Source organism: Pelagibacterium sediminicola (assembly GCF_003390885.1).
Lineage (GTDB): Bacteria > Pseudomonadota > Alphaproteobacteria > Rhizobiales > Devosiaceae > Pelagibacterium > Pelagibacterium sediminicola.
In genome coordinates this window covers 1-57,401 of the sequence record NZ_QMEL01000007.1, presented here as the reverse complement: position 1 = coordinate 57,401, position 57,401 = coordinate 1, and the positions used below count along the sequence as shown (strand labels likewise).

Genomic DNA, 57,401 nt, shown 5'->3' with positions numbered 1-57,401 from the left:
GGCGCTCACCCCATCGGGCATCATCGAAGCCGAAACCCTTCTGGGCCGGCGCGAAGCGGAGCCGGGCATATGATCGCACAGTTCTTCAGCGATCCGGGTGCGATGATCGTCCTAACCGGCGCACTGGTCGGCATCGCCGCCTCGCTGGTCGGCGCCTTCCTCGTCTTGCGCGGCACCTCGCTGCTGTCCGACGCGATTTCCCATTCTATCGTTTTCGGCATCATCATCGTCTGGGTGCTCACGCATCAAACCGCCGGGCCTGTCCAGATCGTCGGCGCGGCGCTCACCGGCGTCCTCACGGTCTTCCTCACCGAAACCCTGACGGCCACCGGCCGCGTCAAGTCCGACGCCGCTATCGGACTGGTCTTCCCGGCGCTTTTTTCCATCGGCGTGCTGCTCATCAACATCTACGCCCGCGACGTCCATATCGACCAGCATACCGTGCTGTTGGGCGAGATCGGCTTTGTCTGGCTCGATACCGTCGAACTCTTCGGCATCCACATGCCAGAAGCCGTCCTCTGGATGGGCGTCATGACGCTCGCCAACCTCGCCTACATCACGCTGTTCTATAAGGAACTCAAGCTCGCAACCTTCGATCCCGCGCTTGCCAAGGCGCTCGGCTTCATGCCGATGGCGGTCTTTTATGGCCTTCTGGCGCTGACCAGCGGCACGGCTGTTGCCGCCTTCGATGCGGTGGGGGCAATCCTCTTTATCGCCTTCGTCATCGTCCCGCCCTCCGCCGCCTATCTGTTGACCGACCGGCTTTCACTCATGCTCGTTTACGGCGCGGTCATAGCCATCGCCTCGAGCTTTTTAGGCTATGCGCTTGCCCTATGGCTCAACGTCTCGATTGGCGGCATGATGGCGGTGATGACCGGCGTTTTCCTGCTGCTCGCCTTCCTCTTCGGTCCGCGCTACGGCCTTATCGCCCAGTCGATCCAGCGCCGCACCCGCACCGCATCCAATGCCTGCCGCGCCCTGGCCGTCCACCTCTACAACCACGAGGACAGCCCCGCGCGCTCGGAAGAAAACATCGCAAGCGCCCTGCGCGAACACCTCCACTGGCCCGAACCCCGCGCCCGCGCCATTCTCCTCCGCGCGCTCGATCAGGGCCTCGTCATACGCTCCGGCGACCTGCTCGAACTCACCGAAAAGGGCCGCGCAACGGCGAGGGAAATCCTCGAACCCTGGTCGGATCCGCGATCGCGAACCTGAGCCTCATCGCGGCTTGCCCGGCGACCGAGGCGGATCAAGCCTTTGAACTTGTCCCCGCCCCAACCACCTCGATTATCCTGAGAGGTTGAGTTGCACCGGATTTCGCCCGTTCGCGCGCAATCGGCAAAATTATAACTGAACGAATTGAACGCGACCCGTACAATTCGTTCAGTTATGAGCCGTCCCTGAGCGATTCATCCCCATAGGCGACGAACGGGCCGTTGGCGAAATCGATATCGTGGGGCTGGTTACGCTTGCCGTAGCGCATGGGTTGCCCGTCCCCGCACAGGACGATGCCGCCCGCCGCGCGCAGCACGGCGTCGCCCGCCGCCGTGTCCCATTCCATCGTCCGCCCGTTGCGCGGATAAAGGTCCGCTTGGCCCTCGGCAAGAAGGCAGAACTTGAGCGAGGAACCCAGCGCCATGAACCGGGCCACCCTCCGGGTGCCATACCGCGCCTCGCGCTCGCCATCGGCGTGCGACCGGCTGCCGACCACGACGATGCCGTCCTCCCCGGGGCGGCGGATTTCGGCGCGCGATGGCGCAAGGCACCGCCCCTCCTCGACCACGGCGACCTGCGCGCCCGCGCCCGCCCGGCCCCACCATATCCGCTTGAGGGCCGGCGCATAGACGACGCCCGCCACCGGCGCCCCGTCCTCGATCAGCGCGATATTGACGGTGAACTCGCCATTCCGGGAAATGAACTCCCTCGACCCGTCCAGCGGATCGACAAGGAAAAAGCGCGTGCCGCAATCGGGCGCCTCGCCATTGGCCACCGCTTCTTCGGCGATCACCGGAATGTCGGGGAAATGCGCCGCAAGCGCGGCAAGGATCAACGCCTCGGCGGCGATGTCGGCTTCGGTCAGCGGCGTCTGGTCGGCCTTGGTCACGACCGAAAAATCTCGGCCATAGATCTCCATGATCCGGGCCCCCGCCGCGAGCGCGGTATCGACCAGAACCGTCACAAGGTCCGCCCCGAAAGCGGCGGGTTGGGAAAATGCCATCTGGAGAGTTCCGGTCTCGATGCGAGTGCGGCGTTTTGCTATCACGCCGCATCCCGCCCCGTCCACACCCTGCAGGGGTTCAACGGAAGCGCAGGCTGTCCCGCGTCAGTTCAGCCACGGTCCGCGCGCCCATGAGCTTCATGTCGCGCTCGATCTCGGTACGCAGATTGCCCAGTGCGCGCTCCACCCCCGGCTGGCCGGCCGCCGCCAGCGGAAACAGGTAATACCGCCCCACGCCCACCGCCTTGGCCCCCATCGCCAAAGCCTTGATCACATGCGTGCCGCGCTGGATGCCGCCATCGATGATGACGTCGAGCCTGTCTCCCACCGCATCGACGATCTCGCCAAGCTGGTCGAACCCCGAGCGCGACCCGTCGAGCTGCCGCCCGCCATGGTTGGACAGGACGATCCCCTTGCACCCGATATCGGCGGCTTTCCTGGCATCCTCCACCGACATGATGCCCTTGAGACAGAACGGCCCGCCCCATTCGGCGACCATCTTTTCCACGTCCGCCCAGTCGAGCGTCGGGTCGAGCATTTCTGTGAAATATTTCGAGATCGACATCGTGCCCCCGCCCATATCGACATGGTCGTCGAGCTGGGGCAGCTTGAATTGCTCATGGGTGAAATAGTTGATCGCCCAGCCCGGGCGCATGGCGAACTGGGCGATCCCCGCCAGATTGAGCCTGAAGGGAATTGAAAAGCCTGTGCGCTTGTCGCGCTCGCGATTACCCCCGGTGATCGAATCCACCGTCAGCATCATCACGTTGACACCCGCCTGCTTGGCCCGTTCCATCATCACGCGGTTGAGCTCGCGATCCTTGTGAAAATAGAACTGATAGACCTGCGGCCCGCTCGAAATCGAACGCGCTTCCTCAAGACTGATCGTGCCCAGCGAGGACACCCCGAACATCGTCCCGTATTTGGCCGCTGCCCCTGCCACCGCCCGCTCGCCCTCGTGGTGGAACAGGCGCTGGAGCGCGGTGGGCGAGCAGTAAAAGGGCATGTCGAGTTTCTGCCCCATGACGGTCACCGACATATCGACCTCGCTCACCCCGCGCAGCACGCTGGGCACGAGATCGACCTCGTCGAACGCCTCGGTGTTGCGCCGGTAGGTCACCTCGTCATCGGCCGCCCCGTCGATATAGTTGAAGATCGGCCCCGGCAGGCGCTGCTTGGCCATCCGCCGAAAATCGTGGAAATTGTGGCAATCCTTGAGGCGCATGGGTCATCGGGTCCTGAACATGGAAACGCGCCGAACTATGCAAAGAGAATCAGCCCGTTGCAATCACGCGTGGGTCCATTTCCATTATATCGTTTCTTTCTCCGTCTTTGCCCGGCCTGTCCGGGCAATCCAGCGCGGCAAACACCGGCTCACGATGGAAGCGTCCTAATCGAGCGCCCTATCGAGATGGGTATAGCCGCCATCCACGAACAGCCATTGCCCGGTCGTGTGGCTGGCGCGATCGGAAAGCAGGAACAGTGTGGTGTCCGCGATCTCCTGACCGGTCGTCATACGCTGGCCCAGCGGTATCCGCCGCGTGATTTCGGCGAGCTTTTCGTCCCGGTCGGGGAAGGTCGAGAGCCATTTCTCGTAAAGCGGCGTCATCACTTCGGCGGGAATCACCGCGTTGACCCGGATACCGTCCTTGCGCAGAGAAGCGGCCCATTCGCGCGTCAACGACAATTGCGCGCCCTTGGCCGCCGTATAGGCGGACGTATTGCCCTGCCCGGTGATCGCGGTCTTGGAGGAAATGTTGACGATGGCCCCGCCACTTTTCCTCAGATGCGGCAGGCACAGATGCGCCATGGTGAAATAGTGGACGAGGTTCTGGTCGAGCGATGCCCTGAACGCCTCCGGTCCTGCATCGAGCCCGATCCCGTCATTGAACCCGGCATTGTTGACCAGCCCATCGATCCGCCCGAAGCGGGCGATGGTCTGCGACACGGCATTTTCGCATTGGGCGTCATCGGTCAGTTCGGTTCGGATAAAGAGATGATCGCTTCCGGTGGCTCTGAGTTCGGTCTCGAACTCGGGCTTGAGGTCCGAGCGTCCGAGGATCACCGGTATCGCCCCCTCCCCGGCCAGCACCAGCGAAATCGCCCCGCCGATCCCCGCGCCGCCCCCGGTGACGATCACCACCTTGCCTTTAAGCCCCAGCTCCATCCCGATCCCCGTCCCGGCTTGTACCAAAATCCATCAAAATCCCGGCGTAACGCCGGATCGCTCGCCCCTAAGCGCAAAGCTGCCATATGGCTCTGCGCGTGTGGTCTCACCCCTCCCCAGCCCTCCCCATCAAGGGGAGGGTGTATTCTTTTCCCGGCTGCTCCCATACGCACAAGTCCAGCACCTCCCCCCTTGTGGGGGAGGTTGGGAGGGGGGATCGGCGTAAGCCGAAAGACAATACAATTGCCATACCCCTCAGGAGAGGATGTTACAGCCCAAACCGGCCGCCCCTTAACCCCGGAACCGATATTCTTCCCGCGAAGCGGGTTTGATCTCGATGGAGAACCCCGGACGTTCGGGCGGCATATAGGCGGCATTCTCGACGACGCACGGGTCGACGAAATGCTCGTGCAGATGATCGACATATTCGACCACCCGCCCCTCATGGGTCCCCGCGATCGCCACGTAGTCAATCATGGAAAGGTGCTGCACATATTCGCACAACCCCACCCCGCCCGCATGCGGGCAGACCGGCAGGTCGTATTTCGCGGCCATCAGCATCACGGCAAGAATTTCGTTGACCCCGCCCAGGCGGCAGGCGTCGATCTGCACCACATCGATCGCCCCGCGCATGATGAACTGCTTGAACATGATCCGGTTCTGGCACATCTCGCCGGTCGCGATCTTTACGTCCCCGATCCCCTCGCCGATCCTCCTGTGCCCTTCCACATCGTCGGGGCTGGTCGGCTCCTCGATGAACCATGGCTTGGCAAAGGCGAGCTTGTTGACCCACTCGATGGCCTCATCGACTTCCCAGACCTGATTGGCGTCGATCATCAGGTGCCGGTCGGGGCCCATCACCTCGCGGGCGATGCGCAGGCGGCGGATGTCGTCGTCGAGATCGTGCCCCACCTTCATCTTGATATAGTCGAACCCCTGGTCGATCGCCTCCTGGCAGAGCCGCCGCAGCTTGTCGTCGGGGTAGCCGAGCCACCCCGCCGAAGTGGTATAGCAGGGATAGCCATTGGCCTTGAGGTCTTCGATGCGCGCGGCCTTCCCGTCCTCCCTGGCGCGCAGCATCGAAAGCGCTTCCTCGGGCGTGATGCAATCGGTGATATAGCGGAAGTCGATGCAGCGGACGATTTCCTCGGGGCTCATCTCGGCCACCAGTTGCCAGAGCGGCTTGCCGGCGCGCTTGGCGTAAAGGTCCCAGACGGCATTGACCACCGCCCCGGTCGCCAGATGGATGGCGCCCTTGTCCGGGCCGATCCAGCGCAACTGGCTGTCGGACGTCACGTGGCGCCAGAACCGGCCCATATCCGCTTCCACCCAATCCATGTCGAGCCCCACCACCAGATGGCGCATCGCCTCGATGGCCGCGCAGCAGATCTCGTTGCCGCGCCCGATGGTGAAGGTGAGCCCGTGGCCCTCGTGCCCGTCATCGGTCTTTAAAATCACATAGGCCGCCGAATAGTCGGGGTCGGGATTCATCGCATCCGACCCGTCCAGATGCTGGGACGTGGGAAAGCGCAGGTCGAGAACCTGCATGTCTGTGATCTTGGTCATCTCAATAGCTATCCGGCATGTTGGGCGGCGTAAGGTCCGGGGGCGGCGCTGATGCCGTCCCCGGACACGCTCGGGAGGAAAAGATTATTCGTAGAGAACAGCGGCGATCTCGGGATCGTCCATGTTGCTGGCGTCGTAGTAATAAAAGCCCGTGTCGATTTCGGCGGGCACCTCTTCGCCATTGATGGCGGCGACGGCCGCGGCCACGGTCTCATACCCGATGCCGACCGGGTTCTGCGTAATGGCGCCCGCCATCGTGCCCGAACGGATCGCATCGAGTTGGGCCGCGCCCGAATCGTAGCCGATGACCACCACATCGTCCCGGCCAAGCTCGGTCACTCCGTTCACCACGCCGATGGCCGAACCCTCATTGGCACCAAAAATGCCCTTGAGATCGGGATTGGCCAGAAGGATCGACTTGGTGATCTCGGTCGACTGCAGGTGATCGCCCCCGCCATACTGGATCGAGACGATCTCGATGTCGGGATACTCCGCCTCGATCTGGTTGACGAAGCCGTCGCGGCGCTCGATGCCGGTGCGCGAGGTCTGGTCGTGGACCACCAGCGCCACCTTGCCCTCGCCCCCGATCAGTTCGGCCATCTTGTCGGCTGCCAGCGCAGCGGCGGCAAGGTTGTTGGTCGCGGCGGTACCGAGCGGAATGTCGCTGTCGACGCCCGAGTCGAACGCGATGACCGGAATACCGGCGGCCTGGGCCTGCTGGAGCAGGGGCGTTGCCGCCTGGCTGTCGAGCGCGGCAAAGCCGATGGCGTCCGGCTGGCGGGCAAGGGCGGCAGCTAGCATGTCAATCTGGCGGTCGACCTGGCTTTCGTTGTCCGGACCTTCAAAGGTCACGTTAACGCCGAGTTCCTCGGCGGCCTGCTGGGCGCCCATATTGACGGCCTGCCAGAACTGGTGCTGGAAGCCCTTGGAGATCAACGCGATATCGAGCGTGTCATCCTGGGCCGAAGCCATCGGCGCGAACCCGAGCATCACGACCGCGCTGGCGGTGGCGAGTAGTGTACGTCTGTTGAACATCATGTCCTCCTGGGGTGTTCGGTTGATTTGCGGAACGGTTGGTCCCGTTCTCCTTGCACTTGGCGCCGCGAAAAAGGCGGCGCGGGTTGACCTCGCCTATGTCGCCGCTGCCGCACGCTGACGGCGCAGCATGTCGGCATAGACCGCGAGAATGATGATCGAGCCGGTCACAACGGTCTGCCACTCCTGTGCGACCGAAAGAATGCGCAGCCCGTTGAGCAGCACCGCCATGATCAGCGCGCCGATGATGGTGCCAAGGATCGTGCCCTGCCCGCCGCGCAGCGACGTGCCTCCGATGACGACGGCGGCAATCGCGTCGAGTTCGTAGCCGAGCCCGAGCGCGGGTTGGGCGGAATTGAGCCGCGAGGCGATCAGAATGCCGGCGACGCCCATGATCGCGCCGCCGAGCGAATAGACGGCGATCTTCCAGCGGTCGGCGTTGACGCCCGAAAGCCGCAGCGCCTCCTCGTTGGAGCCGAGCGCGAAGGCGTAACGCCCCAGCACCGTGCGTCCGAGGATAAAGGAAGCGATCCCTGCGACGAGAAACAGGATGACCACGCCATTGGGGATCGGAAAGATGGGAAAGAAGGTCCCCACGATCGATCCCGTAGCGATTTGCGTAAAGCCCGGCGTGTCGTTGAAATAGATGGGGCGCGTGCCCGAGATGACCAGCGAGAGCCCCTTCAATATCAGCATCATGCCCAGCGTTGCGATGAAGGGCGGCACCTTGAGCTTGGCGACGAACACCCCCGACAGGAAGCCCGAAAGCGTCCCCGCCGCAATCGCCGCGACAATCCCCACCGGCATCGGCATACCCAGATAGGTAAGGACCACGCCCGCGATCACCGCGCAGAACGTCATGCCCGTGCCGACCGAAAGATCGATCCCCCCCGTAATGATGATCAGCGTTGCCGAAACGGCCAGAACGCCGTTGATCGATGCCGCCTGCAGGATCGTGATCATGTTGGCGGTCTGCATGAAATTGGGGGAAGCGACCGAAAACCCGACCAGCAGCACCAAAAGCCCGGCAAAGGCGAGCAGCTTTTGCGCCCCCTGCGAGCGAAACAGGCTGCCGAGGCTGCGCTCCGATGATGACGTGGTGGCGCTCATGGCTTGGCTCCGTTTGTGTTTTTTCCATTGCCGCCGCGTTGCGTCGCAAGCCGCATGATCTCTTCCTGGCTGGCGCCTCCGGGCAGGAAGCCCGTCAGCCGCCCCTCGCACATCACCGCGATGCGGTGCGAAAGCCTTAAAATTTCCGGCAGCTCCGAGGAGATGACAATGATGGCACGCCCCTGCGCGGCAAGCTGGTTGAGAAGCTTGTAGATTTCGGCCTTGGCGCCCACATCGATGCCGCGCGTGGGTTCATCGAAGATCAGCACGTCGCAATCGCGCAGCAGCCATTTGGCGACGACCACCTTCTGCTGATTGCCGCCCGACAGGAGCCGCGCTTCCTGCCGCTCGGAGGGCGTCTTGATCGAAAGCTGACCGATATATTTGCGCGCCGTCGAGCGGATTTCGCCATCATCGAGCACCCCGCCGGGGCCGATGAAGCGCGAAAGGCTCGCCATCACGATATTGTTGGCAACGTCCATGCCGGTCGCGAGCCCAAACTGCTTGCGGTCTTCCGAGAGGTATCCGATCCCGGCCCGAACCGCATCCCTTGGCTGTTTGATCTCGACCTTCTCGCCATGAACGAAAATCTCGCCAGACTGGCGGGGGTCGGCCCCGAAAATCGCCCGCGCCACTTCCGTGCGCCCCGCACCCATCAGCCCGGCAAATCCGAGGATTTCGCCCTTTTTGACCGAAAAGCTCACATCGCGCACCTCGCGTCCGCGATTGAGGTTCCTCACCTCGAGCAGCGTTTCGGCCTGGGAAAGATCGGGAATGGACGCGGCCTCGTCGGTCAGTTCCCGCCCCACCATCATCGAGATGATCTTTTCGACCGGCGTATCGGCGGCAGGCACGGTGCCCACATAGCCCCCGTCGCGCATCACCGTCACCCTGTCGGCGATACGCTTCAGCTCGTCCATCTTGTGGGAGATGTAGACGATGCCGACGCCCTCGGCCTTGAGCTCGCGGATGATGGTGAAGAGCTCATTGATCTCGACAGCATTCAGCGCGGCGGTGGGCTCGTCCATGATCAGCACGCGACTTTCATGGCTCAACGCCTTGGCGATCTCGACCATCTGCTGCTTGGCGATGGTGAGATTGGCCACGGGCGTGCGCGGATCGATCCTGAGATGGATATGCTCGAACAGCCTTGCGGCCTCGGCGTTGAGCCTTTTCTCGTTGATCAGCAGCCCGCCCGCCATGCGCGGCTCGCGCCCGATGAAGATGTTCTGGGCCGCATTGAGGTCACTCATCAGACTCAGTTCCTGATGGATGATGGAAATGCCCAGCGCCTGCGCCTCGCGCGGCGAGGCGATCTCCACGGTCCGGCCATCGACTTCCACCGTTCCGGCGTCCCTTGAATAGACTCCCGACAGCACCTTCATGAGTGTCGATTTTCCGGCCCCGTTCTCGCCCATCAGCGCGTGGACCTCGCCGGGCAGCACCTCGAAATCGACCGATTTGAGCGCGTGGACCCCCGGGAAGGACTTGTCGATCCCGCGCATGGAGACGATCGGCTGTACCGAATGGGCCATTGCCGCACTCATCGCGCGCCCTCCAATCCGTAGAACCCAAACGCGGTGCCCCCGAGAATCGCTCCGCGCTCGGCAGCGGAAAGCGGCGCGACGAGGATATCGGTCGTCGCGCGCCAGAAGCCATAGTCGGCGGCAAGGTTGACCACCGGCCAGTCCGATCCCCAGGCAATGCGCGAGGGGCCGAACCACTCCAGAAGCGAAGCAAAAACCGGCGAGAGCATCCGCGCCGCATCCTCTGGCGTTTGCCGGTCGTCCGCGTCCATTTCCGTCAGCAGGCCCGAAAGCTTGCAGCTTACATTGCCGAGCCCGCCCAGCGCAGTCATCGCCTTGACCCACGCATCCGAAGGCGCGCCCTGGGTGAGGTCCGGCTTGGCGGCGTGATCGATAATGATGGGAAGGTCGGGATTGGCCTTTGCGAACGCAGCCACCGCGCCGATCTGGGCAGGCTTGGCCAGCGCATCGAACCGCAAACCCAATTCGACAAGTCTTGCGATTGCCTCGGGCCGGGCGGCCCGGTTGATCCAGTCGGGGTCGGCGATATCCTGCAGCATGGGGCGGACGCCCTTGAAGAGCGGATCGTCCGCGAGCCCTTCGAGTTCGGCTTCAGCATCGCGCGCCGAAAGGTCCACCCACCCCACGACACCCAAAGCCTTTGGATCGGCAGCCGCGCTGGCGAGCAAAAATTCCGTCTCGGCGACAGTTGGCGCCGCCTGAACGAGCACACGTCCTTCAATGCCCGCATGCGCGCTCGCCGCGTCATGCTCGGCCGCGCCGAAATCGCGATGGATCGGAGCAAGGTCCTCGGTCAGCCAGCCGTAATCGCCGCGCGCCAGTTGCCAGTAATGGCAATGGGCATCGATGCGGGCGGCCATCACGCGGGCGCTCCCCCGGACGCGCGCCGGCCATCGGCAAACAGCTTCGCTGCCTTGTCGCAAAGGCACATGCGGTGCAATCCTCTCCCTGCAATGTCCGGTCTGGTCCTCTCCCACCGGGCATTGTATTTCTATATAAACAGTCTATTCATAAATGAACCGACTACGCAACAGGAAACCGAAATGACCGACGCGGAAGCTACGGAAAGCCCCGATTTGCTGGAAAATTCAGGCCGCGAGGACCGCTACAGGGCGCCAGCGCTCGACAAGGGGCTGGATATTCTGGAGTTGCTGTCGACCCAGTCGGGCGGCATGACGCGCGGTGAGATCGTCAAGGCGATGGGCCGTTCACCCTCGGAAATCTATCGTATGCTCGAACGGCTGGTCGTGCGCGATTACGTGGCCCGCTCCCCCGAGGGCGACCGCTATTCGCTCTCCATGAAGCTCTTCGTCCTCGCGCACCGGCACCCCCCGGTCCGCCGCCTCGTCAGCCGCGCCACGCCCTTGATGGACGCCTTTGCCAGCCAGGCGCGGCAGTCGCTGCATCTGGTGGTGCAGGATCGCGGCAAGGGCCTCGTCGCAGCACAGGCTCATTGCCCGGCCAACTGGGAATTCGGCGTCAGGGTCGGCGCCCGGATCGACCTGCTGCACACAGGGTCAGGCCATACCCTTCTCGCTTTCCAGGACGAAATCGCACGCGAAGACCTCGAACGGCGCTGGCAGGAAACCGACGGGGCCGCTCAACTCGAAGCCCTTGGCCCAACGCTCGAAACCATCCGCAAAACCGGCTACCGCATCGGCGCGAGCCAGCAGATCAGAGGCGTGGATGACATCTCGGTGCCGATCCTCAACCCCGACGGCTATGCCCTTGCGGTCCTCACCTGCCCCTATCTCGAACGGCTCGACCAGCCCGGCCACGCCAGCATCGACGAAACGATGGGCCTGCTGCAAAGCCTTGCGCAGACGCTTTCGCTGGAGTGAACACCTCAATCGGTGTGGAAGACCTCGTCCATCTCCGCCCACCACTCGCCGGGCTTTCGCGTTTCGAGCGGTGACTGCATCGGCTCGCAGATCGCCCACCATTCCTGCGTGCGCGGATCGGCGGCCATCGCCGCCATATCCGCCGCATGGTCCGCGCCCACATATTCGTAATAGGCGAACAGCAGATTTTCGGGTTCCTTGAGAAAGATCGAATAATTGGTGATGTTGCTCGCCCTGATCTGCTTCAGCACATCGGGCCACACCGCAGCATGGATGCGCCGATACGCCTCCACTTCGCTCGGCTTGAGCGCGAGCACATGTCCGTATCGCTTCATGTCGCTATCCTCCCTCGGCATCAAAGCGTAGAAAGGGGATTGATCCCCGCGATCACGCAATGCTTATATAAAAACATAGCGTTTATATATAAACATGCCAACCGCCTGGCATCGAAAGGGACATGAGGAAACATGGCTGACATCAGCGGGCGCATTTGCCTTATCACGGCGGCGGCGCAGGGCATAGGCCGCGCCTCGGCGCTTGCTTTTGCCAAGGCGGGCGCCAAGGTCATCGCGACCGACATCAACACGGACCAGCTCGCATCCCTTGAGGGTGAAAACGGCATCGAGACCCGCGTTCTCGACGTTCTTTCGCCCCAGGCTGTCAGCGAAGCGGTATCTGACATCGGGCGTGTCGATATCCTGTTCAATTGTGCCGGCGTCGTCCACAACGGCACAATTCTGGAAACCAGCGATGCCGACCTCGAATTCGCCTTCAGCCTCAATGCCATGGCTCAGATCCGCACCATAAAGGCGGTGCTGCCCGGCATGCTCGAACGCGGCGACGGGTCGATCATCAACATGGCGTCGGTCGCCTCATCGGTCACGGGCGTTCCCAACCGTTTCGCCTATTCCGCCTCCAAGGCCGCCGTCGTCGGGCTGACCAAATCGATCGCCGCCGACTTTGTGGCCAAGGGCATCCGCTGCAACGCCATCTGCCCCGGAACGGTCGACAGCCCGTCTTTGCAGCAGCGCCTGCGCGACACCGGCGACTATGAAGCCGCCCGCGCCGCCTTCATCGCCCGCCAGCCCATCGGCCGCATCGGCACGCCCGAGGAAGTCGCAGACCTCGCGGTCTATATCGCGGGCGCAACCTATACGACGGGCCAGATTCACGTCATTGATGGCGGCTGGACCACCTAAAGACCACTTCAACCAACGGGATTTTAATAATGAAACTCATGCGCGTTGGCGCCAGGGGCGCAGAAAAGCCCGCCATTCTCGATGCGGACGGCACCATCCGTGACCTGTCCGGCATTGTTTCCGACATCGCCGGAGACACGCTTTCCAGCGATGGCCTCGCGCGCATCCGCGCCGCCGACCTGTCGGCGCTCCCGGCCCTTGACGCCGACCAGCGCATCGGCGCCTGCGTCGGGCAGGTGGGCAAGTTCATCTGCATCGGCCTCAACTATGCCGACCATGCCGCCGAGACCGGCGCTAGCATCCCCAAGGAACCGATTCTGTTCATGAAGGCGACCAGCGCCATTTCGGGGCCGAACGACGACGTCATCATTCCAAAGAACTCGAAAAAAACCGACTGGGAAGTCGAGCTTGGCGTCGTCATCGGCAAGGAAGCCCGCTATGTCGACGAGGCGGACGCGCTCGATCACGTCGCGGGCTATTGCCTCGTCAACGACCTCTCCGAGCGCGAATTCCAAACCGAGCGCTCCGGCCAGTGGGTCAAGGGCAAGTCAGCCGACACCTTCGGCCCCATCGGCCCCTGGCTCGTCACCCGCGACGAGATCGCCGACCCGCAGAATCTGGGCATGTGGCTCGAAGTCGATGGCCATCGCTACCAGAACGGCTCGACCCGCACGATGATCTTCGGCGTTGCCCATGTGGTGAGCTATATCTCCCAGTTCATGAGCCTGCAGCCCGGCGACATCATCTCGACCGGCACCCCTCCGGGCGTCGGCATGGGCATCAAGCCCGAGCCCATCTTTCTCAAGGCCGGCCAGACAATGCGGCTGGGCATCGAGGGGCTGGGCGAGCAGACCCAGCGCACCGTCACCTACCAATAGGTATTGGAGGGCGTGCGTCAGCGCACGCTCTCCGTCCAATGGACGCCACCGCAGTTTTCGCACCGCGTCTCTTCTCCGATCCGGATTTTCCCGCACCGCATGCAGGAAAGCGGCCTCTCCGGCGAAACGACGGGCGAACGAGGGGGCGGCTCCTTGATGGTGTGCGGGGGCACGATCGGCAGGCCGGGGCGGCTTTCGTCCCGGAAGCGGAACGCAGTGACCTTGCCGTCCTTTTCCATATAGGCCCGCCGCACCTCCCCCAACTGCTCGATGCCGTCTTCACGCAGGCGCTGGAACAGCTCGTCGGCCGATATCGGGCCCTGCCGCAAGAACGACGCATCGACCACCCCATCCCGGATCAACTCGCACGGCTCGCCATCGATCAGCCGTTCGGCTCGCGGACTGCGCAGCATGATCGCGTCGAGCCCCTTGTTGATCAGGACGACCAGCGTCACCACCGCAAGGGCGTGCAGCAAGGGCACATCGGGATAGAACATCGCATCGCCCACCGCCGACCCCAGCGCGATGACCAGCAGGAACTCGACGGTCGAAAGCTGCCCCACCGTCCGGCTTCCCAGCCAGCGCAACAGGACCAGCGTATAGACATAGATGATGACCGTGCGCACCACGATCTCGAGATAAAAGAGCGGCGGACCATTCCCGATCAGCATGCGCTGCAGATCGAACGCCACGACGGACTGATCCATGATGCCCTCCCAGTCGACAACACCAGAACGCTTGTGCTCGTCCCCCGTTCCCCCACTCCACGGGAGCGTTTACTTTGGACATTTGGGAGATGGCGAACGTCTCGGCTCTTTCGCCCTCTCCCCCTTGAGGGGAGGGAGTCGATGGAGCCGAAACATCGGTGCCCAAACCATCGCGTGGCAGGCTGGCCGGTCAGCCGGTCCTTGCCAGACGCCAGGCGCGCCGCAGATCGTTTATGAACGCATCAGTCTCCTGCTGCCGCCGCCCTGCCTCGGGAATGCGCAGGAGATAGGAGGGGTGGATCGTTGCGATCACCGGCGTGCCGTCATCGGTATAGGCGGTCTTGCCACGCAGGGAGGTAATGGTCATCGCCTTGCCATACACGCCGCGGATCGCGGTGGTTCCCATGGCAACCAGCACAGCGGGCCTGACCAGCGCGCGCTCCTGATCGAGCCACCACTTGCAGGCATCGACTTCGCCCGCGTTGGGCCGCTGGTGCAGCCGCCGCTTGCCGCGCCGCGCGAACTTGAAATGCTTGACCGCATTAGTGACGAACAGGTCCTTGCGGGGGATTCCCGCCTGTTCCAGCGCGGCATCGAAGATCCTGCCCGCCGGGCCGACGAAGGGGCGGCCCGCAAGGTCCTCCCTGTCGCCCGGCTGTTCGCCGACGACCATCAGTCTGGCCGTGGCAGGCCCTTCCCCCGGCACCACCTGCGTTGCGTTTCTGTAAAGCGGGCAGCGCGTGCAGCCCGCCTCGGCGCGCGCGAGGGCCTCGGGAGATGCGGGGATGGTTTCCGCCGTCATGTCCTTCAGCCCTTGTCCGAAGCGGTCTCGCGCCCGAACAGTACGCGCAGCTCGTTCTTGGCCTGTTCGAGCACTTTTTTCCGCTTGTCCGGCAGATTGCTGCCCGCCCGGTTGATATAGAAGGTCAGCATCGACATGGCCGACCGGAACGGCTCCGCCTTACGCCGGTCCGATCGCTCGGCGGACCGCTTGAGCGAGGCCGCGATTTCCCTCGGGTCGTCGAGCGTAAACACGTCTTGTTCGAGATCGAGCGCATCGCTGCCTTCGGTCACGCCGGCGGACCACTTCTCCTTGCGCTTCGTCATCACCGCCACTCCTCGTTTCCATCGATGAGAAACAAGCCAGCAGCATGGTTCGTTCCAGCGGAAGGGGAAGCTCAGGCGAGCAGTCCGGGCAGTTCGGGACCGACGGGCACAATGCCGGTGGGGTTGAGCGCCTTGACCGAATAATAGCCTTTCTTGATGTGATCGATATTGACCGTCTCACGGATGCCAGGAATGGCCAGAATGCGCGCCGTATAGGCGGAAAGGGCCGGATAGTCGGCAAGGCGCCTCAGGTTGCACTTGAACAGCCCGTGATAGGCGGCATCGAACCGGACCAGCGTTACAAACAGGCGAATGTCGGCCTCGGTGAAGCGCTTGCCGGACAGGAAATCGCGGCCATCGCCCAGCTTTTCCTCCAATTCGTCGAGCATCGCAAAGACGCCCGCAAAGGCTTCCTCATAGGCTTCCTGCGTGGTCGCGAAGCCGGCGCGGTAAACTCCATTGTTGAGCGCGGGATAGATACGGGCGTTGAGCGCGTCGATCTCCTCGCGCAGATCGGCCGGATAAAGATCGACTGTTTCGTCGGCAAGCGCGCCGAACCCCGAATTCATCATGCGCAGGATGTCGGCGGACTCATTGTTGACGATGGTGCCGCGTTTCTTGTCCCAAAGCACAGGCACCGTGGCGCGGCCCGAGATCTCGGGATCGGCGCGGGTGTAAAGTTCGTGCATATAGGTCGCGCCGTTTACCTCGTCCCGGTTCGCCCCCGGATAGTCGCCGAACCGCCAGCCCTGATCGGTCAATGCGGGCTCGACCACCGAAAGCGAGATTACCTTTTCGAGTTTCTTGAGCTTGCGCCCGATCAGCGTGCGCGAGGCCCACGGACAGATCAGCGCCACGTAAAGATGGTAGCGGCCCGCCTCGGCCTCAAAGCCCCCTTCCCCGGTCGGGCCCGCGCTGCCGTCCGGGGTGACCCAGTTGCGAAAGCTCGATGTCTGGCGCACAAAGCCGCCCTTTTCGTCCTTGGCCTGCACCGGCTGCCAGTCGGCCACCCATTTTCCGTTGACCAGCATGAGGGTCTCCTTGGTGTGTGTTGTGGCGCCAAAGATCGCTGCCCGGCGGAGACTTCACAAGAGAAAGCGGGGAAGATGATTGCATCCGTTACGGAAGAAATCGTGCGGCAGGCGCCGGAATTTGCCCGCAAAGCCGGGGCAGTCTAGAAAGACTGCCATGCGATTTTCTGCCAGCAAGGAAAGGTCCATCATGACGCTCAAAGTCTATCTGTCCGGCGAAATTCACACCGACTGGCGCGACAGGATCATCGAAGGCGCACGCGATCTGGACGTGAGCTTTGAAAGCCCTGTAACCGATCACGAGGCGAGCGACGATTGCGGGGTTGCGATCCTGGGCCCGGAGACCGACAAGTTCTGGCACGACCACAAGGGCGCCAAGGTCAACGCCATCCGCACCCGGCGCGGCATCGAGGAGGCCGATGTGGTCGTGGTCCGCTTCGGCGAACAGTACCGGCAATGGAACGCGGCCTTCGATGCCGGGGTGGCCTCGGCGCTCGGAAAATCGCTGATTGTCCTGCACGGCGCCGAACACCAGCACGCTCTCAAGGAGATCGACGCCGCCGCCCTTGCCGTTGCCGAGCGTCCCGAACAGGTCGTCCAGATCCTGCGCTATGTGCTGACCGGCAAACTGCCCTGACGACTGTTGCCCTGGCCGGGTTATTTGCTATCTCTCCGGGCCATTCATCAAGCAAGGGACAGTTAGAGTGACAGAGCAGATACGGATCGGCATCGTCGGACACGGCAATCTGGGACGCGGCGTCGAGGCCGCGATTGCCAGGAACCCCGACATGCGGCTCGTCGGCATCTATACGCGCCGCCCGCCCGAACAGCTCTCCCCCCGCGACCCGGCAACGCCGGTGCACGGCATGGACGCATTGACCGCCCACGCCGATCGCATCGACGTGCTCATCCTGTGCGGCGGCTCGAAAGAGGATTTGCCGCGTCAGGGCCCCGAACTGACCGGGCTGTTCAACACGGTCGACAGCTTCGACACCCACGCGCGCATCCCCGATTATTTCGCCGCGATGGACGCCCCGGCGCGGGCGGGCAACCGGACGGCGCTGGTCTCGGCGGGCTGGGACCCCGGCATGTTTTCGATCAACCGCATCCTGGGCGAAGCGCTTTTGCCCGATGGCGCAACCTACACCTTCTGGGGCGACGGGCTGAGCCAGGGGCATTCGGACGCCATAAGGAAGGTGCCGGGCGTTGCAGGCGCGGTGCAATATACCCGCCCCGCCCCCGAAGCCATCGCGCGCGTCCGCAGCGGCGCGCGCCCCACGCTGACCCCGCGCGAGGCGCACCGGCGCGAATGTTTCGTCGTGCTCGAGGCTGGCGCCGACCCCGAAGAGGTGCGTAACGCCATCGTCACCATGCCTCATTATTTCGACGCCTACGACACGACGGTGAATTTCATCACCGCCGAAGAACTGGCACGCGATCACGGGGCGATGGTGCATGGGGGCTTCGTGATCCGCAGCGGCAACACTTCTGCCGACAACGCTCAGGTGATCGAATACGCCCTCAAGCTCGGCAGCAACCCCGAGTTCACCGCAAGCGTCCTCGTGGCCTATGCACGGGCGACCCATCGCCTCAACGCCATGGGCCAGTATGGAGCCCATACCGTCTTCGACGTGGCCCCGGGTCTGCTCTCGCCCAAAAGCGCCGCCCAGCTTCGCGCCGAGCAGTTGTAGCGGCAGCATGAGCTTTCAAACGGAGGCCGCCATTGGCGGCCTCCGCTATTCTACAGTGACCGATTTTGCCAGATTGCGCGGCCTGTCGATATCGTGGCCCTTGAGCAGTGCCGTGTGATAGGCGAGCAACTGCAAGGGCAGAGCCGCAACGATCGGCGCAATGAATGGATCGGTGCCCGGCAGGGCAACCACGGTCACGTTCCGGCCCGCGACATGGGCCGCCCCGGCCGTATCAGTGATGAGGATCACCGGGCCGCCGCGGGCCGAGACCTCTTCCATGTTGGAAAGGGTCTTTTCAAACAGCTCGTCGCTGGGCGCAATGACCACCACCGGCGTATCCCCGTCCACCAGCGCGATAGGCCCGTGCTTGAGTTCGCCCGCCGCGTAGCCCTCGGCGTGGATATAGGAAATCTCCTTGAGTTTCAGCGCCCCCTCGAAAGCAAGCGGCGCATAGACCCCGCGTCCCAGAAACAGCACGTCGCGCGCCTTGGCCAGCTTCTGAGCGATGGCAACGATCTCCGGTTCGACCCGGAGCGTTTCGATCAGCGCGGTGGGCAGCATGGTAAGCGCCGCGATCCGTCGGCGCAAAGCCGGCGGGTCGAGCGTCTGGCGCGCCTCAGCGGCGACCAATGCCAGCGCGGCGAGGACCGCCAGTTGTGATGTGAACGCCTTGGTCGAGGCGACCCCGATCTCCGGCCCGCAGAGCAGCGGGAAAAAGGCATGCGCCTCCCGCGCGATCGTCGAATGGGTGGCGTTGACGATGGCGGCGATGTTCTGGCCCTCGCCGGCGCAATGGCGCAGCGCGGCAAGGGTATCGGCGGTTTCCCCCGATTGCGAGATGAACAGCGACAGCCCGCCATCGGCCAGCGGTGGACGGCGATAGCGGAATTCGGAAGCGATATCGATCTCGAAAGGCAGCCGCGCCAGATCCTCGAACCAGTATTTGGCCACCGCGCCCGCCAGATAGGCCGTGCCGCACGCCGCCGCCGTGATACGCGGCAGGGTGGCAAAATCGAACGGCAACGGAGGCATCGGACGCAGCGTCATGGCGGCGGGATCGACAAACTGATTGACCGTATGGGCAACCATTTGGGGCTGCTCGTGGATTTCCTTGGCCATGAAGTGCGGATAGGGGAATTTTTCGGCGATCTCGTCGCTCTGGTCGAGCACGCGGACCGGGCGTTCGACGCGCCGCCCGGTGTCATCGTAAATCGTTGCGCCCTCCGGCTCGACCACGGCCCAGTCTCCTTCCTCAAGATATGAAATGCGGGAGGTGAAGGGCGTGAGCGCGACCGCATCGGACCCCAGATACATCTCGTCCTCGCCATAGCCCAGCGCCAGCGGCGATCCACGCCGCGCCGCGATCAGCCGGCGGCCATTGCCGCGAAAGAGGAACAGTAGCGCATAGGCGCCCCGCAATTGCGCCAGCGCACGCGGCACCGCCTCCTCGGCGGTAACCCCGTTGTCCATCTCGCGGGTGACGAGCAGGGCTACCACTTCCGTGTCGGTCTGAGTCTGGGGGCTGTAGCCGTCCTGCGCGAGACCGGTGAGCAGGTCGCGATAATTCTCGATGATACCGTTGTGAACCACGGCGAGGTGATGGGTGGCGTGGGGGTGGGCGTTAGCCTCGGTGGGTGCGCCATGCGTCGCCCAGCGGGTGTGCCCGATCCCGATAGTGCCCGAAAGCGGGGTTTCAGAAAGCCTTGCGGCAAGGTTCTCGAGCTTGCCCTGCGCGCGGCAACGCAGGATGTCGCCGCCCGCAAGCGTTGCGATCCCGGCGCTGTCATAGCCCCGGTATTCAAGGCGCGCGAGGGCGCCGACCAGCCTTTCCGCCACAGGCGCCGCGCCGGCAATTCCCACGATCCCGCACATTGTCGTCTCCGTTCGTCAGGTTGTTTCCTCCACTGCTAGGCGCGCCGGGGATGCTTTGACATTGACGGCCATCAATGCGTACGCGGCGCGATGGGCCATGGTGGGATGAAGCTGGATGAAAGGTCGACCCGAATGGATCAGGCGTCCCAGAATGGTGGTATCGGGCTCACCGGCCGGAGCGTGATGCCGTGGACAGGCCTCGTCCTGCTCTCGATCGTTTCCAACCTCTTGCTGCTGACCGGCCCTTTGTTCATGCTCCAGATCTATGACCGGGTTCTGGCGAGCAAATCCGTGCCCACGCTCGTCGCGCTCACCGGGCTGATGGTAGTGCTTTACGGGTTCTATGCGTTTCTCGAACTCTTGCGTACGCGCATGGCCATAAGGTTTTCCACTCTCGTTGCGGTGCGCTACGCAACACCCCTCTTTGCCTCGGTGATCGGGAGCCGGGCGCGGCCCGGGCAATCGCGCGACGGCGACCCGGTGCGCGACCTCGATACGGTCCGCACCTTCCTTTCGGGCCAGGGGCCGCTGGCGCTTCTCGACCTGCCATGGATGCCGCTTTATCTGGCGGTCGTTTTCATGTTCCATCCCCTGCTCGGCTGGCTTGCCGTTGCCGGAGCCGTGGCCGTGACGGTGCTGATGATCGCCAACGAAGCGCTGTCTCGCCGTCCCTCGGTGGCGGTCGATACGGCCATGGCGGCGCGGCAGAACCAGCTTTCCGACGCGCGCGGCAACGCCGAATCCATCATGTCGATGGGCATGCGCCCCACGCTCATCGCCCGCTGGAGCGAGGCCGCCGACGCGCTTTTGACCGCGCAAGCCCGCGCCGCCGACCGCGCGACGTTCTTTTCGGCAACGACGAAATCCTTCCGCCTGCTCCTGCAATCGGGCGTGCTGGCGCTGGGCGCGTATCTGGCGATAGAGGGCGACATCACCGCCGGGCTGATGATCGCCGCCTCGATCGTCACGGCGCGGGCGCTGGCGCCGGTCGAACAGGCGGTGGCCAATTGGCGCGGCTTCGTCGCGGCACGGCAGGCCATGCGCCGGATCAGGAAGATCGAGCGCGACGAAAAGACGGCCCCACGCACCGCGCTTCCCCTCCCCACCGCAAGCCTCAGGGTCAGCGATCTCGCCGTCGCCCCCGATCGTGAAGGTCCACCGCTGCTCGCCGGCGTATCGTTCAGCCTTGCGGCAGGCGATGCGTTGGGCGTGCTGGGCATATCGGGGTGCGGGAAATCCTCGCTGGTCCGCACGCTGATCGGGCTCTGGCCACCCCTTGCCGGGACCGTGCGACTCGACGGGTCCGAGCTTTGCCATTTCGACCCCGACCGGCTCGGACGCGCCATCGGCTACCTGCCGCAACTGGTCGAGCTGTTCGACGGCACGGTTGCCGAGAACATCGCGCGCTTTGCCCCCGACGCCTCGCTCGAAGCGATCCTCGCCGCCGCCAGTGCTGCTGGCATCCACGATCTCGTCGCCGGGCTGCCGCATGGCTACGATACGCGGATCGGCGAGCGCGGGGCCATGCTTTCGGCGGGGCAGCGCCAGCGCATCGGGCTTGCCCGCGCGCTTTACGGCGATCCTTTCCTGCTGGTACTGGACGAACCCAACTCCAATCTCGACAGCGCCGGGGACACTGCCTTCAACACGGCAGTTGAAACGGCCAAGGCGCGCGGGGCCATCGTGATCGTGGTCGCGCACCGGCCCGCCGCCATCGCCTCGGTGGACAAGCTCCTTTATCTGCTGGACGGACGCATGGCCATGTTCGGCGCCCGCGACGAGGTGCTGGCCGCCATCACCGCGCAGCCCGCCTCGCTCGCGGCCGCGCGAAAGGCGCGCGGGCGATGAGCGCGCTATCGCTTCAGCAACGCCAGACCCGGAGCCTGGGGCGCCATGCGCTTCTGGGTACGGTTTCGATCCTCATGCTGTTCGGCGGAGCGGCCTATTGGGCGGCGAGCACCACCATTGCCGGCGCGATCGTCGCGGGCGGCAGCGTGGTTGTCGACGGCGGCGCGCGCCTTGTCCAGCATCAGGAAGGCGGCATCGTGCGGACCATCCTCGTGCGCAACGAGGATGCTGTGGCCGCGGGCGATCTGCTGATCGCGCTCGACGGCACCGCCACCGCCGCCAATCTCGCCGTGATCGATGCCCAGCTTGGCGATGCCCTGACATTGCAGGCACGCCTGCTGGCCGAAAGCCAGGGAAGCGGTGCGGCGCTCTGGTCCGAAGCCCTTGAGGGCTTATCCGACCGGGCGCGTAATCTGGCGCTTTTTTCCGCGCAAGAACAGTTGCGCCTCGCCCGCGCCGCCACCCTTGAAAACCAGTCCGCCCAGCTTGCCGAACAGATCGCCCAGTTCGAAATCCAGATTGAGGGCCTTGAGGCACAGGCCCGCGCCATCGAAACCGAGACCGGCATCGTTTCCGAACAGGTGACAACCATCTCGGCACTTTTTGCACAAGGCCTCGTGGAACGCTCGCGCCTTGCCGATATCGAGCGTCAGCTTGCCCGGCTCGACGGCGACCGGGCGCGGACCCTTACCGAGATAGCCCGCTCCCGCGCTGCCATTTCCGAGCGCACCCTGCAGATGACCCAGTTGCGCGAGACGTTCCTGTCCGATGTGCTGGCCCAGTTGCAGGAAGCGGGACAGGCGATTGCCGAGTTGCAGCAGCAAAAGATCGCCGCCGAGGATCGCCTGCGGCGGCTGGAAATCCGTGCGCCGATTGCCGGTATCGTCCATGAATCGCAGGTGCAGACGGTGGGCGGGGTGATCGGACCGGGCGAGACGCTGATGCAGATCGTTCCCCAGAACGAAACCCTCCTCGTCGACATCCGCGTCAGCCCGCTCGACCGGGACAGGCTGGCCACCGGCCAGCCGGTCGACCTGCGCCTTTCCGGCCTCGATCCGCGCCGCGCGCCCGAACTTTCCGGCGTTGTCGCGAGCATCTCGCCCGATCTGCTGCGCGATCCCGTAAACGGCTTGCAGTTCTACCTTGTGCGCGTGACGGTGCCCGAGGCGGAACAGGCCAAACTTTCCCAAGCCTATCACCTCGTACCCGGAATGCCCGTCGAGGCGTTTTTCCGCACCGAGGAGCGCACGGTCCTCGCCTATCTCGTCGCCCCCGCCGTCACCCAGCTTTCCCGGGTGTTCCGCGAGGAATGAAAAAGGCGCCCCAGAGGGCGCCTTTCCTTTCTTAATCCTTTGCTCAGAGAATGAAGTCGATCGCCGTCAACGTCACCAGCCCGGTCAACTCGATCTGGAAGTCGGCCGCCCCGTCACCGTTGATATCCCCGGCAACGATGGTCCTGTCATTGGCCTCGTCCGCCATATCCTCGAAGAACCACTGGAGCTCCCCGCGCACTCCCGAGAACGCCGTCCCCGGTGTTGCAAGGAAGGTAAAGGCCTGGTTGCCCGCAACGTTGCTGACCGCATCGATCGCCGAAAGATCGATGATATCTTCTCCGTGGCTGAAATCGGTAATGACGTCGCGGGGAGAGGTTCCCCCGCGTGTATGGCCGGGGGCGGTGAAGATGAAGGTGTCGCTACCCGTCCCCCCCGTAAGGATGTCCCGGCCCGCCCCGCCATCGAGCCGGTCGTCGCCCGTGCCTCCGATCAGGATATCGGCACCGCCCGCGCCTGAGAGCGTATCGTTGCCCGCCCCTCCTTCGAGCCGGTTGGCTCCCGACTTTCCGCTGATGGTATCGTTGCCGCTCCCTCCGATGACGTTCTCGATGGTCGCAAGGGTGTCGGTGCCGGTCTGGGCACTGCTGGCCGTCCCTGCAGCGAGGTTGACCGTGACATCGGCGGTGATGCGGGAGAGATCGTAGGTGTCGCTCCCTCCGCCGCCGGTATAGCTGTCATTGCCGTCCCCGGCGGTGGCGACGAAAATGTCCCGGCCGGCATCGCCGTAGATCTGGTCGGCGCCCTCGTCACCAAAAAGAATATCGATGCCGCCCCCGCCCCTTATGATGTCGTTGCCCGCCCCGCCATGATACTGGTTGCCCGTGGATTTCCCCGCGAGCGTATCGGCGGCGCCGGTTCCCATGATGTCGGCCATTCCGACGAGATCGAGGCTCGCCGTCGCCTCCGCTATGCCGTCCGCAGTCTCGATCCTGTAGGAAAAGACGACGTCCGTATCGTCGTTAAGCGCGGGGACGTAGAGCCAGGTGCCATCCGCAAGCGTGGTGAGGGTTCCGGCGGAAGCCGCCAGATCGAGGATGGTAAACGCTCCCACCCCCACCATCGGCCCGGCGAGCTGGGCCGGGGTGAGGATGCGCGTCATGTCCTCGTCCGATGCTTCGAGAACGATACCCGGCGCGATATCGGTGACCGGTGCGGTCGCCGCCGAAGCAAGGGTTTCGAGCGTGCCCGCCCCATCGAAATAGCTGACGACGACACGCACCGCTGCCCCCGCATCGGCGTCGGCGAGCGTATAGGTCGCCCCGGTCGCACCGGCGATATCGGTGAATCCCGCACCTTCGCCGCGCTGCCACTGATAGCTGAGCGCAACGATGCCCTCGGGGTCCGCGAGCGTCGTGATGTTGGCCGAAAGGGTCTGGTCTTCTTGCGCCTCGCCCTCGATGACGACCGCGCCCGAGGGTCCCTCATTGACGTCCGCTATATCGAGCACGACCTCGCGCGAGACGCTCAGTGCGCCATCCGTCGCGGTGAGGGTGAGCGTGATTTGCGGCTCAGCCTCGAAATCGATCGTCTGGCCCGCCTTGAGATAAAGCGCATTGTCGGCGGGATCGACCTCGAAACGATCGTCCGAGACCGTAAGGACGTTGTTGCGTAACGAAGGATCGAGATCGGGATCGATCACCAGCAGTTCGGCAATCAAGGTCCGCAGCACAGTATTTTCGGCAAGAACCGCAAGGTTTGAGACGACGATATCGGTGGGCGCGGCGTTGGGGATTGCCTTTTGCCGCACTTCGATGGCGTGCGTGCCAATACCGGAGAGTTCGAGCACCATGGTGCCGTTCTCGATACCGGCCACATTGGCTCCGGTAACCTCATAGAACATGCCCTCGGTCACCTTGAGATCGATGACGATACGGCCCTCCCCCGAGACGGTGAAGTCGAGATCGGTCCCATCGCCCCAAAGCGTGAGCAGTTGTGCCCGCGCACCGATCGATGTGATGTGCGTCACATCGTCGGCGCTTGCGCCCAGCGTGATCTCGAAAGTGCCGCCATCGGCGTCGAGGAACACGCTGTCCCCGTCATAGGCGTACCAGTTGGCAACGTTCTTGATGGTCTGCCCCTCGAGCGTGCCCAGATTGACCGCGAAAGTGCCCAGCGTCCCCGCTTGCGGCAACGCGCTGACCGTTACGGCATCGCCCGAGACCGTAAAATCGAACTCGGTCTTCTCGAACGCAACGATGCGCGCGGCAAGATCGGCAAGGGTCACGAACTCCGCCCCGGCGGAATAGGCCGCCGCGATGAAGCCGGAGAACATTTCAAGGCTATAGGTGGACTGAACACCCTCGTTGAGCGACCATTGGGTCGGGCCGTAATCGTGCCAGGGCCAGACGACGATCGGCAGATCGGAATTGACCGTCAGTTCGTTCCATTCGGCGAGCCATTTGTCGAGCGCCCCTTGTGCGGAAAGCCCGAGCCAGTCGATGAGCGTGAAATCGAACGACATGTTGGGCGCAAGATAGACGTGGTCCGTCTCCCCATCCGAGAGATAGCCGAATGCACCCGGATATCCCGCGCCGGCCATCGAGGCGCCGCCCGTCATGTAGTCGTATAGCCCGATGATCTGGCGCGCCGTTTCGAGCGTTTCGGGCATGCCGGGCACGGCGGCGCCGGTAACGACGATTCCCAGCCCATCCTCTATGGCGTGGCGGGAGGTGCCGAACTGGAAGGTGAAGGACGCCTCGAGGATGGCGCGCGACACGAGATCGAGCGCCGAGGGATCCGGTGCGGCGAGCGCCGCCTGCAACGTTGCGTTGATCTCCGAAACGCTCATCGCGGCCAGCGCGTCGATGACCGTCTGGTCGGCATCCTCACGCGTGCAATAGGGGCAGAAACACGCCGAGGGATTGTCCAGAAGCGCTGCGTATTGCGCCACGCGCTGGTCGAGCAACTCCTGGATGACCGTATCGGGCAAAAGAAGATTGGTGTCCGAGGGGTGCGAATAGGAATGCGAGCCGATCTCGTTGCCCATCGCCAGAAGCGCATTGTAATAGGGCGAGGAGATGACCCAGTCGGTCTGCTGGTCGGGGCCGTAAAGCCCGATATTGATGTAATAGGAGCCGACGAAATTGTAGTCGGCCTTCCACTGTTCGAGGATGGGCAGCAACGCATCGTAAATACCGCCATCGACGTCATAGACTTCCTGAGACTGGTCCATGTCGTTACGCGAGGCAACGATGGCTTCGCTGCGGCTCATGTGGAGCGACACCGTGGGCCCTTCTGCTGGGCTGACCACCCAGTCGAGCGCCTTGCCGAGCAGATTGCTGTCGGCAAGCAGGCCCTCGGTCGCAAAATGCACGTTCTGTCCCCCCGTCACCGTGCCCAGCACCGCATTATGGCTCGTGCCGTTGACGACCTGCTCGGCGATCAGCGTTCCGGCCACCGTCCCGACCGCGCTGAAATAGGATGTCGCGGTGCCGGTATAGGTGTTGATGGTGTTCTGGCCGTAGCCCGAAATGATCGGATGGCCGTCCGCCCCGATGATCTCTGCCGTGACCCCGGATTCCCCGCCGGTGCGCGTCACGCCCAGAAGGGTCTGCATGCGCTCATAGGGGTTGCCGGGCAGCGGATCGCCCGCCCCGTTATTGGTCATGAAATCCCCGGCGGCGATCAGCGGTATGTTGTAGTCGAAGACCACATGCCCCAGAACGCTGGCGATCTCGGCATAGTTGTCGGGCACGGTGCGGAAGGAGGGGAAAACGATGGCATCGTAGCCGGCGAGCTTTTCGAGATTGGTAAGATCCGCCTCCCCGATCACGTCGAACGGAATGCCCGCCGCCATGGCCTGGCTCTGTGCCGCCATGATGAGCTGGGAATAGGCCATTTCGCTGAAATAGGCGTCGGCGCTGCTCTGGGAAAAGACGATGGCGATCTTGTATCCGTCCGCGTCCGGCTGGGGGAGCGATGCCGGATCGGCAAGGGCGTAGCCGGCAAAGGTATAATCGGACGGCAGGAACACCCCGTCATTGACGTCGGCCATCAGCAATATCTTGTCGACCGCCCCCCCGAGCAGCGATTGCGGGACGGCCAGTTCCAGCGTCGTGCCGTCCGGACCGAAGGCGAAGTCGAGTTCGCCGACAAGCACCTCGCCCGCCGCTCCCGAATAGAGCCTGGGTATGCCGTCCGCGCCGATATTGACGTTGAATTCGGCGCCGCCCGCCCAACCCCAGATCTGGTGCCCGGTCGCGATATCGCCATCGGTGTTGATCCAGAAGGTCGTGTTGGGGCCGATGGGCACCGCGCTCTTGAGCGCAACGAGGAACTCACCGTCGGCGAACCGGCCATAAAGCTCATAGCCTTCAACGGTCGTCGCCGGGGTTTCGAGCCTTTCGCCCTGACTCCAGTCATCGAGCAGCCCGTCGAACCTTGCGGGAGGGAGGTCGCCGGGTTGCTCGATGACATAGCCGCCCGCACTGTAGCTGCTGGGCAGGAAGACGGAATTGTTGATATCGGCCAGAACGGTGAGGGACGAAACGTCCCCGCCAAGCAGCGCCTGGGGGATACGGATTTCGAGCGTCGTACCGTCCGGTCCCAGCGCATAGCTCAGATCGCCGACAAGCGTCTGCCCATCCGCCCCGCTATAAAGGCGCGGCACGCCATCGGCGCCGAAATTGACGTTGAATTCCGCACCGCCCGACCACCCCCAGATCTGATGCCCGGTCGCGGTATCGGCGTCGGTGTTGAGCCAGAACGTGGTGTGTGCACCGATCGCCACCGCGCTCTTGAGCGCAAAGACGAAATCACCGCCATCGGTCTTGCCGTAAAGCTCGTAACCATCGACTGCCGTTGCGGGAGTTTCCAGACGCTGGTCCTGCGTCCACTCGTCGAGCAGCCCGTCGAATTCGGAAGGCGGATTGGTGACGGGTTCGGCGATCACATAGCCGCCCGCGCTGAAGCTGCTGGGCAGGAAGACGGAATTGTTGATATCGGCAAGAACGGTGAGGGAGGAAACGTCCCCGCCAAGCAGCTCCTGGGGGATGCGGATTTCGAGCGTCGTGCCGTCCGGCCCCAGCCCATAGCTCAGATCGCCGACAAGGGTTTGGCCGTCCGCCCCGCTATAAAGATGCGGCACGCCATTGGCATCGAAATTGATGTTGAATTCGGCGCCGCCCGCCCAGCCCCAGATCTGATGGCCGGTCGCGGTGTCGCTATCGGTGTTGAGCCAGAAGGTCGTTTCGGGCCCGATGGGCACCGCGCTTCTGAGCGCAAAGACGAAATCGCCCGCATCGGTCTTGCCGTAAAGCTCGTAGCCATCGACCGCCGTTGCGGGGGTTTCCAGACGCTGGTCCTGCGTCCACTCGTCGAGCAGCCCGTCAAACTCGGAGGCTGGAGGCAGTTGTGGCTCCGCGATCACATAGCCTCCGTCGCTGAAGCTGCTGGGCAGGAAGATGGCGTTGTTGATATCGGCAAGGACAGTGAGCGATGAGACATCTTCCCCGACCAGCGTCCTGGGAATTTCGATTTCCAGCGTGGTGCCGTCAGGCCCGAGTGCGTAATTCAACGTACCGATCAAAGTCTGCCCGTCCGCCCCGCTATAAAGATGCGGCACGCCGTCCGCCCCGAAGGTGACGTTGAACTCGGCACCCCCCGCCCAGCCCCAGATCTGGTGGCCGGTCGCCGTATCGCTGTCGGTATTGAGCCACAGGGTCGTATCGGGGCCAATGGGCACCGCGCTTCTGAGCGCGAAAAAGAAGTCGCCAGCCTCCACCCTGCCATAGAGTTCATAACCGGAAACGGCGGTCAGCGCGGTCTCCAGCCTGTCCGCCGGGGTCCAGTCGGCGAGCGTTCCGTCAAGGGTGATGGTCATGATGCTACTCCATTGCAGCAAGGGTTGAAGTCGTTCCGGTTGTTTCGTTCACATCCGTCGCGCGCCATACCGTGGCCGCCCCCCTGGGGACGCCGGGTTCGCGCAGGCGCAGCAGGCGTTCGTCGTCGGCGGGACCGGTAAGCCCGGCGGCCTGCGCCTGGGCGATCACCTCGCGTTCCGCTTCACGGTCTCCGGCCATGCGCAGTAGTACGATCAGGCGGCGATAGGTCTGGGCCGTGGGCTCCATGAGAAAGACCCGCCGCAGGATACGCGCCTCGTTGGCCGCATCGCCGGTATCCCGGTAGAGCGCCGCAAGCAGCCCCAGGGTCCAGCCATCGTCGGGCCGCGTGGAGGCTTCGCTTTCGAGCAGGGAAATGGCAGGGCCCGGCTGGTGGGTGATCCTGTACATGCCTGCGAGCGTAAAGACCTCGTAAGGGGTCAGCCCGGCGCGGGCCCGGCGGTTCTCGACAAGGGCGATAGCCTCGTCATAGCGCTGATGCGCCGCCAGCACCGCCACCTTTTCTTCGGTATTGGGCAGCATGGCGATAGCGGCCACCATCGAGAGCGCCGTCAGCAGCGCCACGATCGCCAGCGACCGGATCATATGGGCGGAGATGTCTGAAATGGCGGTCATCGGCTGATCCTGGACTAACGGGAATAGGGAAGATCGAGCGCCCGTCCGCCGACAAAAAGCGGCGTGCCGAGCGTTGCGGCATCGGTTCGCGCCGCCTCGATGACAGCGGCATCGGAAAGATATTCAGCAAGGAACACAGGCTTGCCGGAATCGAGCAGCAGGGAGATGAGATTGAGGCTGGCCCGGGTCTCGCTGCGCGTGTTGCGCTGCCCGTCCTTGTGAATCCCGAACAGGAGGTCTTCCTTGGCGAACCCGTCTATGGTCCGCCGGTAGTCGGCATTTTCGAGCAACTCCTCCCCATTCTGCACGACGACGAGGAAGCCGGGATTGAGCGCCCGCCCGCGCTCGGCCAGAGCCTCGACAAATTGCGCCATGGCCAGCATCCGGCGTGAGGGGTCGTATTCGGGATCGGGCTCCTCGAACGCATCGATCCGGTCGAGATAGACCCCGTCGAATCCGGCCGCGACGATCTTTTCGAGATAGGACCCGGCGCTGCGATAGATAATTTCCTGCCAGCGCGTATCCCAGAAGCGCACCCAATAATTGCCCTTCCATTCGGGATTTTCCGGCCCGAGCCATTCGGGTGGGCTGCGCGACCAGTCCGGGTCCCAGTAATAGCGATAGTCCTCCGCCTCCCCGATGCTGAGATAAGCAAGAACGATCCGCCGCCGCCCGTCCGGCTTGACCTTGATGGCGGCCAGTTCGGAAGCGAGCAACGCGCCCTTTTCCCTGCCGTTGCGCGAATAGTCGATGACCGCCATGTCATAGCCCGAGCGCGCAAGGACGGCGGGGGATATCCCCTGGAGCTGATAGACCCAGGAGCGCACCCCGCTCAGCGGGTTCATGCCCGGCGGCTCCTCGCCCGGCCGCGCGCCCACGGCGGCAAACAGCCCCCCGAATACCAGCGTCAGGGCCGTCAGCAGCGTTGCGGAAAGGGTCTGGTCCAGCGTCATTGGTTCCGCCTTCAAGACTCGGGCACGGCGCATGGGTGCCGTTGCCAGTGAGGCGCTTTTCTAAGGCGCACGCCGGGTGCGGCGCATTGACAGCCGTCAATGAATCGAAGGGCCGGGGGTTGCATGAATCCCAATACAGCGCGGGGCCCGGTCCTCTCGCCTTTCGCCCGTAACCCAAGGCCCAGACCATGCACGCGATCCTTCCAAATCCAGACAGCTATCCGGCCTCCCGCAAGGACCCGATCAGGTCCCGGATTCTCTTCGTCCAGATTTTCGTGCTCTCGCTCGAGATCGTCCTGACGGTGCTGGTGCTGGTCGGGCGCGCCCAGATCGGCGATGCGCTTGGCGGGCACCTGGCGCTCTGCGCGCTCTTGCTGGCCCTGGTCGTCATTGTCGAGCACATTGGATACAAAAGCGGCGAATTACAGAAATTCACGTTTCTCACGGCGGTGGCCGGACCGATAGGATCGGCGGCCGCCCTGATCAGCGAGCAGCTTTCAAGCGGCAGGCATAGCGCAACGCTCGAGCAATGGTACAATACCATCGCCCCGCCACCTGCCCCGGCCATCACGCTGGCCGATCGCATTCTCGACGATCAGCTCGTACGCCCCACCTCGCGTCTCCCCCAGCGTTTCGACCGTCTTCTGACCCATGGCACGATGCGCGAGAAACAGGCTTTCTTTGCCCACATCGCCGCCGATACCACCCAGCCGGCCATGTCCGACCTGCTCGATACGGCACTGCGCAGCCGCGACCAGCGCGTACGCGTCCAGGCGGCAGCCGTCGCCTCGTTCATCCGCGACAAGGCGCGCCGCGCCGCTGGCAGCGCCATGCCGCCCGTCACCGCCCTGGAGGCGGCCGAGAGACCCACCCACCACGCCGCGCCGGGGGAGTGAGAGACGATGCTGCATCTTTTTCCCTACCTGCCGGCACGGCGCGGGACGGCACCTGAGGCCGATGTCTGCCTTATCGCGGAAGGGTGCTACCCTTACGTTTCAGGCGGGGTTTCGAGCTGGATCGACTGGCTGATGCGCAGCCAGCCCGAGCTGAGCTTTTCGGTGCTCGCCATCCTGCCCACGAGGCCCGACGGATCGCCCCGCTACCCCCGGCCCGACAATCTGCGCGCCATCCATCACATGCGGCTCGACGATCTCGAGATCGGGTTTGGGCGCAACTGGCCCGAAATGTCGCCCAAATGGCTGGCCCAGCGGCTGGTGCGCCTGCTCCAGAATGGGGAGTTCGATGATCTCGGCGCCCTGCTCGAACGACTCGGAGCACCACGGAACAGGCCGCAGATCGACGTACTGCTCAATTCGCGTCAGGCGTGGGAAACCCTTTGCAAGTGCTACGCCGCCATGCCGCAATCCTCGTTCCTTGCCTATTTCTGGGCATGGCGCACGCTGGCCGGCGGACTGTTCCGCGCGCTGACCTTCCCGCTCCCGTCGGCGCGCGTCTATCACGCGGTCTCAACCGGCTATGCGGGCCTTGTCGGGGCGCGGGCGGCGCTCGAAACCGGGCGCCCCTCGCTGATTACCGAGCACGGTATCTACTCCAACGAGCGCCGCATCGAGATTCTCATGGCCGAATGGATCACCAACAGCATCGACACGGGATTCGATTTTTCCGACGACCGCGAGGATGTGCGCGATTTCTGGGCCGCCGCGTTCGAGAGTTTCGCGCGCATCGGCTATGAGGCGGCATCGGAGGTCGTGGCGCTCTACGCGGACAACAACGCCTTCCAGCAGGCGCTCGGAGCCGAACCCACAAAGCTCCGCGTCATACCCAACGGGGTCGATATCGCCCGCTTCCAGACTCTGCCCGAACGCCGCTCTGGCGCACCCACCATTGCCTTTATCGGGAGGGTCACCCCCATCAAGGACGTCCAGACCTTCATCGACGTCGCCGAACAGGTCGCCCACGCCGTTCCCGGCCTGCGGGCGCTTGTCATCGGGCCGATGGACGAGGACCCCGAATACGCCAGAAGCTGCATGGACGAAGTCCGCAATCGCGGGCTTTCCGACATGGTGAGCTTTACCGGCCCGGTCGATGTCCGCGATTATTTTGGCGAGATCGACGTGATGGTCCTGACCTCGATCAGTGAGGCCCAACCGCTCGTCATCCTCGAAGCGGGCGCTTCGGGCGTGCCGTGCGTTGCGACCGACGTGGGCGCGTGCCGCGAAATTCTCGAAGGCGCAGCCGACGGGCGCCGCAAGCCGGAAGCGCCGGGCGGCATCGTCGTGCCGGTCGGCGCGCCCGGTGAAACCGCCCAGGCCGTCATCAAGCTGCTGACCGATCCCGAACTGCGCCACACCTATGGCGAAACACTGCGCGCCCGCGTGCACGACCGCTACCGTTCCGAAACCATCGCCCGGACCTATGCCGACTTCTACGGCCGGTATCTGGCGACCCCGTCCACTCTGGAGGCGTGACATGGCTGGCATCGGCTTTGCACTGAAGCGATTGAGCGAAAACGACAACCTTGCGTCCCAGTCACTGGCCGCCGGCCATGCGATCATCGTGACGTCCGGCCCCTGGGTCATCATCATGGCGGGGCTGGCGCTCATCACCGGGCTCGGCACGCCAATCCTGGGGGCCGAGCAGACCACCATCTTCAGGATTCTGGTGATCTACAGCTTCGCCCTCTCGCTGATCGTCACCGTCCCGATCGCCCTCGAAACGACACTGCGCATCTCCGCACTGCTGTTCGAGCGGCGGTTCACCGAAGTGCAGGCGGTCTATTTCGGCGCGCTGGTGATTACGGCTGCGGTGGCGCTGGTGGCGGGCTGGCTGATATTCGGCGTCCTGCTGCGCCTGCCTTATCTCCTGTTTCTTGCCGCGCTGTTCTGCGGGGTGCAGGTATCGCTGCTCTGGCTGGCCATGTCGCTGGTCGCCGCCATAAGGCAATATACGATGGTCACCCTCGCCTTTGCCATCGGGCTGAGCGTATCGGTGGCCCTGGGGCTGGCACTGGCCCGACTCGGGCACGGCACACCCGGCCTGCTGATGGGGTTCGGAGCGGGGCTGTGCCTGTCCTTTTGCATCCTCAATGCCCTTATCATCCGCACCTTCCCCGGACATCTGGCAACGATCGAGGCAGTACTGGCCGGGTTGCGCCATGCGCGCCTGCGCTCGCTGACCTTCCTTCTGGCCGGGATCGCCAGCGCTGTGGCGGTCTGGATCGACAAGCTGGTCGTCTGGCAATCGGGCGAAGCGCTGGTGGTGGGAAGCGGGCTTATCCACGCCCCACGCTACGACGTACCCATGTTCATCGCCTATCTCTCCGTCGTACCGATCATGTCGGCGGTAGCCATCTGGTTGGAAACCGGCTTTTTCGACAATTACCGCCTCTACCGCAACATCGTGCGTGCGGGGGGGACGTTCCGCCATATCGAGACCCAGCGAATCGAGTTGGCACGCGGCACGATAAGGACGATCTTTTCGGCCTTCGTCGTACAATTGGCCGTAAGCATCGCACTGGCCATTGCCAGCCCGCTGATCGTGACCCTCTTGCACCTCGATTTCGAGACGCTGCCTGTGCTGCGGCTGGCACTGGTCGGGGCGGCGTTCCACTTCCTGTTCCTCGCCTGCTGCGGCGTAATCCTGTTCGTCCAGCATGGCCCGGCCTATCTTTGGTTGCAGGGCATCTTCGTCGTCCTCAACGGCGCGCTGACCGCGGCGATGCTGTTCAATCCCGATCTGTTGGGACTGGGCTATGTGTTTGCCGCGGCGCTCTCCGCGCTCTTCGCCTACGCCGTCATGCTGCACACGCTGGGTTCGCTCAACCGCCTCACCTTCATTGACAACAACCCATCGGTCGCCGCCTGACACGGCCGCCCGAACCAACCAAGAAAGGACCGACAAGGTGTCCAGAACCGCATCCATCCCAGCCAGCACGTTGATAACGGCAGAGCCCAAAGGCAGCGGACGCTCGCTTCCCGTGGCCGTTGCCGAAGGCGCGGTCCTGCTCGGCGGCGTGACGCTGCTGGAACACCTTCAGTTCCTCGACTTCGCGCAACTGCCCGTTCATCCCTTTTTCTTCGCGGTCGCCCTGCTTAGCGCGCAATACGGCGCTCTGGGCGGCATCGCATCGGCGGCGGCGGCTACGCTGCTGTCCTTCTCGGATGGCGCACCGGCCCGTCCGATAGGACAGGACTATTTCGATTTCACCCTCGGGGCATGGGCACCACCCCTCACATGGCTCGCTGTCGCCGTGCTTGTGGGACTGATCGCCGACCGCCATTTCCAGGCTCTGGACCAGACCCATTCCAGGCTGCAGGCCGCCGGCCGGGAGCGCGACCTGATCGCCAGCCAATACGAAATTCTCGCCGCGCGCACCCGGCGCCTGGAGCGCCGCCATGCGGGGTTTTCCGAACCCGCGGCACGCCATGGCAAAGTAGGAAACACCGGCGCGGCAATGGACGGCGGCGCATCGACAACAAAAAAAAACGGGAACCAAATTGACAATAGTTAACATTTTCCTGTATTAATATGGATAATCGTCGCCAAGCCATCATCGTCATTTGAATCTAGAATATTAGTTGTATTCAGAATTCATAATTTGCACTTTCTAAGTAAAGAAAAATGGTTTTGGGAAAATGGACGCGCATCGGAACATGTTCAGCATGTTTTCGAACATGGTTGGAACTCGTATTTCAGAAGAAATAGAAAAACTCTCCCGACTGAAGCGCTATGCGGTCGGCGACACCATTCAGGCCGAAGGCGAAAATTCCGACATCGTCGGACAGGTTGTCTCGGGCATTCTCAAGCTCTCCAAGACGCTACCCGATGGCCGCCAGCATATTGTCGATCTCTGCAATGTCGGCGATTTCTTCGGAGAACTGGGCGAGGACACCAACCCGTTTTCCATCGAGTCGGCAACGGCGGTGACGCTATGTTGCGTCAACCGCAAGGCGTTTCTCGAACTTGTGGAGCGACACCGCGAATTCGAGCATATCCTTTTGGGCAAGACGATCGACGACCTGGCGCGGGCGCGCAACCGGCTGTTGCTGTTCGGTTGCCACACGACGATGGAACGCATGGCGACCTACCTGCTGCTGCAATTGTTCACCCATCGGGCCGCGCCCCCGCCCGATCGGTCCCAGCCACGCGAGAATATCGCCGCCTGCCCCATTTCGCGGCGCGACCTCGCCAGCTATCTCGGAACCAGCGTCGAGACCATCAGCCGCAATATCCAGATGCTCTCGCGCCAGGGCATATTGCGCATCATCGACAGCGCGCATTTCGAGGTGCTCGACCAGAGGCGTCTGCTGGCACGCTCGGGCTATTCCGAACTGGACCTGCTCGCGGTGACGCGCCGCCAGCGCGCCGGCGAGGAGCGCACGCCCCCCGCCAGATACCCTGCCGGATATAGGGATGCCGTAGCGGCGCAGCCGCGTGCGCCCGCCCCAACAGTGCGCCTTGCCCCCGCCAACACGGCAATGCTGGAGCCCCGGCCAGTCGCGCGAGCGGCGCCGAAGTAATCGGGAAGCCCAAAGATTGTCGGCCGTGATGCGGTCGAATCGGGTCAGCAGTTCTTCCGATACGGGCCCGAGGCGGCTGGCAATCTCGCTGGTCGTGCCGAAACTCTGATGGCCCTCATCGATGACGATGGCGCGCGAGGTCTTTCTGACCGAGGCAATGAGCGTTTCCTCGTCCTTTGAGCGGTAATATTCGCGGTTGATGTCGCCAACATGGTGGCCGTGATAGCGATAGGTGGCCAACTCGATGAAGAACGGCCCCTCGCCCTTGCGGCAGCGTTCGACCAGCCCGCGCGCCAGATCGTTGACCGCCAGGACATCCTGTCCATCGATCGCCAACAAGCAGATGGTCGAAATCGCCCGCGCCCTGACGGTCGAAGCCAAGGTCGTGATCTTCGATGAACCCACCGCCTCGCTCACGGATGCCGAAAAAACCGTGCTGTTTGAGGTTATCGAAGATCTCAGGAGCCAGGGCGTCGCCATCGTCTACATCTCGCACCGGATGGAAGAGATATTCCGCATTACCGATTGCATCACCGTTCTGCGTGACGGGGAGGTGCGTGGCACGCTGGTGACGGCAGAAACCGGCGAGGACGAGATCACCCAGCTCATGATCGGCCGCAAGCTCGATCTGTCACGCAACAGGACCCGCGCGCAGATCGGCGAGGTTGCGCTTGAGATCCGGGGCCTGACCTGCGGCCGCCTTTTCAAGGACATCAGCTTCGAGGTGCGTCGCGGCGAAGTGGTGGGATTTTATGGCCTCGTGGGGGCGGGGCGCACCGAAATCGCCGAGACGTTATTCGGTTTGCGCACACCGACAGCCGGGGATATCGTGCTCGATGGCAAGCCCGTCAGGATCGACAATCCGATCGACGCCATCGCCAGGGGAATTTCCCTGGTCCCGGAAGACCGCAAGGGGCAGGGTCTGGTGCTGGGCATGAATTGCCGGGACAACATGACCCTGCCGCAGATCGACGGCATGGCCGGCGGCCCGTTCATGAACGAGCGCGCCGAGGCTGACATATTTGAAACCTACCGTGAGCGTCTTGCCATCAAGACACCCGGCTGGCGCCAGATGGTGGGCAACCTTTCGGGCGGTAACCAGCAAAAGATCGTCATCGGCAAATGGCTGTCGATGCACCCCCGGGTGCTGATTGTCGACGAGCCGACACGCGGTATCGATGTGGGGTCGAAGGCAGAAATACACCGGCTGATCCGCGACCTCGCAGCCCAGGGCATGGCGGTCATCGTCATCTCTTCGGAAATGCCCGAAATCCTGCATGTCTCCGACCGCGTGATCGCGATGTTCCAGGGAAAGATCATCCGCACGTTCGAGATCGGCGAAGTCACCGAGGAAAATCTCGTTCAGGCGATTTCCGGTCTCAAGCCGACCGATTGAATCAGTCTCGCGCAACCTCTGCGCAAATTTCGACAAACGCCTCGATGGCAGCGACCTGATTGCCTGAGCGATTCCACAGTACACCCATTTTTGGGGGTTTCGGCGCCGGGCAACGGGATCTTGCGGGTCTTGAGGCCAGCGGCCAGGGCGGAGCCCGGTTGGGGGCGACCGCGGTGTCGAGGCCGCGGTCGACGAGGGTGAGGATGGCATCGCGTTCGAGCCAAATACGCACCAAGAGCCGATGCCGGGCGCGATCAGCACGGCATTGAGTTCCCCCGCGATGGCCGCGCGATAGAGGCCCATTGAGCAGCCGGCGCGCCTGGGGTGAAATCGCAAGCCCGTCCGCCGTCGAACGCACCGTACGTGCTACGCATAGGGAAACAACACGTTTCGTCAATATACCTTCGCCATGCGCATTGGTATCATTCCGCCATCGAACAACGCCAAACGATGAGGAGAAACATCATGAAAGCCGCTGTCTACGAGAACTACGGACCAGCCGACGTCGTCGAGATCAAGGAGATCGACCGCCCCGAAATCGGAGATGACGAAGTGCTGATCAAAGTATTCGCAAGCCAGGTCACCACCGCCGACTGGCGCTTTCGGGCCTCGGAGTACCCAACGGGCATGGGCTGGATCGGCCGTGCCATGACGGGATACTTCAAGCCACGCAACAAGGTGCTGGGCGCCAATTTCGCCGGACGCGTCGTCTCGGTCGGGCCAAAGGTCACGCGCTTCAGGCTCGGGGACGAGGTGTTCGGGACTGCGGGCCATGGCGCGCACGCAGAATATCTGGCGATCGCCGAGGGAGGCGTCATTACCCGCAAGCCAGCCAACGTCAGCTATGAGGAGGCCGCCGCCACACCCTTCGGCGCCCTGACGGCGCTGGTGTTCCTCCGCGATTATATCGGCGTCAAACCGGGTCAGAAGGTGCTCATTACCGGCGCGTCAGGCGGGGTCGGCGTGTTTCTGGTACAAATGGCAAAGTTGTTTGGGGCGCACGTGACCGGCCTCACCAGCAACGGCGACCTCGTGCGTTCACTTGGCGCGGACCGCACGATCGACTACCGCACGCAGGATTATGCCGGAGAAGGTGAAATCTACGACATCGTCATCGGCACCATCGCTGCGACTTCCTTCACCCAAGCCAGACGCGCGCTAAAGCCGGGTGGATTGTTTGTGCCGATCGAGGGCAAGACCAGAGAGGTGCTTCGTTCGCTGACCACGCGCTTCTCAGACAAGAAAGTGTTGTTCAACGTATCGATGGAGAAACTGCCCGACCTCGAAACCATCGCTGAAATGCTGGAGAGGGGTGAAATCGTGCCTGTCATCGATAAGGTGTATCCACTTTCGCGCATCGTTGATGCTCACCGTAGGGTCGAAAGCCGGCACAAGACCGGAGCGGTTGTGGTGTCAATGGGCGAATCCGAACAGCAATGACTGACTGATTGAGACAGGAACTAATCGTTACGCAACCAGGCACCGCCAACCACCCTTTGAGCGGGAGCTACGACATGGAACCAGTTGGTATGGGCATGGATCGACTAGGTGTTTGATCCCAGCTTTTGATGGAAACGGCCTGCCGGGAACCAGTCCCGGAAATGACATTGGGGGCTTTGGCCGATACCTGCCTCATTCCCGCTTGTCGCCCCGGGATTCATTCTCGGGGTCCAGACCAACCCGCCGCAATCGCCAGAGCCTCGATGCTTCCGTCGAACACTGATCTGCTTTAGCAACTGCTCGATAGAATCGGTCCCGGCGACATCGTGGTGATGGGTAATCTGGGCAGCCACAAATCCATCCAACGGGCCTTCTCCCAGATCAAGCACTGGATGCGCATGGCCCACCGATCCGTCGAGGAGGCATGGCAAGAAACCGGCACCATCCGAGTGCTAAAACTACATCGCCAACCCCGGATATGGGGTGACCTGAACGTGAAACGCTCCCGTGGGCAACACCCGCAAGAGTGAGCATCAGCCTCCGGCTTCGCGGGCGATGGGATAATAGGCTGTCAGCTTTGCTCGCAGTCCTTCGTCCATTGCGACCGCACGCCCCGCAGCGGTATTGACATGCACGAGGAAACCGGCCGCCGCCGCCATGCGCTCGTCGTTGCGGAACAACGCAAGGTCATAACGGACCGATGAGCAACCCAAGTGCCGCACGACCAGTCCTACGTTTATCAGATCCGGATAGGCTATCTCTGCAAAATAACGACAGCCGGTTTCGACCACCAGGAACCGATTTGCGTCATGCAGCTCTTGCAAGCTGCCGAGATCGCGCAACAGGCGGTTCACGACCGTATCGAAGAATTGATAATGCATCGCATTATTCATATGCCCGAACGCATCGTTGTCGTTCCAGCGGGTTTCCAGTCGCAGCCGGTGAGGATAGGCGTCGATATCGCGCGCCGGTGACTCTACCATGCTGCCTCGTATATTTTCAGTGCATCCGCTTCGTGCAATTCGCGGGGATTGTTCATCAGAAGGCGCGTCTGGTTCATCGCGTCCTTCGCCATGTCTAAAAGGCCATCGCGCCCTATCCCCACATCGCGCAGGCGAAGCGGCAGCCCGCAACGTGCGGCCAGCTCGGCCAGCGCGTCGCAAAAGCCATGGGCGATATCCTCCACGCCGGCCAATCTGGGAAACAGGATCGGTGCAATTTCGGCATAGGCCTCCGGCGCAGTTTCAGCGTTGAAGCGCAACACATGCGGCAAGACCAGTGCATTGGACAGGCCATGAGGCAACTTGTACCGCCCACCAATGGGATAGGCCAGCGCATGCACCGCTGCGACGGGCGAATTTGCAAAAGCCTGCCCTGCCAGATGCGCGCCGAGCATCATGTCCGAACGCGCGTCCATGTCACTGGGGTCATGCACCGCTGCTTCCAAGGCTCGACCCATGAGGTGCAGCGCCTCGCGTGCAAGGGCGCGGGAGACGGGATTGTTGTTGAGACTCGCCGAGCAATGGGACTCTATGGCATGCACTATGGCATCGATCCCCGTTGCGGCGGTCACATGCGGCGGCAACCCCCGCGTTGTTTCCGGATCGAGCACCGCCAGGTCGGGCAGCAGGACTGGGCTGACCACGCCCGATTTCTCATTCTCGCCGGTAGTGACGATGGCGATCGGCGTCACCTCGGATCCGGTGCCCGCAGTAGTGGGCACCGCGACCAAGGGAAGCCGCCCGGCAGGCAGGTTGCCAATGCCATAGCTGGCGGCCAAATCCGCCCCGCTGGCTGTCAACGCTGCCGCCAACTTGGCCACATCCAGCGACGAGCCCCCGCCAAGCCCCACCACGCCGCTCGCCTTCATGTCGCGCATCGCATCGCGTGCGCAGATCACCACGCTTTCCCCGGGATCAGCGGTGACGTCGTGAAACACCTCCACTTCGGCCCCCGCAACCCGCAGCGCGCGCTCGGTGCGGGCGGGCATGTCCGTGGCCATCATCCCCGGGTCGGTCACGATGATGATTCGTTTGCCAAGCAGACCGGCCGCAAATTCGCCGAGATGGTCAAGCAGGCCCGGGCCGAACCGGACTGAGGGCGTGGTGTCGAACGTGAAAGGTTTCATTCCTCAGGTTCCCGAATTGCGCTGGGGCGAGGTGGGATCGTAGAGTTGTTCGAGTTGTGCGGCGATCCGCTCGTCCAGCTCCTCGACCTTGATATCCAGATCGCGTGCGAAGATTTCGCGGAACAAGGCGTAACCATAGACTGCGGCGGCATAACTGGCATGGAGTGCCGGCAGGTCATCGGTTTTCCGGATAAGACCAAGCGCGTCGTCACGTTCGAGTTGTAACAACGTGGTCTCTGCATTGGGCATCAGGCGCGGCGCGTTTGAGCCGTCCAGATGCAACAACACCGTCAGCCGCAGCCAGGATCCGCTTGCCAGCAACGTCCGCAAACCATGCACCACCCGCGCTCCCAGGCGCATGGGTTCGCTGGGCGTCTTGGTCTGCACATGTCGCCTTTGCAACTCATGCTTGATGGCCGACCGCAAGAGCCCGCGGCGTGTTCCGAAATGATGATATACCAGCGTCCGGCTCACGCCGGCGACCTTTGCCACATCGTTCAGGTTGATGCCATTCAACACGCCCTGATGCTCGATCATGTCCAGTACGGCTTCCTCGACCTTAGCCGCAGAAACTGTCTGTTCATGGTGGGATGCGATCTTGGCAGGCATAGTCTACGTCCTCTTCATAATCCTGCGAATTTCTCCCGCACGTTCAGGCCACGCAGCGGGCCGAGCAGAAGTGCCCCATCGATATCCTCGAGATTGCCAAACGAGGCACGTGCCGTAATAGCCCGGAATTGACGTTTTGTCAGAAAGAGGGCCTCGGCGTCTATCTCCAACAAGTTTTCGATGCGCTCCCGCACCTGCTCTTCGAGCTCGTCGGGTGCGAAAGCGTCAGACATCAGTCCGGCCTCGACGCCCTGGCGGCCCGACAGAACCTCGAACCCAGCCAGCATCGACCAAGCCCGCGTTGTGCCCACCAGTTCGATAAGTCGGTAAAGCGCGCCCCAGCCAAGAGGCAGCGCCAGCTTAAGTTCGGGGAGCGACAGCTTCGCATCCTCTGCGGCAAAACGCATATCGCAGCACATGGCCATGACCAGCCCGCCGCCCACCGCATGCCCATGCACCTGTGCCACGGTCATGGCGTTGACGTTCATCAAGGCACGCTTGAGCTGAATGCCGATCTCGATGGCATGCTGGGCGACACCTTCGTCCTTTTCGCTGGACTTGTAGCCGGGATACTGTTTGCGATCCGCCCCGGCACAGAACGACCGCCCCGCCCCGCGAAGCAGGATGATGCGTGCGCCCTCGCGGTCGGCCTGCTGGAAAGCATCGCCCACTTCGCGCAGCGCCTGCACCGTCATGGCGTTCAACGCCTCGGGGCGATTGAGGGTCACTGTGGCGACGGTGCCCGTGCTGTTCGTGGTCAGATCGACACTCATTTCCCGCTCCATATCGGTTGCCGTTTTTCGCTAAAGGCCAGCGCAGCCTCGATGCCGTCGGTGGTGGCAACCATTTCACTGTGGCGGCGCGCCTCCCGGTCAAGCGCCTCTGCGAAGCCGATTTCATCGGCATCGTTGAGATTTCGCTTGATCAGCGGCAGCGCCAGAGGGGCCGCTGCGGCCAGATCACGCGCCACTTCCATGACTGCCTCCATTAGTTCGTCAGGGTCGTGGACAGAGGACACCAGCCCCATCGCCAGCGCCTCCTGCGCCGTGATCGGTTTCGATCGCAGGTAAAGGTCGCGCGCTCGCCCGGCGCCAATGATGCGCGGTAACAGCCAGGTGCCGCCGAAATCGCCCGAGAGCCCTGCGTTGCGGAATGCCGTGGCAAACCGCGCCTTGTTCGAGGCAAGCCGGATATCGCTAGCGCAGGCCCAGGAAAATCCTGCCCCGGCGCAGGCGCCGTTGATCGCGGCAATCGTGATTTTGGGCATGTCGCGCAACAGCTGCGAAGACCGCATGAAGTTGCGCAGCCGGCCTATCTGTGAGGAAAGCGGCGGGTCACCCGCTACAGCGCCGCCCGGGCCGCGCTTTAGATCCCCTCCGGCGCAGAAGGCACGCCCTGCCCCTGTCAGGATCAGGACACGGATCGCGTCATCATCAGCAATTCCTTCCAGTTTCGCCAGCACGTCGTCAAGGAAAGACGGCGTCATGGTGTTCATTGCTTCCGGCCGGTTCAGTGTCAGCCGCGCGATACCGGCCTCAACAGTTTCGAGGATAGTGTGTTGCTCGCTCAAGTCGCTCAGTCCTTATGCTGGATGGACACGGGCCGCTGGAACTCGCGGATACCGTGCAGGCCCATCTCGCGCCCACTGCCGGACTTGCTGAAGCCCCCGAAAGGCGCGCGCGGATTGAACGGCGCGCCGTTCACGTCGATCTGGCCGGCACGCAGGCGGCGAGTAATCGCCTCGACGCGTGCTTGGTCGCTACCCCAGACTGCTGCGGCAAGGCCATAGTCAGTGCCGTTCGCCAGCGCCACCGCCTCCTCGTCATCCCTGTAGCCCAGCACGACAAGGACGGGACCAAAGACTTCGTCCTGTACGATCTCAGCATTCCCGTCCCTGGACAGGAACACGGTGGGGCGCACGAAATAACCGGCGTCTCTGCCATCAGGATGCCCGGTGCCACCAGCGATCAGGGTCACGGCATCGTCCTTCTGCGCACGTTCGATGAACGCCTGCACGCGTTCGTATTGCTCCTTGGAGATCACCGGGCCGAGACGCGACGCCATCTTGTCGGCCAGCGCGCCCACCTGCGCTGCGGCTTCGTCAATCTTGGCATGCGGCACCAGGATGCGGGTCAGGGCGTTGCAGGTCTGCCCGCTGTTCAATAGCCCGCCATTTACCATCGCCTTCAGCGCAATTTCGGTATCGGCATCGTCCAGCAAGATACCCGCCGACTTGCCTCCCAGTTCCAGCGCACAGGGTTTGAGCGCTCTGGCCGCCGCTTGCGCCACTGCACGTCCCCCTTCGACCGAGCCGGTGAAGGACACGGCGTCGATACCTGGATGATCGACCAGCACCGCACCGGTCTGGGCGTCGCCCGGAACCACGTTGATCACACCCGCGGGCACGGTCTCGGCCAGGATCTCCATCATCAGCGCATTGGTGCGGGGCGTCAGGTCAGATGGCTTCAGCACCATGGTACAGCCCGCCGCCAGCGCCGCTCCGATCTTGGCCATTGCCTGATGTAGCGGATAGTTCCAGGGCGTGATCGCGCCAATCACGCCGAGGGGGCGATATTGCACAGTGGAATGGGCGATGGTTTCATCGGCCAGCGCAGCGTCCAGATCAGCGACAAAGCCACGGAGCACATGCACCGGCAGGCCTGCCTGCACGGCGCGCGCGATCTTTTCCGGGGTACCGACCTCGGCGTTGATGGCCTCGGCCAGATCGTCGGCGCGTGCCTCGATTCTCGCGGCCAGCCCCTCGATCGCTTTGCGGCGGGTGTCGGCGTCGCTCTGGCCCCAGGCGATGAAGGCGGCGCGGGCGGCCAGCACAGCGGTATCGATGTCGATCTCGTCGCCATGACGCGTGCTGCGGTCATCCCGTCCAGTCAGCGGGCTGGCCAGATGCCGTTCGCGGCTCCCATGCAGGGGGACGATCTTGCCGTTCACAAGGGCGGTATCGTGGGTGTTCATGGACTATCCTTTCAGATTCCGTGTCTTGCGGTTTTTCGTGTGCTCAAGGGTCAGCGCCACAGCCTCCTGCCAGCCGGCGCGGTCGGCCGGCAGCGTGCCCCTGGGTGCGGCGAGGCGCGGCGTCTCCTCGTCCGGCGGCGAGGGAAGCCCCAAAGCCCGCAGGGCCAGCAGGGCAGCGCCGCGAGTCGTGGCTTCGGCAACCGGGGTCCGGTGCAGCGGGCGCTCTACGGTGGCGGCGAGAATGGCACAGAAGGCATGGCTGCGGGTCAAGCCACCGTCGATGCTGATGCGGTCCAGCCGCCGGCCCACCGCCTGTTCCATATGCTCGATCACGTCGGCGGTTCCTGCCGCGATGCTGTCGAGCACGGCACGCGTCATCTCGGCAGGGCCGGTGGCGTCCGACAGGCCGAAGAAGGTCGCCCGCGCATGCGGCTGCCAATGCGGCACGCCCAGCCCGTGCAACGCCGCGACGAACAGCGTATCGCTGCGCATGGCGGGATCGACGAGGCGATCGATGGCCGCCGCTTCGGGTAGCACGCCCAGCCGGATCAGCCATTCCACCGAACTGCCCGCCGACATGACCGATGCCTCGGTGCCGAAGCTGACCGCATCGGGCAGGCTCAGCGCGACATTGCCGAAGGCGGCGCGCGAGGGACTGGCGAAGGGCGCATTGCCCAGCACCATGTTGAGCACGCCCGAGGTGCCGAAAGTGATCTTGGCCATGCCCGGTTCGGTGCAGCCCTGTCCGTAGAGCGAGGCCTGCTGATCGCCGATCACCGCCAGGATGGGCGGCGCACCGGGGAGAGCCCGGGCGACGATGCCCTCGGGCAGGTTGCAGACGGGGCGCGGCAGAAGCGACGGATCGAAATCCAGCTCGCGTGCAAGGGCATGGTCCCAATCCAGCGTCGCCAGGTCGAACAACCCGGTATGGGAGGCATTGACGTGGTCGCTGACATGGACGGCGCCATCGCTCAGCACCCAGATCAGCCAGGATTCCAGCGTGCCGATCCGCAATTTACCCGCCTTTGCGCGGCTGCCGTCGGGGTCGGCGGCATCGAGAAGCCAGCGCCATTTGGATGCCGACAGCCCCGGCACGAAGCGAACTCCCCGCATGCGCTGCGCACGATCCAGGTCACGGGTGCGGGTGTCGGACCACGACAGGACAGGGCCAAGGGGCCTGCCGCTGGCCGCATCCCAGATCAGGGCGGTTGCTCGCTGGTTGGCGATGGCGACGCCCGCCAGCGCCCAGTCCGTAGCCAGTGCGCGCGCATGCGCCAGGGCATGCGCGGCCAGCGCCCCCCCGTCCCAGGACAACCCTTCGCCATCGCGGGTTTCGGGCACGACGCTCTGACGCCAGGCGCAGACGGCGCCGGTAGCGTCCACCACCGACAATCGCAGGCTGGTGGTGCCGAGATCGATGACCAGGACGTAGGGAACCTTGTGGCTCATGCCTTGAGCGCGGCCTTGTCAGCCCAGTCCGGAGTTGGGCCGAAGGGATTTTTCAGGCCCAGCTTGCCGGGATTCAGGATACCCTTGGGATCGAGCGCATCCTTCACCGCCTGCATCGCCTCCATGCTGCTACCCATAGACTCGCCCATCAGACGGGCGCGTTGCAGGCCGATACCATGGTGATGGGCCAGGTTGCCGCCATGCGTGAGCACCGTACGCGCCCCGGCATTCCAGACATCGCGGTACCAGCGCGGGCGATCTTCGAGCTCAGGGCGACCGCCGAACATGAAGTAGAGGCCTGCGGACCCGGGATAGGCGTGCGAGATGTGCGCCGTCGCCGTGCGCGTACCATCCACCGCCATCATCGCCGCTGTCGTCTCATGATAAATCTTGGCCAGTTTCGACCAGGGGGCGGTGATTTCCATAGTGTCGGGTGCGCGATCCAGGATCAGGTCGTCCAGGGCGTGAACACTGTTGCGATTGGCCAGCCAACGGTCAACCAGCGCTGTATCCCCGGCGTTGCCGTCACATTCGGCACGCACGACTGACATGATACCGGCCACGATATCGCGATCGCCTTCGTCGTGCACCAGGAGGATATGCTGATCCTTGGTGTCGAAGTTGCGCCGCGATTCCGTCGCATCATAGAGCCTGACGACTGCCGGTCGGGCACCACGCTGCGAGAAGCGCTTGATCGCTTCGACACCGGCATCGAAGCTGTCAAAAGCCCAGGCGCCGCTTTCGGTGTATTCAGCCTTCTTGTGGATGTTGAGGCAGGCCGAGACAATGATCCCCAGAGTTCCTTCCGAGCCCACGAAAAGCTGTGTCATGTCGGGGCCGGTAGACGAATGGGCGAATTGAGAGGTCTCGATCACCCGGCCATCGGCCAGCACCGCCGTCACGCCACGGGTGATATCGGCCATGGTGCCGTAGCGAGTGGACATCTGCCCGGCGCCCGAACAGGCAATCCAGCCGCCCACTGTGGCCAGCTTCATGGACTGCGGCCAGTGCCCCGCGGTGAAGCCTTCCTTCTGCAACGCCTCCTCGAAGCTGTCGCCAAACGTGCCAGCCATCACATCGACGCTGAGATCATCGCCGCGCAGGTCGGTGATGCCGGAAAGCCGCGTGAGGTCTATCACCACGCCGCCGAAAACCGGCAGCGAGTTGCCGAGGACGCCGCTACGCCCGCCTGCCGCTGTCACGGGAATACCCGCGTCGTTGGCCAGGCGCAGGACCGCCGCAACCTCTTCGGTGTTTTCAGGCCGCGCCACGGCGGCGGGCATACGCGCCACATGACCGGTCGTGGCCCAGACCATGCCCAGCGGCCACCAGTCGCGGGCGTAATCGGTACGCGAATTGTCGTCGACATCGACCTTGGTGCAGACCTCTTCCAGTGCCTGCACGAAAGCGTCATCGACGGCAACGGCGCGGCCGGTCAGGGTTTCGCGGGGGATGACACCGCTGAGTCCGTGTTGCCCTGGAATCTGGGCCGGCTGACGGGGGGCGATGGCGATTGGAGTGCGGCTCATTGGATGTCCTCTTTCGAAGAGTTGTCGGCGACGTGGGGCAATGACAAGGCAAGCACGCCCAGTTCCTGCCTCAGCGCGGTTTTAAGGGTTTCGGTTTCAGCGGTGATGCGGTTATCGGTCCAGCCCGCGGCGCGCCCAATGCGCGCGGCGATGTCGACGACATCGGCCAGTACGGCACGACCGTCATAGGTGGCAATCCGGGTACGGCGGAACAGCACGTCGGCCAGCGACGCGCCCATTTCGGCACGCAGACCCCAGAGCGCCTCGGCGACAATGGTTTCACCGCGTGGAGTGATGCGCCCGGCCAGAGCGGGCGAGAGCGCCGCAAGTTCTTCGACCTTGGCCGCCCGGTCGCCATAACGTTTGCCCAGACGTTCGCCATCATTGAGGTGGCTGGCCGATGGACAATAGCCGTGCAGCCGCAGCTGACGCGTGGTGCATTTTGCCTTGCGGCCCAGCGCCGCGCAGACTGCATCTACCGTGCCTTCAGCCATCTCGCGATAGGTCGTCAGCTTGCCGCCGGTAACGGTGATCAGGCCCTCGGCATCCTGTTCGATGGAATGACGACGCGACAGATCGGAACTGTGCGCGCTCTTGCCGTCGGCGATCAGCGGACGAAAGCCGGCCCAGCCGCTGGTGATGTCATCGGGCGTGATCTTGCGCGTCAGATGACGATTGATCCCATCCAGAATGTATGTGAGGTCGCTTTCCGTCACGCTGGGTTCGTTGACATCGGCGGGATCGGTGGTCTCGGTCGATCCGACATAGACGAAGGGGCCTTGATCCACCACCGACACCGTGCGCCGGTCGCTGGCCACGGGCAGGCTGACGGCAACATCGTTGCGCATCAGTCCGATGGGCAACACAATGTGGGTACCCTTGGCCGGCGCCAGCTTACGCGGGCTATCCACGCCCACGCCATCCAGAAATGTCTGCGCCCAGACTCCGGTGGCATTCACCACCATACCGGCGCTGACCTCGATTGTGGTGCCATCCACCTCGATGCGGGCGGTACGGCGACCATGCTTCATCTCCGACAGCCCGATGCAGCGTGCGTGGTTCACTACCACCGCCCCGCGCTCCGCAGCACTGGCCAGAACCGCAAACACGATGCGCGCATCATCGCCACGCAGGTCGTAGAACATATAGCCAGCGCCGATACGCTCCATGTCGAGCGCGGGCATGTGCTGCCCGACTTCCTCATGCGACAGGCGCTTGTGCCGACGTCCAAGCCGCCAAGCGCCGGCCAGTTGATAGCTCCAGAGCGCGCCGCCAAGCGCGCGCGACAATTTGGGGTTGATGACTCCGCCTTTGAGGAACAGCGGGATCATGAAGGGCATCACTCGCACCAGATGCGGTGCGTTGCGTTGCAGCGCATGACGTTCGCGCAAGGATTCGCGCACCAGCGCGACATCTCCGGTCTGAAGATAGCGGAAGCCGCCGTGGATCATCTTGGAGGAACGCGACGAGGTGCCCGAGGCGAAATCGCCCCCCTCCACCAAGGCCACGCTGAGGCCGCGCGACACGGCGTCCAGCGCCACGCCCGCCCCGGTGATGCCGCCCCCCACGACCAGCAGGTCGAAGCTGCCCCCCGCCAGCCGCTCCAGATGCGCAGCGCGGTCGGCCAGTGGTTCGTCGGCGGCCAGACGGTTGAGCGCGGCCGCGATGTCGGCGGACGCGTTCATGCCCCGCTGCCCGAGGCCACGAGGCGGGTCGAGGCTCTGTCCCAGCAGAACCAGACGCTGTCGCCGATCTTTGGCACTACCCCGTCGGTGCGAGTGCGGGCGATCAGTTGAGCACCGCTGGCATCGACGCCCTCAACCCGCAGGGTTGCGCCCGAGAATACAACATCGCCCACCGTCACCCTTACGGCATTGGCGGCCGCGGCCGGATCGGCAGAGAGGTTGACGTTTTCCGGGCGCACCATGATCTTGGCCACGCCATCGGGCGTGCCCTCCAGCGGCGCAAAGCGGACCTCGCCCTGATCCAGCGTGAATTGCCCGCCTCGTACCGTCCCCGAGAAGATGTTGGAATCCCCCAGAAAGGTGGCGACGAATTCGCTGCCTGGGTTGTTATAGAGTTGAGCAGGCGTACCGATCTGTTCCACGGCTCCCTCGCGGAACACCACGATACGGTCGGACAGGGTCAACGCCTCATCCTGGTCGTGAGTGACGAATATTATGGTGACGCCCAGTTCACGGTGGATGCGGCGTAGCTCAAGCTGCAAGGATTCGCGCAAGCGCTTGTCGAGAGCGCCCAAAGGCTCGTCAAGCAACAGCAGCTTGGGCTCGAACACCACCGCGCGGGCCAGGGCAACGCGCTGCTGCTGGCCGCCTGACAACTGGTCGGGGCGGCGGTCGCCATAGGCCTCCAGATGCACCAGTTGCAGCACCTGATCGACCTTTTTGGCGATGGTGGAGGCATCGGGGCGCGGGCGGCGCTGCTTCAGCGGAAAGGCAATGTTCTCGCGCACCGTCTTGTGCGGAAACAACGCATAATTCTGGAACACAACGCCGATGTCGCGCTTGTGGGCCGGCACCGCGGCCAGCGAGCGTCCATCCAGTTGCATCCGTCCCCCGGCGTCCGGGTCGACGAAGCCTGCGATCAGGTTGAGCGTCGTGGTCTTGCCCGAGCCGCTGGGCCCGAGAAAGGTGATGAACTCTCCCGGCGCGACATTCAGATTGACGCCCTCCAGAACCTTGAGCCCTCCATAGGACTTGCCGAGGTCGTGCAGGTTAAGCGCGGCGCCACGTGTGGTTTGCATGGCCATCAGCGGTTCCTCCTCTGGGTAAAGATTGTGCTGGCAATCACGATGAGCGCCGTCAGCAGAAGCAGCATCGTGGAGGCAGCGGCGATCGTGGGGTCGATGTCATTGGCCACCGAGCGGAACATCTGCACCGGAAGGGTGCGCATGCCCACTCCGCCCACGAACAGCGACACCACCACTTCATCGAACGAGATGACGAATGCGAAAAGCGCTCCGGTCATCATGCCGGTCGAGATCAGCGGCAGGATGATCTGAAAGAAGGTGGTCAGGCGCGATGCACCCAAGCTGGCGGCGGCCTGCTCGAAGCGCGTGTCAAACTGTTCAAGCGTCGCTGCGATAGGGATGAAGGCGAAGGGCAGCGCCATGATCGTGTGGGCGATCACAAAGCCGGTAGTCGTGATATTGAGCCTCCAGTCGAGGAACAGACCATAGACCGCCAGCGCGATGATCACGCCCGGAACGATGCGCGGCGTCAGCACCAGCGCGCGGATCATTGTGCGCATCCGCGTCGAAGAGCGGCGCAACGCGAGTCCGGCCAGTACCGACAGAATGGTCGAACTGAACGTAACGAGAATGGCAACCTGGAGCGAGGTGATGAACGCGCCCCACCATTCGCGGCTCGAGAAGAAGTTCTCGTACCAGCGCCATGAGAAGCCTTCGGGCGGGAAAGCGAAGCTGCGATTCTCGGGGAAGCTCAGCGGAATCACGACCAAACTGGGAACCAGCAGCAGCGCGATCACCAGACCGGCCCAGATCCAGAGCCAGGGTGACTGCCGACCGCCGCGGCCCTCTTCGCTGTAAAAGCGGCTGGAGATGCTGCCGGTGACGTCGAAACGCATCATGGCGGGCAGCACGACCAAAAGCGCCATCAGCAGCATGATCACCGAGGCGGCCGAGGCCAGCGGGATGTTCAGCACCGTGTTGATGAGCGAATAAATCAGGTGCGACAGAAGCTGGTTGGAGGGTGAGCCGACCAGACCCGGAATGAGGTAAAAGCCAAGCGAGGTAACGAAGACTATGACCGATCCGCCGATCACGCCGGGCATGGACAGCGGAAACCAGATATCGCGAAACGTGGTCCATTTCGTTGCTCCGAGCGAAGTCGAGGCACGTTCCAAGCGTTTGTCGATGCCAGCCATGGCGCTGTAGAGCGGCAGGATCATGAACGGCAGCATCACCTGCACCATGGCAGCGGTGACGCCCGTGGTGGTGCCGCGCAGCACGAGGCCCTCGAACCCCAGCCACTTGACGAAATTGTCGATAATTCCGTTGCGCTGTAGCATCACGATCCAGGCAAAGCTGCGGACCATGACCGAAGTGAAGAAGGATAACAGCACGACGCCGGTCAAAATCGCCAGCGTCCAGCCCTTGGTGCGCGCCATAAGATAGGCATAGGGATAGCCAATCAGCAGGCAAAGCCCCGTCACCAGCAGGGCCACCCAGATTGTGCGCACCACAATGCGCAGGTAGGTGCTGGAGGTAAAAAATTCGTTGTATTGGCTGAAAGTCCCCGCTTCACCGCCATCAAAGCTGTGGGTGAGCACAAGGACAACGGGCCAAGCGAAGAACACCGCCAAGAAGGCCACAATGGGTGCCATTAGCATCAGCATGCCCTTATTACGAGCAAGAAAATTCTGTGATCCTGAAGACATGGCTCCTCCGTTCAGCGCCTGATGGCCCTGTCGTACGATCCTGGGATGTCGAGTTGCTTGTTTGGAAACGCCGGGCCGCACACCCGTGGGGCGGCCCGGCGCAGGTCAGGTGATGGCGATCAGTTGTTCAGCCATTCGGTCCAGCGACGGTTGATCTCTTCGGAGTTATCGGCGACCCACTGAATGTTCGGCACCACGGCGCTTTCGGCGCGTTCCTTGGTGCCGGCAAACACCTTCTCGCCGGCTTCGTCCAATTCGGGCTCCGCGCCAATGAGGCCGGGCGTGACAGGATAGAGTTCGGAGACGCGGGCCTGCTGCGCCGGCTCCATCGCGGTCCGGATGAAATCGGCACTGACTTCGGGGTAGGGGACGCCCATGGGGATCGTCAGCACATTATTATAGATGATGTGCTGGTTCCACACTGGCTCGAAGGGAGCGCCATTCTTGAGCGCAGGATAGGCACGCGAGGACCACGCCATCATCATGTCGACTTCTTCGCTTTCCATCATCTGCGTGGACTGCGCTCCGGAGCGCCAGAACACAATGTCGTCGCGGATGGTGTCGAGCTTGGCAAAGGCGCGATCCAGATCGAGCGGATACAGATCCTCGGGCGCCACACCATCGGCCATCAGCGCAATTTCAAGGTTCACGCCCTCGGCTCCATCCCATAGACCGCGCTTGCCGGGGAACTTCTCGGTGTCGAAGAATTCGCTCCAGTTCTGCGGGCCGCCATCGGGGAAGACCTTGGTGTTGTAAAGCATGATATTTGCGTAGCCGGCGATGTTGATGCCGCACTTGTTGGCGAAGCCGGGCAGCACGTTATCGTAGTTCTGCAAGTCTGCGGGCAGTTCCTGGAACAGTTCGCCACAATAGCGCATGGTAAAGACCGGCGGCACTTCCACCACGTCCCAGGTCACTCGGTTTGCCTGCACCATCTGCTGCAGTTGCGGCAAGGTCTGGGGGCCGTCGCCCAGCACCTCGATCCCGGTCTTTTCTTCAAAGGCCTTGCCAGTAGCGTCCAGCACCGCCTGAAGATAGGGACCGCCAGTATTGGCCACGACAATTTGCTCGGGCTTGTCCTGGGCCGCGACCGACCCCGCCAAAGCCGTTGCAACGATAGTCACGAAAGTCGTCAGTTTCTTCATGTCTTCTCCTCCATGATATGACCCTGGGCGGGTTTGCCCCGGGCCAATTGGTTCAGTCGCGGTCCACCACGATGAGTGAGTCGAGCGCGACAAGCCTGCCTTCGTCGGTGCGCACCATGGGGTTCACGTCGATTTCAACGATCCGCCCGTCGCCCATTACATTGGCGATGGTTTCGATCACCGGACCCAGGGTGCCGGGCGCCAGATTGTGCCTCGCCTCCACGCGCAGGGCGTAGGCGTCCCAATTGGCGCTGTCGGTGTTCAGCAACAGCACGTCGCGCGCGCCGGTCGCCTCTTCAATGCCCACGCCGCCAGGCCCGATCACCAGTGCCGGGCCGTAAACCGGATCGCGCAGCGCGCCGACGCCGATTTCGTTGTCGAACGTCACCATGGGCTGCACCAGCAGCCCCCGGTCCGGATCGACCGAATGGGCATTCAGGGTCTTGGCCATGTCCGCCAGCGTGCGAGCCAGGTCGCCCCGCATCACGTCGACGCGCACCAGACCCACACGGTTGCGGTGCGGCACGTCATGTGCATTGCCCTTGACCACCACGCGATCCCAGCCTCGACTCGAGACGCGGGCAGCAAGATCATCGAGCGCGTCGACGCGGCCGAATTCCGACGGCACGAACTGCATACCGCGGCTGGACAGCAGCGCGCTCCCCTCGTGTTCGGCCAGCATCCTCTGGCCGTCGGCCATGTCAGGCAGCGTCAGTTCAGTCCCTGGCAGGGGCTGCCAGCGGGCACGACGTGGCGCGCTGAGCCTCATCTGTGTGGAAAGCATGCGCACGCCCTCGCCCATGCTGGTCGCGAGGATACCGGGAGTTTCCACCTGGCACAGCCCCTCCTGCGGCGCGATCTGCCAGATAAAGGTGACAGGCTTCCTGCTTTGGGAACAATATTGTGCGATCGGCGCCACACGGTCGGCACACATCTCGCCAAAGGCGTAGTAGACGACCAGAGCATCGACTTCTTCAGCATCGATCAGCACATCCAGCGTCGGCTTAACCAGGTGCAACGTGGCTTCCCAGCCGCCGCCGATGTCGATGGGATTGCTGTCGCCAGCGCCAATCATGCCGATCTCGGCCACCTTGGCGCGAGTGGCATCGGCCAGCGCGATCACCCGTCCGCCAACCGCCTCGACCTGGTCGGCCAGCACCGCCCCTGCCCCACCCGAGTTCGACAGGATACAGACGCGCGGATTAACCGGCATCTGCCAGCCGCGCTCCAGCGCCGCCAGAACCGGCTTGACATCGTCGTCGTCATGGATGCGCACGATTCCGAAATCGTCGCAGAGCGACTGCAGGAACATGTCGTTGCCCGCGATGGCCGCAGTGTGAGACAGTGCAGCGCGCTTGCCTGCCTCCGAGCGGCCGGCATTCAGCAGCACCACGCGCTTGCCCAACTCCGCGGCCCGGGTTGCCGTTTCAGCCAGGTTGCGCGGATCGCGCAGTGCCTCGAGATAGAGCAGGACCACCCCCACCTCATCGCGATCCACTAGGTGGCGCGCAATTTCGGTAGCACCCAAGGTTGCTTCGTTTCCGACACTGATAAAATGAGAATAGCCGCTGCCCGCCTCTTCGACGCAGCGCGACAGGACGAGGCCAAGTGCGCCTGACTGGGCAACCAAAGCCACTTCGCCGGGAGCGCGCAGCGTTTGGTTCAGAAACGGCGCAGCCGACAGTTTGACTTTGTCGATCCGGTTCGAAATGCCAAAACAGTTTGGTCCCAGCATGGCCATGTCTCCGGCCGCCTTGACCAACTGCTCCTGAAGCGCAGCTCCCTCCGGCCCCGACTCGGCAAATTCCGAGGCAAAGACGATCACGGCCTTCGCCCCTGCCGCGCGAGCCTCGGCCACGACACCGATTGCGCGCTCCGCTGGCACGCACACAACAACCAGTTCAGGATCTGAGATCTCAGCGATAGCGCGCACGGTCGGCACGCCGGGAAAATCGGTTTTCGGGTGAACGACGCAAACTTCGCCGTCGAATTCGCCGTCGATGAGCACCCGAACCACACGGTGTCCCCAGGATTGCGGATCTGCGGCCGACACACCGACGACGGCAATTCGCTGGGGCGACAGCAGCGAATCCAGTGCCTTGGCGCGGGGGCCAGCTTCTTTCATATCATCTGCACAGATCATTATCGTCTCACGAAAGCACACGCTGACGTTTTGTACATTCTGGCAGACGTTTCGTCAATAGATTTAAAACATCCCGAAAATTGCTGACTTCCCGCGTCCCAGGTTGCCCCGTCAGACGCAACCGGATCGGGCGCCGGTAAGACGGCTGGCCAAGGATGGTGGGGAACAGGGAGGGACTGGGAATCTACACCGTGGAATTATATCTGAAGGTTCGCGTGGCTTGCGACGGGGGATGAGCCAGCGCAAGGCAGCAAGGCATTTCGGCATTTCACGCGACACGGTTCGCAAGACGATGGCGTATTCGGTTCCGCCTAGCCATCTGCGGCAGACGCCGGTGCGACACCCGAAGCTGGACGCGTTCATCGCGATCATCAACGGGTGGCTTGGAGGCCACCGTTCTCAGCAGGGTGCTGAAGAAATGAATGCCCCGGCCAGGGCGAGGAACTCGGCATGGCCCAAGCGCCCAACGGCAAAGATCGAGGGAACCAGGCCATTAGAGCAGTAGCGATCATGCCGCAAGGAATATCACGAATGGCAAAGTTAGCGCCCTGCTTTAACTCGATTTTAGGGACCAATCTTGAGGCTGGCCCAAATTGAGGTTTGGAGGTTGATATGGGCATTTCAGCTTGGTTTGGGCAGCGCGGCAGGTCCGCCCTAGTTGTTGGGATCGCCGTCCTTTCAACATCCGCCGCGGCATCGGAGGCGTTGCTCGATGAAGTGGTGGCCTTTACGGGGCAGGTTCTGTTTCTGGAAGCCGGTGTTCCCGGCCTTGTTATCGGAGCAGTACACGGTGGAAAAACCGCGGTATACGGCTTCGGGGAGACATTTGCTGGCTCGGGTGTAGTGCCTGATGGCGATACCTTGATGCGGGTCGGTTCCGTCACAAAGGCTTTCACTGGTGCCGTCCTGGCGTCGCTGGTAGCCGATGGCAGCGTGAGACTTACCGATACGGCGGAACAATATCTCGGGGATGCGGTCGATTTTCCCGCCATGGATGATCGGCCGATCCGGTTGATCGATCTTGCGACGCACACTTCAGGTTTGCCGCGAGAGGTTGATCGACCGGCGGGCCCAGATGAGGATCCGTTCTCCACGCTGACCGCTGAGAGGTATTTTGAGGCTCTGGGCGACGATCCCCAGTCGTTCCCCGCCGGAACAGGCGGGCTGTACTCCAATTTCGGGTTCGATATCCTGGCGCTCGCCCTCGGAAGTGCCGCCGGCAAACCCTATGAACAGGTACTGGCGGATCGGGTGTTTGCACCGATGGGGCTGTCAGACACCATGCTGGCCGTGCCCGAAACCGATCACGATCGGCTGATGCTGGGCCACGGTTTCGAAGGTGAAGAGCTGCCGGACGTTCCGACACCGGCGGTAATGGCAGGCGCCAGCGGGCTCTATTCAACCGCAAACGATGTCTTGAAGTGGCTGCAGTGGCACCTCGATCGCAGCTCGAGCGATAGCGCCGAGATGCGGTTGATCGACCATGCCGCCTATGTTTGGCGTGACGGCCTCGATACGGTTTATGGTTTCGATGAATCAGGCGAAATGGATGCCATGTCGCTGGGATGGGTGGTGATGCGCCCCCACGGCAATAGACCACTGATCTTGCAGAAGGCAGGTGGCCTACAGGGCATGTTCCTCTACCACGCCTTTGCGCCGAACCGGGACGTGGGCGTGTTCATTGCAATCAACGAGTTTGATTTTGCCGCTTCGGCAATCATTGCCGAATTCGCGAACGATCTGATTGCGCAACTCGCACCGCGCTAAATGCTTATCCATGCCTAAAGAGTGAGCTACTCCTCGATCGCTGGACAGATTTGGGCGTAAATTAAGCTACTCGTTGCACCTGCTGGTCGGGTTGGTTTTGGTCAATGCGCTGCCAATAGATCACGGCAGGCGGTTTTCCGCCAAGGGCGGAATGAGGGCGTCGGTTATCATAGAAGTCCATCCAGTCGCCGACGCCGGCGCGAGCCGGTGACCCGGCCTTCCAGGCATGCAGGTAGGCGCATTCGTATTTGAGGGTTCTCCAGAGCCGCTCGACAAAGATGTTGTCGAGAAACCGTCCCTTGCCATCCATGGAGATGCGCACCCCCATTCGTCGCAACCGACCGGTCCAGGCAAAGGACGTGAA

The 57,401-nt window shown here is 63.2% G+C and carries 48 protein-coding genes and 3 pseudogenes (1 of these 51 running past the window's edge); 19 read left to right on the top strand and 32 right to left on the bottom strand.

Annotated elements, in window-relative coordinates; genetic code table 11:
- Together DQG18_RS11955 and DQG18_RS11950 are read left to right on the top strand one after the other, a co-directional pair.
- Positions 1-73: the 3' portion of a metal ABC transporter permease gene (locus tag DQG18_RS11955; RefSeq protein ID WP_116654505.1), read on the top strand. 1,061 nt of this gene lie to the left of the window's left edge; 73 of the gene's 1,134 nt are visible here — the last part of the coding sequence; its start codon lies beyond the left edge, outside the window; its stop codon occupies positions 71-73.
- Positions 70-1,215 (top strand): metal ABC transporter permease, encoded by a 1,146-nt coding sequence (locus DQG18_RS11950; protein ID WP_116654504.1) that lies wholly within the window; start codon positions 70-72, stop codon positions 1,213-1,215. Before DQG18_RS11955 ends, DQG18_RS11950 begins: the two co-directional genes overlap by 4 nt.
- 172 nt (positions 1,216-1,387) lie before the next feature.
- On the opposite strand, the gene cysQ is transcribed toward DQG18_RS11950, so the two are convergent.
- The 8 genes from cysQ to DQG18_RS11910 form a co-directional block, all read right to left on the bottom strand.
- Positions 1,388-2,218 carry a 3'(2'),5'-bisphosphate nucleotidase CysQ gene (gene cysQ / locus DQG18_RS11945; RefSeq protein WP_116654503.1) on the bottom strand — a complete coding sequence of 277 codons (831 nt, stop codon included), beginning with the start codon at positions 2,216-2,218 and terminating at the stop codon, positions 1,388-1,390.
- Between the two features lie 79 nt (positions 2,219-2,297).
- Positions 2,298-3,443, bottom strand: coding sequence for an alpha-hydroxy acid oxidase (locus DQG18_RS11940; RefSeq protein ID WP_116654502.1), 1,146 nt, complete (start codon positions 3,441-3,443; stop codon positions 2,298-2,300).
- A gap of 165 nt (positions 3,444-3,608) precedes the next feature.
- The gene (locus tag DQG18_RS11935) at positions 3,609-4,385 is read right to left on the bottom strand and encodes an L-fucose dehydrogenase (protein WP_116654501.1); all 777 of its coding nucleotides are present in this window, start codon (positions 4,383-4,385) and stop codon (positions 3,609-3,611) included.
- Positions 4,386-4,676: 291 nt separating this feature from the next.
- The gene (locus tag DQG18_RS11930) at positions 4,677-5,951 is read right to left on the bottom strand and encodes an L-fuconate dehydratase (RefSeq protein WP_116654500.1); all 1,275 of its coding nucleotides are present in this window, start codon (positions 5,949-5,951) and stop codon (positions 4,677-4,679) included.
- Between the two features lie 84 nt (positions 5,952-6,035).
- Positions 6,036-6,986: an ABC transporter substrate-binding protein gene (locus DQG18_RS11925; protein WP_116654605.1), complete on the bottom strand. Its 951-nt coding sequence runs from the start codon at positions 6,984-6,986 to the stop codon at positions 6,036-6,038.
- 96 nt (positions 6,987-7,082) lie between these two features.
- Positions 7,083-8,096: an ABC transporter permease gene (locus DQG18_RS11920; protein ID WP_116654499.1), complete on the bottom strand. Its 1,014-nt coding sequence runs from the start codon at positions 8,094-8,096 to the stop codon at positions 7,083-7,085.
- Positions 8,093-9,643, bottom strand: a complete 1,551-nt coding sequence (locus DQG18_RS11915) for a sugar ABC transporter ATP-binding protein (protein WP_245958449.1) — start codon at positions 9,641-9,643, stop codon at positions 8,093-8,095. Before DQG18_RS11915 ends, DQG18_RS11920 begins: the two co-directional genes overlap by 4 nt.
- Entirely contained in the window at positions 9,640-10,503 is an 864-nt protein-coding gene (locus DQG18_RS11910) for an amidohydrolase family protein (protein ID WP_116654603.1), read from the bottom strand. Before DQG18_RS11910 ends, DQG18_RS11915 begins: the two co-directional genes overlap by 4 nt.
- 183 nt (positions 10,504-10,686) lie before the next feature.
- Here DQG18_RS11910 and DQG18_RS11905 point away from each other — a divergent pair, with 183 nt between their 5' ends.
- Positions 10,687-11,484, top strand: coding sequence for an IclR family transcriptional regulator (locus tag DQG18_RS11905; protein ID WP_116654498.1), 798 nt, complete (start codon positions 10,687-10,689; stop codon positions 11,482-11,484).
- 5 nt (positions 11,485-11,489) lie between these two features.
- Here the strand turns inward: DQG18_RS11905 and DQG18_RS11900 are convergent, their stop codons facing one another.
- Positions 11,490-11,819: an L-rhamnose mutarotase gene (locus tag DQG18_RS11900; RefSeq protein ID WP_116654497.1), complete on the bottom strand. Its 330-nt coding sequence runs from the start codon at positions 11,817-11,819 to the stop codon at positions 11,490-11,492.
- Between the two features lie 132 nt (positions 11,820-11,951).
- Here DQG18_RS11900 and DQG18_RS11895 point away from each other — a divergent pair, with 132 nt between their 5' ends.
- A complete protein-coding gene (locus DQG18_RS11895; RefSeq protein ID WP_116654496.1) occupies positions 11,952-12,683 on the top strand; it encodes an SDR family oxidoreductase in 732 nt (243 codons plus the stop codon).
- Positions 12,684-12,712: 29 nt separating this feature from the next.
- Positions 12,713-13,561, top strand: coding sequence for a fumarylacetoacetate hydrolase family protein (locus DQG18_RS11890; RefSeq protein ID WP_116654495.1), 849 nt, complete (start codon positions 12,713-12,715; stop codon positions 13,559-13,561).
- A 17-nt stretch (positions 13,562-13,578) separates the two neighbouring features.
- Here DQG18_RS11890 and DQG18_RS11885 read toward each other — a convergent pair whose 3' ends face one another.
- The 4 genes and pseudogenes from DQG18_RS11885 to DQG18_RS11870 all read right to left on the bottom strand — a co-directional run bounded on the left by DQG18_RS11885 (position 13,579) and on the right by DQG18_RS11870 (position 16,406).
- A complete protein-coding gene (locus DQG18_RS11885; RefSeq protein WP_116654494.1) occupies positions 13,579-14,268 on the bottom strand; it encodes a DUF421 domain-containing protein in 690 nt (229 codons plus the stop codon).
- A gap of 190 nt (positions 14,269-14,458) precedes the next feature.
- Positions 14,459-15,094, bottom strand: a pseudogene (locus DQG18_RS11880) (UdgX family uracil-DNA binding protein); the annotation flags it as partial.
- Positions 15,076-15,375, bottom strand: coding sequence for a DUF3175 domain-containing protein (locus tag DQG18_RS11875; protein ID WP_116654492.1), 300 nt, complete (start codon positions 15,373-15,375; stop codon positions 15,076-15,078). The gene DQG18_RS11875 and the pseudogene DQG18_RS11880, both read right to left, overlap by 19 nt.
- 71 nt (positions 15,376-15,446) lie before the next feature.
- Complete coding sequence (locus DQG18_RS11870) at positions 15,447-16,406, bottom strand: glutathione S-transferase family protein (RefSeq protein WP_116654491.1); 960 nt, start codon at positions 16,404-16,406, stop codon at positions 15,447-15,449.
- Positions 16,407-16,596: 190 nt separating this feature from the next.
- On the opposite strand from DQG18_RS11870, the gene DQG18_RS11865 reads away from it, so the two are divergent.
- Entirely contained in the window at positions 16,597-17,043 is a 447-nt protein-coding gene (locus DQG18_RS11865; protein ID WP_116654602.1) for a YtoQ family protein, read from the top strand.
- 67 nt (positions 17,044-17,110) lie between these two features.
- Entirely contained in the window at positions 17,111-18,097 is a 987-nt protein-coding gene (locus DQG18_RS11860) for a diaminopimelate dehydrogenase (RefSeq protein WP_116654490.1), read from the top strand.
- A gap of 45 nt (positions 18,098-18,142) precedes the next feature.
- On the opposite strand, the gene glmS is transcribed toward DQG18_RS11860, so the two are convergent.
- Entirely contained in the window at positions 18,143-19,969 is a 1,827-nt protein-coding gene (gene glmS, locus DQG18_RS11855; RefSeq protein WP_116654489.1) for a glutamine--fructose-6-phosphate transaminase (isomerizing), read from the bottom strand.
- Between the two features lie 132 nt (positions 19,970-20,101).
- Between glmS and DQG18_RS11850 the strand changes: the two genes are divergently transcribed.
- Both DQG18_RS11850 and DQG18_RS11845 read left to right on the top strand, forming a co-directional pair.
- Entirely contained in the window at positions 20,102-21,817 is a 1,716-nt protein-coding gene (locus DQG18_RS11850) for a type I secretion system permease/ATPase (RefSeq protein ID WP_116654601.1), read from the top strand.
- Positions 21,814-23,130: an HlyD family type I secretion periplasmic adaptor subunit gene (locus DQG18_RS11845; protein WP_116654488.1), complete on the top strand. Its 1,317-nt coding sequence runs from the start codon at positions 21,814-21,816 to the stop codon at positions 23,128-23,130. Before DQG18_RS11850 ends, DQG18_RS11845 begins: the two co-directional genes overlap by 4 nt.
- Before the next feature lie 43 nt (positions 23,131-23,173).
- On the opposite strand, the gene DQG18_RS16645 is transcribed toward DQG18_RS11845, so the two are convergent.
- From DQG18_RS16645 to DQG18_RS11830, 3 genes are read right to left on the bottom strand one after another with little or no spacing between them, the layout of a single operon-like run.
- Positions 23,174-28,972 (bottom strand): M10 family metallopeptidase C-terminal domain-containing protein, encoded by a 5,799-nt coding sequence (locus DQG18_RS16645; RefSeq protein WP_116654487.1) that lies wholly within the window; start codon positions 28,970-28,972, stop codon positions 23,174-23,176.
- A gap of 4 nt (positions 28,973-28,976) precedes the next feature.
- Complete coding sequence (locus DQG18_RS11835; protein WP_116654486.1) at positions 28,977-29,606, bottom strand: hypothetical protein; 630 nt, start codon at positions 29,604-29,606, stop codon at positions 28,977-28,979.
- Between the two features lie 14 nt (positions 29,607-29,620).
- Positions 29,621-30,559, bottom strand: a complete 939-nt coding sequence (locus DQG18_RS11830; protein WP_157970145.1) for an MJ1477/TM1410 family putative glycoside hydrolase — start codon at positions 30,557-30,559, stop codon at positions 29,621-29,623.
- Positions 30,560-30,747: 188 nt separating this feature from the next.
- Between DQG18_RS11830 and DQG18_RS11825 the strand changes: the two genes are divergently transcribed.
- The 5 genes from DQG18_RS11825 (at position 30,748) to DQG18_RS11805 (ending at position 36,039) form a co-directional block, all read left to right on the top strand.
- A complete protein-coding gene (locus DQG18_RS11825) occupies positions 30,748-31,455 on the top strand; it encodes a hypothetical protein (protein WP_116654484.1) in 708 nt (235 codons plus the stop codon).
- A 6-nt stretch (positions 31,456-31,461) separates the two neighbouring features.
- Positions 31,462-32,988, top strand: coding sequence for a GT4 family glycosyltransferase PelF (gene pelF / locus DQG18_RS11820; protein ID WP_116654483.1), 1,527 nt, complete (start codon positions 31,462-31,464; stop codon positions 32,986-32,988).
- Between the two features lies 1 nt (position 32,989).
- Positions 32,990-34,384 carry an exopolysaccharide Pel transporter PelG gene (gene pelG, locus DQG18_RS11815; RefSeq protein ID WP_157970144.1) on the top strand — a complete coding sequence of 465 codons (1,395 nt, stop codon included), beginning with the start codon at positions 32,990-32,992 and terminating at the stop codon, positions 34,382-34,384.
- 112 nt (positions 34,385-34,496) lie between these two features.
- Positions 34,497-35,030, top strand: coding sequence for a hypothetical protein (locus DQG18_RS11810; RefSeq protein ID WP_116654481.1), 534 nt, complete (start codon positions 34,497-34,499; stop codon positions 35,028-35,030).
- A gap of 163 nt (positions 35,031-35,193) precedes the next feature.
- A complete protein-coding gene (locus DQG18_RS11805) occupies positions 35,194-36,039 on the top strand; it encodes a Crp/Fnr family transcriptional regulator (protein ID WP_198669752.1) in 846 nt (281 codons plus the stop codon).
- Positions 36,040-36,261: 222 nt separating this feature from the next.
- Here DQG18_RS11805 and DQG18_RS16525 read toward each other — a convergent pair.
- Positions 36,262-36,519, bottom strand: a pseudogene (locus DQG18_RS16525) (thiamine pyrophosphate-dependent enzyme); the annotation flags it as partial.
- A 19-nt stretch (positions 36,520-36,538) separates the two neighbouring features.
- Here DQG18_RS16525 and DQG18_RS11795 point away from each other — a divergent pair.
- From DQG18_RS11795 to DQG18_RS16420, 3 genes and pseudogenes are all read left to right on the top strand, one after another.
- Positions 36,539-37,435 carry a sugar ABC transporter ATP-binding protein gene (locus tag DQG18_RS11795; RefSeq protein WP_342771500.1) on the top strand — a complete coding sequence of 299 codons (897 nt, stop codon included), beginning with the start codon at positions 36,539-36,541 and terminating at the stop codon, positions 37,433-37,435.
- A gap of 465 nt (positions 37,436-37,900) precedes the next feature.
- Positions 37,901-38,875 carry an NAD(P)-dependent alcohol dehydrogenase gene (locus tag DQG18_RS11790; protein ID WP_198669751.1) on the top strand — a complete coding sequence of 325 codons (975 nt, stop codon included), beginning with the start codon at positions 37,901-37,903 and terminating at the stop codon, positions 38,873-38,875.
- A 293-nt stretch (positions 38,876-39,168) separates the two neighbouring features.
- Positions 39,169-39,321: pseudogene (locus DQG18_RS16420) on the top strand (IS630 family transposase); the annotation flags it as partial.
- 87 nt (positions 39,322-39,408) lie between these two features.
- Here DQG18_RS16420 and DQG18_RS11780 read toward each other — a convergent pair.
- The 13 genes from DQG18_RS11780 to DQG18_RS11720 all read right to left on the bottom strand — a co-directional run bounded on the left by DQG18_RS11780 (position 39,409) and on the right by DQG18_RS11720 (position 55,270).
- Positions 39,409-39,858, bottom strand: a complete 450-nt coding sequence (locus tag DQG18_RS11780) for an acyl-CoA thioesterase (protein ID WP_116654477.1) — start codon at positions 39,856-39,858, stop codon at positions 39,409-39,411.
- Positions 39,852-41,003, bottom strand: a complete 1,152-nt coding sequence (locus DQG18_RS11775; RefSeq protein WP_116654476.1) for an iron-containing alcohol dehydrogenase — start codon at positions 41,001-41,003, stop codon at positions 39,852-39,854. The genes DQG18_RS11780 and DQG18_RS11775 overlap by 7 nt, the downstream gene beginning before the upstream one ends.
- Before the next feature lie 3 nt (positions 41,004-41,006).
- Entirely contained in the window at positions 41,007-41,612 is a 606-nt protein-coding gene (locus DQG18_RS11770) for a TetR/AcrR family transcriptional regulator (RefSeq protein ID WP_116654475.1), read from the bottom strand.
- Between the two features lie 14 nt (positions 41,613-41,626).
- Complete coding sequence (locus tag DQG18_RS11765; RefSeq protein ID WP_157970143.1) at positions 41,627-42,385, bottom strand: enoyl-CoA hydratase/isomerase family protein; 759 nt, start codon at positions 42,383-42,385, stop codon at positions 41,627-41,629.
- Positions 42,382-43,182: an enoyl-CoA hydratase/isomerase family protein gene (locus DQG18_RS11760; protein WP_157970142.1), complete on the bottom strand. Its 801-nt coding sequence runs from the start codon at positions 43,180-43,182 to the stop codon at positions 42,382-42,384. Before DQG18_RS11760 ends, DQG18_RS11765 begins: the two co-directional genes overlap by 4 nt.
- A gap of 5 nt (positions 43,183-43,187) precedes the next feature.
- A complete protein-coding gene (locus tag DQG18_RS11755) occupies positions 43,188-44,585 on the bottom strand; it encodes an aldehyde dehydrogenase family protein (protein WP_116654472.1) in 1,398 nt (465 codons plus the stop codon).
- A gap of 3 nt (positions 44,586-44,588) precedes the next feature.
- Positions 44,589-46,034, bottom strand: coding sequence for an FGGY-family carbohydrate kinase (locus DQG18_RS11750; RefSeq protein ID WP_116654471.1), 1,446 nt, complete (start codon positions 46,032-46,034; stop codon positions 44,589-44,591).
- Positions 46,031-47,563, bottom strand: a complete 1,533-nt coding sequence (locus DQG18_RS11745) for an FAD-binding oxidoreductase (protein ID WP_116654470.1) — start codon at positions 47,561-47,563, stop codon at positions 46,031-46,033. Before DQG18_RS11745 ends, DQG18_RS11750 begins: the two co-directional genes overlap by 4 nt.
- Positions 47,560-49,248, bottom strand: coding sequence for a glycerol-3-phosphate dehydrogenase/oxidase (locus tag DQG18_RS11740; RefSeq protein WP_116654469.1), 1,689 nt, complete (start codon positions 49,246-49,248; stop codon positions 47,560-47,562). Before DQG18_RS11740 ends, DQG18_RS11745 begins: the two co-directional genes overlap by 4 nt.
- Positions 49,245-50,333, bottom strand: a complete 1,089-nt coding sequence (locus tag DQG18_RS11735; RefSeq protein ID WP_116654468.1) for an ABC transporter ATP-binding protein — start codon at positions 50,331-50,333, stop codon at positions 49,245-49,247. Before DQG18_RS11735 ends, DQG18_RS11740 begins: the two co-directional genes overlap by 4 nt.
- Positions 50,333-51,982 (bottom strand): ABC transporter permease, encoded by a 1,650-nt coding sequence (locus DQG18_RS11730; RefSeq protein WP_116654467.1) that lies wholly within the window; start codon positions 51,980-51,982, stop codon positions 50,333-50,335. Before DQG18_RS11730 ends, DQG18_RS11735 begins: the two co-directional genes overlap by 1 nt.
- Positions 51,983-52,101: 119 nt before the next feature.
- Positions 52,102-53,127: an ABC transporter substrate-binding protein gene (locus tag DQG18_RS11725; RefSeq protein ID WP_116654466.1), complete on the bottom strand. Its 1,026-nt coding sequence runs from the start codon at positions 53,125-53,127 to the stop codon at positions 52,102-52,104.
- Between the two features lie 52 nt (positions 53,128-53,179).
- Positions 53,180-55,270 (bottom strand): acetate--CoA ligase family protein, encoded by a 2,091-nt coding sequence (locus DQG18_RS11720; protein WP_116654465.1) that lies wholly within the window; start codon positions 55,268-55,270, stop codon positions 53,180-53,182.
- Between the two features lie 232 nt (positions 55,271-55,502).
- On the opposite strand from DQG18_RS11720, the gene DQG18_RS16755 reads away from it, so the two are divergent.
- Together DQG18_RS16755 and ampH are read left to right on the top strand one after the other, a co-directional pair.
- Positions 55,503-55,775 (top strand): helix-turn-helix domain-containing protein, encoded by a 273-nt coding sequence (locus DQG18_RS16755; protein ID WP_116654464.1) that lies wholly within the window; start codon positions 55,503-55,505, stop codon positions 55,773-55,775.
- A 107-nt stretch (positions 55,776-55,882) separates the two neighbouring features.
- Positions 55,883-57,037 carry a D-alanyl-D-alanine-carboxypeptidase/endopeptidase AmpH gene (gene ampH, locus DQG18_RS11710; protein WP_116654600.1) on the top strand — a complete coding sequence of 385 codons (1,155 nt, stop codon included), beginning with the start codon at positions 55,883-55,885 and terminating at the stop codon, positions 57,035-57,037.
- A gap of 61 nt (positions 57,038-57,098) precedes the next feature.
- Here the strand turns inward: ampH and DQG18_RS11705 are convergent.
- Positions 57,099-57,401, bottom strand: a 303-nt coding sequence (locus tag DQG18_RS11705) for an integrase core domain-containing protein (protein WP_210208082.1), incomplete at its 5' end; no start/stop codon positions are given.

What these genes read in the sequence shown, in the direction of transcription:
- DQG18_RS11720 (WP_116654465.1), bottom strand. Translation starts at nt 55,270, where the DNA reads ATGATCTGTGCAGATGATATGAAAGAAGCTGGCCCCCGCGCCAAGGCA.
- DQG18_RS11950 (WP_116654504.1), top strand. Translation starts at nt 70, where the DNA reads ATGATCGCACAGTTCTTCAGCGATCCGGGTGCGATGATCGTCCTAACC.
- DQG18_RS11825 (WP_116654484.1), top strand. Translation starts at nt 30,748, where the DNA reads ATGCACGCGATCCTTCCAAATCCAGACAGCTATCCGGCCTCCCGCAAG.
- cysQ (WP_116654503.1), bottom strand. Translation starts at nt 2,218, where the DNA reads ATGGCATTTTCCCAACCCGCCGCTTTCGGGGCGGACCTTGTGACGGTT.
- DQG18_RS11725 (WP_116654466.1), bottom strand. Translation starts at nt 53,127, where the DNA reads ATGAAGAAACTGACGACTTTCGTGACTATCGTTGCAACGGCTTTGGCG.
- DQG18_RS11875 (WP_116654492.1), bottom strand. Translation starts at nt 15,375, where the DNA reads ATGACGAAGCGCAAGGAGAAGTGGTCCGCCGGCGTGACCGAAGGCAGC.
- pelF (WP_116654483.1), top strand. Translation starts at nt 31,462, where the DNA reads ATGCTGCATCTTTTTCCCTACCTGCCGGCACGGCGCGGGACGGCACCT.
- DQG18_RS11920 (WP_116654499.1), bottom strand. Translation starts at nt 8,096, where the DNA reads ATGAGCGCCACCACGTCATCATCGGAGCGCAGCCTCGGCAGCCTGTTT.
- DQG18_RS11845 (WP_116654488.1), top strand. Translation starts at nt 21,814, where the DNA reads ATGAGCGCGCTATCGCTTCAGCAACGCCAGACCCGGAGCCTGGGGCGC.
- DQG18_RS11935 (WP_116654501.1), bottom strand. Translation starts at nt 4,385, where the DNA reads ATGGAGCTGGGGCTTAAAGGCAAGGTGGTGATCGTCACCGGGGGCGGC.
- pelG (WP_157970144.1), top strand. Translation starts at nt 32,990, where the DNA reads ATGGCTGGCATCGGCTTTGCACTGAAGCGATTGAGCGAAAACGACAAC.
- DQG18_RS11830 (WP_157970145.1), bottom strand. Translation starts at nt 30,559, where the DNA reads ATGACGCTGGACCAGACCCTTTCCGCAACGCTGCTGACGGCCCTGACG.
- DQG18_RS11925 (WP_116654605.1), bottom strand. Translation starts at nt 6,986, where the DNA reads ATGTTCAACAGACGTACACTACTCGCCACCGCCAGCGCGGTCGTGATG.
- DQG18_RS11790 (WP_198669751.1), top strand. Translation starts at nt 37,901, where the DNA reads ATGAAAGCCGCTGTCTACGAGAACTACGGACCAGCCGACGTCGTCGAG.
- DQG18_RS11770 (WP_116654475.1), bottom strand. Translation starts at nt 41,612, where the DNA reads ATGCCTGCCAAGATCGCATCCCACCATGAACAGACAGTTTCTGCGGCT.
- DQG18_RS16645 (WP_116654487.1), bottom strand. Translation starts at nt 28,972, where the DNA reads ATGACCATCACCCTTGACGGAACGCTCGCCGACTGGACCCCGGCGGAC.
- DQG18_RS11930 (WP_116654500.1), bottom strand. Translation starts at nt 5,951, where the DNA reads ATGACCAAGATCACAGACATGCAGGTTCTCGACCTGCGCTTTCCCACG.
- DQG18_RS11755 (WP_116654472.1), bottom strand. Translation starts at nt 44,585, where the DNA reads ATGAACACCCACGATACCGCCCTTGTGAACGGCAAGATCGTCCCCCTG.
- DQG18_RS16755 (WP_116654464.1), top strand. Translation starts at nt 55,503, where the DNA reads ATGAGCCAGCGCAAGGCAGCAAGGCATTTCGGCATTTCACGCGACACG.
- DQG18_RS11870 (WP_116654491.1), bottom strand. Translation starts at nt 16,406, where the DNA reads ATGCTGGTCAACGGAAAATGGGTGGCCGACTGGCAGCCGGTGCAGGCC.
- DQG18_RS11895 (WP_116654496.1), top strand. Translation starts at nt 11,952, where the DNA reads ATGGCTGACATCAGCGGGCGCATTTGCCTTATCACGGCGGCGGCGCAG.
- DQG18_RS11775 (WP_116654476.1), bottom strand. Translation starts at nt 41,003, where the DNA reads ATGAAACCTTTCACGTTCGACACCACGCCCTCAGTCCGGTTCGGCCCG.
- ampH (WP_116654600.1), top strand. Translation starts at nt 55,883, where the DNA reads ATGGGCATTTCAGCTTGGTTTGGGCAGCGCGGCAGGTCCGCCCTAGTT.
- DQG18_RS11915 (WP_245958449.1), bottom strand. Translation starts at nt 9,643, where the DNA reads ATGAGTGCGGCAATGGCCCATTCGGTACAGCCGATCGTCTCCATGCGC.
- DQG18_RS11940 (WP_116654502.1), bottom strand. Translation starts at nt 3,443, where the DNA reads ATGCGCCTCAAGGATTGCCACAATTTCCACGATTTTCGGCGGATGGCC.
- DQG18_RS11745 (WP_116654470.1), bottom strand. Translation starts at nt 47,563, where the DNA reads ATGAGCCGCACTCCAATCGCCATCGCCCCCCGTCAGCCGGCCCAGATT.
- DQG18_RS11850 (WP_116654601.1), top strand. Translation starts at nt 20,102, where the DNA reads ATGGATCAGGCGTCCCAGAATGGTGGTATCGGGCTCACCGGCCGGAGC.
- DQG18_RS11900 (WP_116654497.1), bottom strand. Translation starts at nt 11,819, where the DNA reads ATGAAGCGATACGGACATGTGCTCGCGCTCAAGCCGAGCGAAGTGGAG.
- DQG18_RS11910 (WP_116654603.1), bottom strand. Translation starts at nt 10,503, where the DNA reads ATGGCCGCCCGCATCGATGCCCATTGCCATTACTGGCAACTGGCGCGC.
- DQG18_RS11865 (WP_116654602.1), top strand. Translation starts at nt 16,597, where the DNA reads ATGACGCTCAAAGTCTATCTGTCCGGCGAAATTCACACCGACTGGCGC.
- DQG18_RS11740 (WP_116654469.1), bottom strand. Translation starts at nt 49,248, where the DNA reads ATGAACGCGTCCGCCGACATCGCGGCCGCGCTCAACCGTCTGGCCGCC.
- DQG18_RS11750 (WP_116654471.1), bottom strand. Translation starts at nt 46,034, where the DNA reads ATGAGCCACAAGGTTCCCTACGTCCTGGTCATCGATCTCGGCACCACC.
- DQG18_RS11735 (WP_116654468.1), bottom strand. Translation starts at nt 50,333, where the DNA reads ATGGCCATGCAAACCACACGTGGCGCCGCGCTTAACCTGCACGACCTC.
- DQG18_RS11730 (WP_116654467.1), bottom strand. Translation starts at nt 51,982, where the DNA reads ATGTCTTCAGGATCACAGAATTTTCTTGCTCGTAATAAGGGCATGCTG.
- DQG18_RS11780 (WP_116654477.1), bottom strand. Translation starts at nt 39,858, where the DNA reads ATGGTAGAGTCACCGGCGCGCGATATCGACGCCTATCCTCACCGGCTG.
- glmS (WP_116654489.1), bottom strand. Translation starts at nt 19,969, where the DNA reads ATGTGCGGGATCGTGGGAATTGCCGGCGCGGCGCCTGTGGCGGAAAGG.
- DQG18_RS11890 (WP_116654495.1), top strand. Translation starts at nt 12,713, where the DNA reads ATGAAACTCATGCGCGTTGGCGCCAGGGGCGCAGAAAAGCCCGCCATT.
- DQG18_RS11805 (WP_198669752.1), top strand. Translation starts at nt 35,194, where the DNA reads ATGGTTGGAACTCGTATTTCAGAAGAAATAGAAAAACTCTCCCGACTG.
- DQG18_RS11885 (WP_116654494.1), bottom strand. Translation starts at nt 14,268, where the DNA reads ATGGATCAGTCCGTCGTGGCGTTCGATCTGCAGCGCATGCTGATCGGG.
- DQG18_RS11795 (WP_342771500.1), top strand. Translation starts at nt 36,539, where the DNA reads ATGGAAGAGATATTCCGCATTACCGATTGCATCACCGTTCTGCGTGAC.
- DQG18_RS11765 (WP_157970143.1), bottom strand. Translation starts at nt 42,385, where the DNA reads ATGAGTGTCGATCTGACCACGAACAGCACGGGCACCGTCGCCACAGTG.
- DQG18_RS11835 (WP_116654486.1), bottom strand. Translation starts at nt 29,606, where the DNA reads ATGACCGCCATTTCAGACATCTCCGCCCATATGATCCGGTCGCTGGCG.
- DQG18_RS11905 (WP_116654498.1), top strand. Translation starts at nt 10,687, where the DNA reads ATGACCGACGCGGAAGCTACGGAAAGCCCCGATTTGCTGGAAAATTCA.